The following is a 56,338-nucleotide window of genomic DNA, read 5'->3' as shown; positions in this document are numbered from 1 at the left end:
AGGCCCCGGCCGATTTAGCCGCCGCATTCAGCGCCTTTCCCGCATCATAGGCGATCGGATAGTCCGGAACAGCCGCGCCTGCGTGCTCTGTCGCCCATGCGGTGAAATCGTTGGCGAGGCAACGGGCCGGGCGGCCTGAAATCGCCGCTGTCATCTGCGTGGCCTCTGCCGCTTTCGAATGCAGCCGGGCGCGGTACGCGCCATCAGCCAGGCTCTCGCTACAATCGATGAAGGCGGTGCCCAGCTGTGCTGCAGACGCCCCCAAACGCAGCGCCGCTGCGATATCGCCCCCCGTCATCAACCCGCCTGCGGTGACCACCGGCAGATCAAGCTCCGCCACCAGCAGCCGCGTCAGATCAAGGGCACTCAACCTTTCATCCGGGGCTGCGGGGTCGAAGATACCGCGATGACCGCCCGCCTCCCAGCCCTGCGCCACCACCGCCTGCACCCCGGCGTCACGGATCGCACGCGCCTCCGCCAACGAAGTGGCGCTCGCCATCAAAAAGATACCCGCCTCTTTCAGTGCCAGCATCACATCCGGCGCAGGCAGGCCGAAATGAAAGCTGACCACCGCCGGGCGCTCTGCCAGCAGCATCTCCTGCATGTCCCGGTCCACCACAAAGCTGGTATATATTTCGCTCAAGGCCGCGGGCGCCTCCGCATCGAACCGGGCAAAGACCGGGGCGAGCAGATCCAGCCAGGCCGCCTCCCGCGCCGGATCCGTCACAGCGGGCTGGTGGCAGAAAACATTGACGTTGAATGGCCGCGCAGTCAGCGCCCGCGTCTGGCGGATCATCTCCCGCGCTTGCGCCACTCCAGAGGCGCCGATGCCCAGCGCGCCAAGCCCGCCTGCATTGCTGACCGCCGCCGCCATGGCAGGAGAGCTGACCCCCGCCATCGGCGCCTGAAAGATCGGCACCTCAAGGTCCAGTGCCCGGATAAGCTCCGTTGCAGCCATGCCATATGTCTCCCTGTTTTGCCCCTCGGCCAGCAAAGCCGCAGTTTCATGCCCATGCAAGTAGAGAAAGCGAAACGCCCATCCCCCCTTTGGCCGGAGCCGGGTCAAGGGCGGCGCAGCCGCCGCACCCTAGGTGCGGCTTGCCCTTGAGGCGGCTCTGGCCGCACACAAACTGGCTCTGGCGCCCAAAGGAGGGGCAAAGCCCTCCCTTTGGCGCCTCTCAGCCGTCCTTCGCGCCGCGCAGCGGCGCCACTCCGACGGAACGGGCCCAACGGAAAAGGCCGGATCTGGGATCCGGCCTTTTCGGGCGGGAGAACCCCGCCTTGCAGAATAATTCGCAGATCAGTTGATCGACACCAGCTCGATATCGAAAATCAAATCCTTGCCCGCCAGCGGATGGTTGGCATCAAGCGTAACCGTCGCTTCGTCCGCTTCGACCACGGTTACCGGCAGGACCTGGCCTTCCGGGGTCTGCATCTGCAGCTGCGTGCCCGGCTCCAGCGGAATGTCATCCGGAATACCTTCGCGCGGGATCGCCTGACGTGCGTCAGGGTTGGACGGACCGTATGCGTCATCACAGGCGATCTCGAGCGTCTTCTTGTCGCCCGCGACCATGCCCGGCAGACCGGCATCCATGCCGCCGATCACGTGACCGGCGCCAACGGTGAACTCCAGCGGATCACGCCCTTCGGAGCTGTCAAAGACGGTCCCATCCGTCAGTCGGCCCGTGTAGTGGATGCGCACGGTGTCGCCATTCTTTACCTCGGTCATGTGACCTCCAGTTCGTGTTCAGAATCTAAAGGGCCGGACCCTACAGGACCTGTTTGTGATGTAAACCCACGGCCCGGACCGCAGCAGAGACAATATTTGACCGCCATCCGGGCACCCTCGCGCAATTGTGACAGGTACAACTTCCCGCTTTGTTCCAAGCTGCCTCCTATGACAAAGTCGCGGCAACGGAGGACCCCATGCCCATCACCACCTGTGTATTCGACGCCTATGGCACCCTGTTCGATGTTGCCGCCGCCGCCCGGCAGGCCGCGGCCGAGCCGGACTTCCCGCAGCTTCAGGGCACTTGGGCAACTCTGGCCGCGAACTGGCGCCAGAAGCAGATCCAATATACCTGGCTGCGTGCGGTGACAGGCGCCCATACCGATTTCTGGGAGGTCACCCAGAACGGGCTGGACTGGTCGCTGGAGGCCGCCGGTCTGGCCGGAGATGACGCCCTGCGCGAGCGTCTGCTGGCGCTCTACTGGGAACTTCAAGCCTACCCCGAGGTGCCCGCCATGCTCACCGCGCTGAAAGAGGCCGGTTTCAACACGGCCATCCTGTCCAACGGCTCGCCAGGCATGCTTGAAGGATGCGTGCAATCCGCCGGAGTGGGCACGGTTCTGGACGATCTCCTGTCGGTCGAAAGCGTCGGCGTCTTCAAGCCGCATTCCAGCGTCTACGATCTGGTCGGCAAACGCTTTGACTGCGCATCGTCCGAGGTCCTCTTCGTCTCTTCCAACGGCTGGGACGCGGCGGCGGCCAGCGGTTACGGCTTCGAAACCGTCTGGGTCAACCGCGCCGGAGAGCCGATGGACCGCCTGCCCTGGACGCCGCAGCACGTGCTGAATGATCTCACCACGATCCCGGACATCGCCAAGGGCTGATCCCCTCAATCCCAAAGGAGCACATCGCACCGATGCCAAATTTCACCACTTCGGATGGGCTGTCGCTCCACTACACCGACAGCGCGCAGGGTCAGGCCCTGCCGCTGATCTGCCTGCCGGGTCTGACCCGAGATGGGCAGGACTTTCGGTATTTTGCACCGCATGGCGCACGCTACCGGATGATCACGCTGGATGCGCGCGGGCGCGGGCAATCGGACCTCGATCCTGAGATTGCCAATTACAACGTCATGCGCGAGGCGCAGGATGTGACCGAACTGATGGATCACCTGGGCCTGGAACAGGCCGCGATCCTCGGCACCTCACGTGGGGGAATGGTGGCCATGGTGCTGGCCGCCACCGCAAAGGACCGCCTTAGCGCCGTGGTGCTGAACGATGTGGGACCGGAAATCCCTCAAGGTGGCATTGCCCGCATCATGGAATACGTCGGTCGCCGCCCCGCTGCAAAAACCTATGATAAGGCTGCGCAAACTCTGGCGGCTTTGATGGCACCCGCCTTCCCCGACGCGCCGCCCGCCCGCTGGCGCGAGGAGGTCGAGGTCTTCTACGACGAAACGCCGGATGGCCTTTCCCTGCGCTATGATCCACGCCTGCGCGATGCGCTGCTTGAGCAGGCCAAGGCTGGCCCGCCCCCCGATCTTTGGGCGCTGTTCATGGCGCTCGAGGGGCTGCCCTGCGGCGTGATCCGGGGCGCCAATTCCGATGTGCTTAGCCATGAGACCTATCTTGAAATGCAGCGCCGCCTGCCTGCCCTGCAGGCGGTAGAGCTGGACAATCGCGGCCATGTCCCGTTTCTGGACGAACCGGCTGCCCTCACCCTTATTCATTCCGTATTGGACCAGATTTGATGACTTCCATTTCCATGATCGAAGCCGCTGCCCGGCGGCTTGATGGCCACGCCCGCAAGACACCGCTGCTATCCTCGCCCTTCCTCGACGAGGTTGCGGGGCGTCGCCTGCTGGTCAAACCCGAATGCCTGCAACACACTGGATCGTTCAAGTTCCGGGGCGGCTGGGCTGCGCTTTCGGCGATGGACGACGAGACCCGCAAGCGCGGCGTGCTGGCCTATTCCAGCGGCAACCATGCGCAGGGCGTGGCGGCGGCAGCGCAGGCCCATGGCGTCCCTGCCGTGATCATCATGCCCTCTGATGCCCCGCAGCTGAAGATCGACAACACCCGCGCCCTTGGCGCCGAGGTGGTGCTTTATGACCGCGCAGGCGAAAGCCGCGAGGAAATCGGCGCGCATTACGAGAAGACCCGCGGCCTGACGCTGGTCAAACCCTATGACGACCCGCAGGTGATCGCGGGTCAGGGCACCGTTGGTCTGGAGATCGCAGAGCAGGCCGCTGCCGAAGGCGTCACCTCGGGCGATGTACTGGTCTGCTGCGGTGGCGGCGGTCTGACCGGCGGCGTGGCGCTGGCGCTTGAGGCGCGGGCGCCCGGTCTGCGGGTGCGCCCCGCCGAACCCGAAGGCTTTGACGACGTGGCCCGGTCACTCTCAAGTGGGCAGGTCGAAAGCAATCCCGCCACCTCCGGCTCCATCTGCGATGCCATCCTGACCCCTGCACCGGGGGAAATCACCTTTCCCATCCTGTCGCGGCTTTGCGGCCCCGGCATTGTCATCACCGAGGACGAAGCCCTGCACGCCATGGCGCTGGCCTTCCTGCGGCTGAAGATCGTTGTCGAGCCGGGCGGCGCTGCTGCCCTTGCCGCGGCCCTGTTCCACGGGGATGAGATCCAAGGCGATGCGGTGATCGCGGTGGCCACCGGCGGCAATGTGGATCCTGCGATGTTCATCCGCGCACTGGAGCAGCACGCCTAAGGCGGCACCCGTCGCTCCCCGACCTTTGCTTTACCTTCCCGTGCCTTCGCGGATATGGTGCGCCGCAAACGTGACGGGGAGAGATATCATGCAAATCGCGGATCTGGGCGATGTCCAGCTGCATTACCGTGTCGACGGCGATCCGGACGGCGCGCCCATCGTTTTTGCCAACTCTCTGGGCACCGACCTCAGGGTATGGGACGCGGTGGTCGAACGCCTGCCTGCGGGTCTGAAGGTGATCCGCTATGACAAGCGCGGCCACGGGCTATCCTCGGTGCCGCCCGCCCCCTATTCCATGGGGGCGCTGGTGCGGGATGCCGAGCGACTCCTGGACCATCTCAATGTGCGCGACTGCGTCTTTGTCGGCCTCTCCATTGGCGGCATGATCGCACAGGGGCTGGCCGTAAAACGGCTCGATCAGGTGCGCGCGCTGGTGCTGTCGAACACCGCCGCCAAGATCGGCACCGCCGAGATGTGGCAGGAGCGGATCAAGGCGGTCGAGGAACAGGGCATCGAAGCCCTGGCGGACAACGTCATGGAACGCTGGTTCGGCAAGGATTTCCGCGCCACACCCGAACTCACCCTCTGGCGCAACATGCTGGTGCAGCAATCGCGCGCCGGTTACGCAGGTTGCTGCGCCGCCATCGCGGGCACCGATTTCTACACCCCCACCAGCGGGTTGCGTCTGCCCTGCCTTGGGTTTGCCGGGGCCGAGGATGGCTCTACCCCGCCCGATCTGGTGCGTGAAACCGTCGATCTGATCCCCGGATCGCAATTCCACCTGATCCGCCGCGCGGGCCACATCCCTTGCGTCGAAAAGCCCGATGAATACACCGAACGGCTGACCACCTTCCTCAAGGAGATCGGACACATTGGCTGACTTTCTGCTGATCCACGGATCCTGCCACGGCGCCTGGTGCTGGCGCGACCTGATCCCGGCGCTGGAGGCGCGCGGCCATACCGCCCGCGCCATCGACCTGCCCGGCCACAACGACGGGCGCGACCTGACCAGTGTCACGCTGGAGGAAACCGCCGAGGCGATCCTGATGGCCGCCGGGCCGGACACCATTGTGCTGGGCCATTCCTGGGCGGGTTTTCCGATCTCGGCCGCCGCAGAAAAGGACCCCAGCCGCCTGCGCGGGCTGATCTATCTCTGCGCCTATGTGCCAGTCTCGGGCCTTTCCATGATCGACATGCGCAAGCGCGGCCCGCGCCAGACGCTGGCCCATGCGGCGATCAAGGACGAAGCCAGCAACAGCTACACGGTTGACCCGGCCGAGGTGCCGCGCCTGTTCTACCACGACTGCCCGCAAGAGGCGGTGGATTATGCGCTGGAGCGTCTCTGCCCGCAAGCGATCCGCCCGCAGGACACGCCGCTGACCCTGGGCGCCAACTGGGACGGTACGCCCAAGGCCTATATCCGCTGTGCAAATGACCAGACCATTCCGCCGGAATATCAGGCCGATATGGTCAAGGACTGGCCCAAGGGCCGCGTGCATGTGATGCAGACCTCTCATTCCCCGTTCTTCGCCGCGCCGGATGCGCTGGCGGATCTGCTCACCCAGATCGAAAAGGATCTCTGACATGGCCGGATCGGTCTTTGACAGCCAGCTTTATGGCGATCTTTTCCCGGCGGGCGATGCTGCGCGCCTGTTCAGCGACAGCGCCGAAATCCGCGCCATGTTGCTGGTCGAGGGTGCGCTGGCCAAGGCGCAGGGCGCGGCGGGCGTGATCCCCGCCGACAGCGCCGCCGCCATCCAGCGAGCGGTGATGGAAGTCGCTTTGGACCCCGGTGCGCTGCGCAAGGCCACCGGACAGAACGGCGTGCCGGTGCCCGCGCTGGTCGCTGCCCTGCGCAGCGAGATGAACGCGCCGGAACATGCGCAATACGTGCATTGGGGTGCCACCTCGCAGGATATCATGGACACCGGCCTGATGCTGCGGCTGCGGCAGGTTCTGACGGCGGTTGAAACCGATTTGAAAGCAGCGCTGACGGCACTGGCCCGGCTGGCCAAAGACCATGCCGAGCTGCCGATGCCCGCCCGCACCTATGGCCAGCATGCCACCCCGACCAGTTTTGGCGCCGTGGTCTCCGCCTGGGGCGCGCCACTGAACGCGCTTCTTGAAGAGCTGCCCACCTTGCGTCAGTCCTGCCTGCTAGTCTCACTCTCTGGTGCTGCCGGAACCGCCGGGGCGCTGGGGCCGGAGGCGCCGCAGATCCGCACTGCCCTGGCCGAAGGCCTGTCTCTTGGCGATCCCGGACGCAGCTGGCACAGCGACCGCACCCCGGTGCTGCGCCTCACTGACTGGCTGGTGCGGGTCAATCTGGCGCTTGGCAAGATGGGTGAGGATTGCATCGCGCTGGTGCAGACCGGCATTCAGGAAATCCGTCTTGGCGGCGCCGGGGCCTCATCGACCATGCCGCAGAAACAGAACCCGGTTGCGCCCTCGGCGCTGGTGGCGCTGGCGCGGCAGGGATCGGGGCTTCTCTCGGTCCTGCACGGCGCCGCCATGCAGCAGCATCAGCGCGACGGTGCCGCCTGGTTCACCGAATGGATGTGCCTGCCACAGATCGTGCTGGGCGCCGCCAGCGCCGCCGCCATGGCCAAAGATCTGAGCGCCGGGATCACCCCCAACGCTGATGCCATGGGCGCTGCACTCGCCAGCGGCCTGGACATGATCCACGCCGAGGCGCTGAGTTTTAACCTCGCCGCCACAATGCCCCGACCGGAGGCGCAGGCCGCCGTGAAAAAACTCTGCTTGGAGGCCAACGAGACCGCAACGCCACTCAGCTCCCTTGCAGCGCGCACCTTTGCCGATCTGGATACTGAGGCGCTGTTTGATCCAGCCCGGCAACTGGGACATGCCCCGGCGGAAGCCTTGCGTTTTGCCGAAAAAGCCGCCGAAATCTGCGGCCAGAATTAACCGGCAAAGAGACATCAGGATGCGGCGCGGGAAAGACGGTTTGGCAGAGGCTGTGCCCGCGTTCATGAAACGCAGGCACAACAGACGCGGGGCGGTGCCCTTCTGATGCGCCTGCCGCTGGTCTTTGTTCTGCTGACCGTGATGATCGACGCCATGGGCATCGGTCTGATCATGCCGATCATGCCCAGCCTGATTGTCGAGGTGCAGGGCGGATCGCTGGCAGATGCGGCCATCTGGGGCGGCGTTCTCAGCACCGTCTTTGCGGTGATGCAATTCCTGTTCAGCCCGGTGCTGGGCTCCTTGTCAGATGCCATTGGCCGCCGTCCGGTGCTGCTGGTGTCGCTATTCGTGATGGCGCTGGATTATCTGGTGATGGCATTGGCCGGGTCGCTGTGGTTGCTGCTGGCCGGGCGTCTTATCGGCGGCATCACCGCCGCCACCCACTCCACCGCAGGCGCCTATATCGCCGATATCTCGAAACCGCATGAAAAGGCTGCGAATTTTGGCCTTTTGGGCGCGGGTTTTGGCGCTGGTTTCGTGCTGGGTCCGCTGATCGGTGGTCTGCTTGGCGAGATGGGCACCCGGGCGCCTTTTTATGCCGCCGCCGCCCTGTCAGCGCTGAACTTTGCCCTTGGCTGGTTCGTGATGCGGGAAACGGTCACCGACAAGACCCGCCGCGTCTTTGACTGGCGCCGCGCCAACCCCTTTGGCGCCTTTCGCGCCATGGCCCGCATTCCTGGTATTGCCAACCTTCTGTGGGTCTATTTCCTCTATTCTGTGGCTATCTACGTTTACCCGTCGATCTGGTCCTATTTCACCGCCGAACGGTTTGGCTGGGACACCAAGGTCATCGGCGTGTCACTGGCCATCTACGGCGTCTCGATGGCGCTGGTGCAGGGCTGGCTTTTGCGCCACTGCGTGCGCTGGTTCGGCGAGCGACGGACCGTGCTTTGGGGGCAGATCTTCGACTTTGTCGCCTTTGGCATTCTCGCCTTCATCACCAGCGGTTCGCTGGCGCTTGCGCTGATCCCGGTCTCGGCCCTTGGCGCGGTGGTGCAGCCCGCATTGCAGGGGATCATGTCCCGCGCGGTGGACGACAACCAACAGGGGGAGCTACAGGGGGTGATGACCGCCGTGCACGCTCTGTCGATGATCATCTCTCCGATGATGATGACGCTGACCTTTGCCCATTTCACCCGCGCCGAGGCCGCCATCTACCTGCCGGGGGCGCCGTTCCTGCTGGCGCTGGTGCTGATGCTGGGTGGGTGTCTGCTGTTCTTGCGCGCCAGCCGTTCCCCCACGTAAACGCGCAATCTCCCCTGCAACTCTCCTCTTGCGACAATCAACCGTCCGGGTCACCGTGCGGAAAATGCACGGTCTAAAAAACATGGGCCAACGGGGAGAACGCACCATGCAAACCATCAAAGCCGCCGTCTGCCACGCCTTCGGCAGTCCGCTTGTCATCGAGGAGATTCAGCTGGCCGCCCCGCGCATGGGCGAGGTCGAGGTGACGCTGGATGCGGTGGCCATCTGCCACAGCGATATTTCCTATGCCGAAGGCGCCTGGGGCGGTCACCTGCCTGCCGTCTATGGCCACGAGGCGGCCGGAACGATCACCGCGGTAGGCGGCGGCGTCAACGGATTTGAAGAGGGAGACAGCGTTGTCGTCACCCTGATTCGCGCCTGCGGAACCTGCCCCAGCTGCGCAGGAGGCAAGCCGACGATCTGCGAAACGCCCTATGACGGGGTCAAAAACGGCCCCCTCACCACCGCCGATGGCGGCCCGCTGGAACAAGCCATGGCTTGCGGTGCCTTCGCCGAAAAGGTGGTGGTCGATCAGCGCCAGATCGTGAAGATCCCCGACACCATGGCCAAGGATGTCGCCTCGCTGATTTCCTGCGGGGTGATCACTGGCGTTGGTGCCGCGGTCAATGCCGCCGGTCTGCGCCCTGGGCAGGACGTGGTGGTAATCGGCGCCGGCGGCGTTGGCCTCAACGCCATTCAGGGCGCCCGTATCGCAGGCGCCCGCCGCATTGTCGCTGTCGACATGAGCGAGGAAAAGCTGGAGGTTGCCAAGGAATTCGGCGCCACCCACGGGGTGCTCGGCAGCCAGGCTTCCCCCTGGCGCGCCGCTTATAAGGCGCTTGGCGGCAAGGGGGCCGATGCGGTGCTGGTCACTGTAGGCGCCATCCCCGCCTATGATCAGGCCGTGCGCTATCTGGGAAGGGGCGGCAAGGCGGTGATGATCGGCATGCCGCATTCCGGCCAGAAGGCGGAATACGAGCCCGTCGTAATGGCCGCCATCGGTCAGGGCATGGTCGGCTCCAAGATGGGCGATGTGGTGATCCAGCGCGATATCCCCTGGATGATCGACCTTTACGATCAGGGGCGGCTCAAACTGGACGAGCTGATCTCCGGCCGCTGGCGCCTTGACCAGATCAACGAGGCCATCGCCGATACCAAGACCGGCTCAGCCCGGCGCAACGTCATCCTCTTCAACCGCTAACGGCTGCCGCAGCCCAAAGGAGCCCTCCCATGAAGCTGCAGAACCTCGACATCATCGTCACCGCACCGCCTGCCCCGGGTTGGGGCGGACGCTATTGGATCCTGGTAAAAGTGACCACCGACACCGGGATCACCGGCTGGGGCGAATGCTATGCCGCCTCGATCGGGCCGGACGCCATGACCCATGTGATCCGCGATGTCTTTGACCGGCATATGGCGGGCGAGAATCCGGAAAACATCGAGCTGATGTTCCGCCGCGCCTATTCCTCGGGTTTTACCCAGCGTCCCGATCTGACGGTCATGGGTGCCTTTTCCGGCTTGGAAATCGCCTGCTGGGACATTCTGGGCAAGGACAGGGACCGCCCGGTGCACGCACTGCTCGGCGGGCGGATGAACGATCGCATCCGCGCCTATACCTATCTTTATCCGCTGCCCCATCACGACATCGCCGCCTTCTGGACCTCGTCCGATATGGCCGCCGAAAGCGCCACCGAAATGGTGCTGAGGGGCTATACGGCGGTGAAATTCGACCCCGCAGGCCCCTATACGATGCGCGGCGGCCATATGCCCGCGATGCGCGACATCAGCCAGTCGGTCGCCTTTTGCAAGGCGATCCGGGAGGCGGTCGGCGATCGCGCCGACCTGCTGTTCGGCACCCATGGCCAGTTATCGACCGCAGGCGCCGTACGGCTGGGCCAGGCGCTGGAGCCCTATTCGCCGCTGTGGTTCGAAGAACCCACGCCCCCCGACAATATCGAGGACATGGCCCGCGTCGCCCGGCAGGTGCGCATCCCGGTTGCCACCGGCGAGCGGCTGACCACCAAGGCCGAGTTTGGCGCGGTGCTGCGTGCGGGCGCTGCCGAGATCCTGCAACCGGCGCTGGGACGGGCCGGCGGCATCTGGGAGATGAAGAAGGTTGCCGCCATCGCCGAGGCCTTCAACGCGCAGATGGCGCCGCATCTTTATGCTGGGCCGGTGGAATGGGCCGCGAATATCCATCTGGCGGCCTCGATTCCGAATATCCTGATGGCCGAAACCATCGAAACCCCCTTCCACGACGCCCTGATCAAAGGGTCGATCCGCGTCGAAGAAGGCTTCATCCGGCCGCCCGAGGCCCCCGGTCTGGGCATCGAGGTGGACGAGGATCTGGCCCGCGCCAATCCCTTTACGGGTGATGATCTGCACCTCAACATGCAAGAGGAGCCCTGCGACTATGCCAAGGGAAATTCCTTTGCCGGAGGCGCCCCGCCGCTGCCCAAGTGACTCTGTTTCATCGATGGCTTGTGCAACAGGGACAAAATGGGGCATTATGCGGTCCATCATTTATCGCAGGACCCCGGACACGTGACCATTCAGCATCCCGATACGATGTCGCCGGATACCCCGATCGACATGGCCCAGCGCGCCGCCGATGCCGCGTCTTTCCTTAAGACGCTGGCCCATGAAGGGCGGTTGATGATCCTGTGCCATCTCGGCACCGGTGAGAAATCCGTCGGCGAATTGGAAGCGCTGCTGAATATGCGTCAGGCCGCCGTCAGCCAGATGCTGGCGCGACTGCGCGACGAGGGGCTGGTCGAAACCCGCCGCGACGGCAAGACGATCTTCTATTCCCTGAAGGACCGGAACACCGAAGAGATCATCGCGCTGCTCTACCGCCAGTTCTGCGGCCCGGAATAAGCACCCACTGCGCCCGGCACCGAGCGGCCCACAGACGTCTCCATTCCAAGACTACACCGGATCAAACCCGCTGGGTTTGAGACCCACGGCACCTGACCCCGTTCGACAAGGACGCGGGTGCTCCCGTGCCTGTCAGATCCCTTGCCTGCGGAAAAGCCCCAGACACGCTTTGGGCGTGGCGCGGCTTCGCCGCGCCACGCCCAACTGGCACAGGGCATTCCCTGAATGGCCGAAACCAGGCGGGAGTGCCCCGCCTGCCTTTCAATGATGGTGTTTCAGAACGCCCGGATCAGTCGTCCGCGCGCACGGTCTGACGTTGACGGCCCAGACCTTCGATTTCCAGCTCCATCACGTCGCCCGGTTTCAGATAGATCGGATCAGGCTTGATCCCCATGCCGACGCCCGGCGGGGTGCCTGTCGCGATCACATCGCCCGGATGCAGGGTCATCAACTGACTGAGGTGGGCAATGATTTCCGCCACCGAGAAGATCATCTTGCCGGTTGTGCCACTTTGCATGCGCTGACCGTTCACATCGCAGGACAGCGACAGGTTCTGCGGATCGGCAACCTCGTCCCGGCTCACCAGCCAGGGGCCGATGGGACCAAAGGTGTCGCAGCTTTTGCCCTTGGTCCATTGCCCGGTCAGCTTGATCTGGAAATCCCGCTCGGACACATCGTTGACCACGCAATACCCGGCCACATAATCCAGCGCGTCTTCTTCGCTCACGTATTTGGCGGTCTTGCCGATCACCACGCCCAGCTCGACCTCCCAGTCGCCAGCGACCGAGCCGCGCGGCAGCACCACATCGTCATTGGGGCCGACAATGGCCGAGGTCGCTTTCATGAACAGGATCGGATGTTCGGGGATCGGCATCCCGGCCTCTTCGGCGTGGTCCGAATAGTTGAGACCGATGCAGAGGAACTTGCCCACGCCGCCGACGCAGGGCGCCAGGTCCACATTGCCTTCGACCACTGGCAGGGCCGCCACATCCAGTGCAGCCAGCTTCGCCAGCGCGGCATCATCCAGGGTTGCGCCTGTGATATCCTCTACATGATCCGACAGATCGCGGACCGTTCCATCGGCCGCCAGCATCCCCGGACGCACAGTGTCTCCCACGCGATATCGCAGCAGTTTCATTCTATTCTTCCCGTCTTGTTGGTTGTCTTCGTCAGATCAGCTCGACACGTAGCCGGCCACCACCTGCAGCAGCTTAAAGGCCGTCGCGGCGTCGTTTTCCACCACGGCGAGGAACTCTTCCTCGCCGATACGCAGACAGATCAGATCCGTCTGCGCGATCATGCTGAGCGCACGGGGCTCCTTGCGGATCAGCCCCAGTTCCCCGACCAGCCGCCCAGGGCCAACCGTGGCAATCAACCGGTCCTCTTCGCCATCCTGTGGCAGGAACAGCCCCGCTTCGCCTTCGGTGATCATATAGGCACCGTCGCTGGCATCGTCGTCTTTCAAAAAGACCGCATCGCCTGCCTTGGCCTCGTACCAGCGCGCGCCAAAGGCCAGCAGCCGCAGCTGGCGCCGGTTGAGACCTGAGAACAGCTCGGATTGTTCCAGCGCGCGCAGTTTGCGCGCCAGATCCTGGCTGGCGGCGCTGTCGGCCACGGCGGCCTCCTGCATCTGGTCGCTGACCAGCCGCCCCTGGCGCAGCTGGTAGAAAACATCGAAGACTTCGGAACGTTCGAAATCGCTGTCGAGATAGACCAGCGTCGTCTCCGGCAACAGCTTGCGCAGGTTCTTGTGCACCGAAACGCGGGTTTCCAGATCGTAACTCGCCAGCGCCGATTCCAGGATCAGGATATCGGGCCGTTTGATCGTCGCCCGGGCAAAGGCCAGCGGTTCGGCAAAACTGGCAGGCAGGCCCTGCCCGCCCAGCGCGACCGGCAGATCAAAGATCAGTTCGACCACCATGTTGCGGGTGCCATTTTCCACCAGCACGTCCGACACCAGCTTGCGCAGCTCGTCGCCTCGGGCGCCCGCAGTGTCGGAGATTTTGCCGAACATGGCGTTCTCCATCACCGTCAGACCGGGAGCAAAGCTGCTGTCGTCGATACGGACAAAGATGTCCTCAAGCGTTTCCATCAGCTCGTCCGCGTGGCTGCGGCGGAACTGCAGGATGCGGTCCTGCATTTCCTGACTGAAGGCCGGGCCGATCTGCTCGGCCGAGATGCTGAAGGGCACGATCAGCATCTGTGCCAGCTCGTCCCGGTCCAGCGCATCGACGCCCTTGCTGCGGGTCTTGTCCACCAGCGCCAGCGCCGCCTCATAGGCCGACGGTTCCAGCCCCAGTTTGCGGAACAGCGGGTGGCCGGTACCATCGATACCAAAGATCTGCCGCAGCATGTCCACCACGTCCTGCGTTAGCGTCACAAGGTCGGTGTCCAGCTTCAGCTCGCGCAGCCGGTCCAGAAAATTGACGTGGCGTTTCAGCACCGCTTCGGTGATCGGCTCGCGCAGGGTGGCATACAGCAGGTTTTCCGCCACCGGCAGCGCCGGGTTATAGCGGTCTGGTGCAAAGAAATGCGCTTGCGCCTCCAGTCCAGCCTTTTCAATGGCCGCCTGCACCTTGGGGCGCAGCTCGATCAGGCTGGCGGTCAGGCGAGGATGCGCGTTGCTGTCGAATTTCTGGTCCATGCCGCGCCGGAACAGGGCGGTATCGGTGCCGATGCCCGACACCAGCTGCACCCACCAGTCGCGCAATTCCGCCTCGGTCGAGAACCCCGCAAGCGATGGGTCCAGCCAGGCCGCATCGTAGGGGTCGGGACTGTTGCCCGCCCTCAACGCCGCATCCAGCTGCAACATGTCGCGGGCCTCACCCTGCGGGCGCTGCCGCATCGGCATCATCACGTTGTCCCCGAAAGAGCCCCGAAACAGAACCGGCCGCGAGGTAGCATGACCGATGCGCGAAGCAACGATGGCCTGATGCACCTCGCGCAGATCAAAGGTTGCGACCGTCACGGCGCCCGCCGCAGGCAGCACTTCACGGGTCAGCAATTCGGCCATGGCGCGGCGGTCTTCCTCGGACGGGGCGGCAATGCCGATGACCTTCCCCGCAGGCAGCGTGGCGGTAAGATCCTCCAGCACAAGATTGCCATCGGCGTCGCGCACGCTGACGTCTTTCAGCTCGATATCGCCCTTGAGGCGTGGAATATCGTCAGGTTCGCCGGTCATCAGCGCTTCATCGACCATGCCCGGCGGCGCGAAACGTTCCAGGATCACCTCCCAGCGCAGCGACATGTCCTGCGTCTGGTTGTAATATGTCAGCAGTTCCTTCCAGGGCGAGGCGATATCCTTGTACGCCGCCAGCGCCGCCACCAGCGCGCCCAGTGACACCTTGCCCTGCAGCACAAGGAAGCCGCCCACGGCGTAGAAGAAAAAGGGCGTCAGCTGGGTGATGAAGTTGTTGAGGAACTTCATGAAGAATTTTTTCTGGTAGATATCGAAACGGATATCATAAAGCCGCCCTAGCCGGTCGGTGATCACCGCCATCCGGTAGCGCCAGCCGCCATTGATGCGCAGCGTGGCGGCACCTGCTGCGCTTTCGCCGATTTCCGAGGCCAGCGCCCGCACCTCTTTGATGCGTTCCTTGTTCAGAAGGTTGATGCGCCGCTGCAGCATCGGGATCAACCAGCCCTGAAGCGGGATCAGTGCCACGGCGGCCAGACCGAACCAGAAGCTTTGAACAAACAGGAAATAGAGGATGGTCAGCATCTGCCCGGCCTGCAACACCGGCTGGCTGACGGCATCGCCCATCAGACCGCCCATCGGCTCGGATTCCGATGTCACCATCGACACCAGTTCGCCCTGGCTAACCCGTTCGAAATAGGGCTGTGGGAACCGCAAAACGCGGGCGATCAGCTGATAGCGGAACCGGCGCAGCATCCGTTCGGCCAGAACCCCCTTCATGGTGTTGATGCGCATTTTCAGCAGACCGTGCATCAGCACCGACACCAGAAACGCCACACAAAGGATCCACAGGAAAGTCAGCTTGTCGAAGGAATACCCCAACACCGCAATCGTGTCGGTCTCGGCACCAATGGCATCGTTGATGATACGCTTGGGCAGTTCCAACGTCAGGTACAAAAGCGGAAACAGGCAGGCCGTGACCACCAGAAGCACGAGCTGATCACGTTTGGAATACTTCCAGATAAAACGGAACAAAGAACGTTCTATGAGACAGCTCCGGATAGGCGTCTGAAATTCGGTACAGCATATGCCTAGCGCGGTTTACCTGTGACAGGCAATGGCAACTGCACCAAAGCCCGTTTTGGCCTGTCGTCGCGGCACAAGGGCACGCAGCATTTGCCATGGCGGCAAAAAAACGTAAGGTTCCCGGACAGTATAGATGACAGGGGACTGTTTTGCCGGAGCATACCGGAACATTATTGCTGCTGCTCTGCCTGATGCAGGTCAAACATATGTTCGCAGATTTCTTTCTGCAGACACCAAAGATGCTGTCGGGCCGCGGCGAATACCTGCACAGCGGTCGTGCGCAGCATGCCGGAGTTCACACGCTGGGTTCCATTCTGGTCTTCGTGCTGATGGGCGCGCCCGTCCTGTTCATCCTGATCACCTGCGTGCTGGAATGGATCGTGCATTTCAACATCGACTACTGCAAGGCGCGCTATTCCGACAGCAAGCAACTGACGCCGCAACAGGCGGCCTTCTGGCGCGCTGCCGGTACCGATCAGGCGCTGCACCAGCTGACCTATATCGCCATGGCCGCCGCCTGGCTGAAATACGCGACCTAGGGCACAACCCGCCTAAGGGACAACCGGCCTGTCCCGCTTGATCGTGCGCAGCACCACGTTGGTCTGGGCGCTGGCCACCGCAGGCAGGCGGAACAGGAACTCTTCCAGAAACCGATTATAGGCCTCCAGATCCGGCGCCAGAACCCGCAGGTGATAATCCGACTGGCCGGTGGTCGCAAAACACTCCTGCACCAGCGAATTGTTCTCAACCGCGCGGATGAACTCCTTCAGCTTTTCCGGATCATGCCGCGTCAGCTGCACATGCACCATGGCGTGAAAGCCAAGCCCCATGGCCGCCGCATTCACCACCGCGCCATAGCGTTCGATCACACCGGCCTCTTCCAGCGCGCGCACCCGCCGCCACAGGGCAGAAGGAGACATGCCTACCGTCTCGGCCAGATCCGCATTGGAAATACGCGAATCCTCCTGCAACAGGGTCAATATACGGCGGTCGCGGTCGTCCAGCTTCATTGTAACGGTTATCCAGTTCAAAATAGCGATCAACACTGGTTAATTTATCCACAAATTGCCAAAACGCCAGTAGATGCGGCAAAATTTTCCGCCCTAAATGGATTATCCTTTCGCGATCACAGACTATCCGCGCGAGGACTCCCCGATGACCAAGCTGAGCCACGACTTCCGCAGCTACCAGCTCGATGACCGTTACGAGATGACCAAGGGCCGCGTGTTCCTCACCGGCACGCAGGCGTTGGCGCGGATCATGCTGGACCAGTCCCGCCGCGATCAGAACGCCGGGATGAACACCGCCGGTTTCGTTTCGGGCTATCGCGGCTCGCCCCTTGGCGCCGTCGATCTGGAATTCTGGCGCTCACGCAAGCGGATGGAAGAGGCCAAGGTCAAATTCATGCCCGCCGTGAACGAGGATCTGGGCGCCACCGCCGTTCTGGGCGCGCAGCAGGCGGTTCTGGATCCCCATTGCGAGGTCGAGGGCGTCTTTTCCATGTGGTACGGCAAGGGGCCGGGCGTCGACCGTTCTGGCGATGCACTGAAGCATGGCAACGCCTATGGATCGTCCGAAAAGGGCGGCGTGCTGGTGGTTGCGGGCGACGACCACGGCTGCGTCAGCTCCTCGATGCCGCACCAGTCGGACGTCGCCTTCATGGCCTGGTTCATGCCGGTGCTGAACCCGGCGGATGTCTCCGAATTCCTGACATTTGGCGAATACGGCTTTGCCCTGTCGCGCTATTCCGGCACCTGGGTCGGCTTCAAGGCCGTGTCGGAAACCGTCGAAAGCGCGCGGTCCGTGGAATTGCAGCCGGACCGTGAATTTGTTCTGCCCGAGCTGCCGCCCTACCCCGGCGGGCTGCACATCCGCCGCGCCGATCTGCCCTCGCCCGAGATCGAGACCCGCATCCAGGCCAAGATCAAGGCGGTGCGCGCCTTTGCTGAGGCCAACCCGATCGACCGCCGCATCTATGACGCCGAGGATGCCAAGTTCGGTTTCGTGACCACCGGCAAGGGGCATCTCGACCTGATGGAGGCGCTGCGCCTTCTGGGTCTGGACGAGGCCGCCTGCCGCCGACTGGGCATCGACATCTACAAGGTCGGCATGGTCTGGCCGCTGGCCCGCCCCGAGGCGCTGCGCTTTGTGAACGGCAAGGAAGAGGTGCTGGTCGTCGAGGAAAAACGCGGCATCATCGAAAGCCAGTTCAAGGAATATTTCTACGACTGGCCTGGCGACAAGCCCAAGAAAATGGTCGGCAAATACGACAGCGCGGGCGAGCCGCTGATCCCATGGACCGGGGAACTCAGCCCGCTGCAATTGGCACCCATCGTGGCCGCGCGGCTTGATGCCTTCTTCCCCGAAGAGAACCTGCCCGCCAAGGCCGCCGCGCTGACCGCTGAGCCGCCCAAACTGATCAACGTGCCCGGCGCCACCCGCACGCCCTATTTCTGCTCGGGCTGCCCGCACAACACCTCGACCAAGCTGCCCGAGGGCTCCAAGGCATTCTCCGGCATCGGCTGCCATGTGATGGCCAGCTGGATGGACCGGGAAACCGCAGGCTATGCCCAGATGGGCGGTGAAGGTGTGCCCTGGGCCGTTGCCTCGCAGTTCAACGGGAACAAGCACGTGTTCCAGAACCTGGGCGAGGGCACCTGGTATCACTCGGGCAGCCTTGCCATCAGGCAGGCGGTCGCGGCGAAAACCAATATCACCTACAAGATCCTCTATAACGATGCGGTCGCCATGACAGGTGGTCAGCCGGTGGACGGGCCGGTCAGCGTTTCGGGCATCGCCCAGACCTGCCGCGCCGAAGGGGTAGAGCGGATCGCACTGGTCTCGGACGATATCGGTAAGTTCAGCCGCGCCGATTTTCCGGCAGGCACATCGTTCCACGACCGGGAAGAAATGGACGCGGTACAGCGCGAGTTGCGTGAAATCCCCGGCGTCACCGTCCTGATCTATGAACAAACCTGCGCCACCGAGAAACGCCGCCGCCGCAAGCGCGGCAAGATGGAAGACCCGAAGAAATTTGCCTTCATCAACGATCTGGTCTGCGAAGGCTGCGGTGATTGCTCGGTGGAATCCAACTGTCTCAGCGTGGAGCCGAAAGAGACGCCCTTTGGGCGCAAGCGCAAGATCAACCTCTCGTCTTGCAACAAGGACTTCTCCTGCCTCAACGGCTTTTGCCCCAGCTTTGTCACCGTTGAGGGTGGCGAGCGGCGCAAGAAGCAGCCCGCCGGTCTGGATGCAGACCAGCTGGTGGCCCGCCTGCCCGCCCCGGACCTTCCCTCCCTCGCCGAGCCGTTCGATCTGCTCGTCACCGGGGTGGGCGGCACAGGCGTTGTCACCGTCGGCGCGCTGATCACCATGGCCGCGCACCTTGAAGGCAAAGGATCCAGCGTGCTGGACTTCACCGGCTTTGCGCAGAAATTCGGCACCGTCCTCAGCTATATCCGCCTGTCGAATGCGCCTGAAACGCTGAACCAGGTGCGTATTGATCAGGCCGCCGCCGACGCGGTGATCGGATGCGACGTGGTGGTGTCCTCCGCACCCAAGGCCTCGGCCCATTATCGCGCGGGCACCAAGGTGGTGCTGAACCGCGCCGAGATGCCCACGGGCGATCTGGTGCTGCGCCGCGATGCCGACCTGATGACCGGTCTGCGCGAAAAGGAGATCGAAGCGGTGGTTGGCGCCCAGAACCTGTCGGGCTTCAACGCCAACGAGGCGGCAGAGGCGCTCTTGGGCGATGCGGTTCTGGCCAATGTGATGATGCTGGGCTTTGCCTGGCAAAAGGGGCTGGTGCCGGTCAGCGGTGCGGCCCTCAGCCAAGCAATCGAACTCAACGGCGTGGCCATCGACAAGAACCACCTCGCCTTTGCTATCGGTCGCGCCATGGCGGTGGACCCCACGCTGGTCAGCCAGTTCTACGACGAAACCCCGGAGGAAGGGGAAACGTTGCAGCAGATGATCGACCGCCGCGCCGCCTTCCTGACCGAGTATCAGGACGCTGCCTATGCAGACCGCTATCGCAACACGCTGGAGCAGCTGCGCAGTTCCCTGCCCGCAGATGCGCAGGACGATCTGGTTACACGCGCAGCAAAATCGCTGTTCAAGCTGATGGCCTATAAGGATGAATTCGAAGTCGCCCGCCTGCTGACCGCAGACAGTTTCAAGGAGCAGATCGCGTCGGAATTCGACGGCAACTATTCAGTCAAATACCATCTCGCGCCGCCTCTGCTGGCGCGCGGCAAGGACAGCCGGGGCCGCCCGAAGAAAAGCGCCTTTGGCGCCTGGCTACGCCCGGCTCTGTCGGTCATGGCCAAAGCCAAGGGCCTGCGTGGCAGCGTGTTCAATCCCTTTGGCTATCACGCCGAGGCCCGCCTGCACCGCGACCTTCTGGACTGGTACGAGGCGGCGATGACCAAGGTCGCACGTGCCTATGGCGCGGACCGGCACGACACCTGCGCCGACATCCTGGCAGCACCGATGGAGATCCGGGGCTATGGCCCGGTCCGCATGGAGGCCGCCGCCAAGGTGCGCCAAGAGGTCGACCAACAGCTCGGCCAGCTCTGAGTGCCGTCTCTCCCGATCAGGGGCGCGCCTGCCTCTGCGCAGCGCGCCTTTTTTTGCTCCAAAACTCTTGCTTATCCAGCACAGCTTTCCACTGCCCCGGATTGAAAACGCCTCTCCCATCGGGCTGCACAGTGCGACCGATTGCGGCCAGTGCCGGATTGGCAATTGTAAAAGCAGCCACAGAAATGCATAATTTTCGAACGATGGGTGACTTCGTTCCGATAAGGACGCAACGCGCCTTGGGAAACCGGCCAAGCAGTGCCGGGACACGCACACCAGACGGTTCGGAAAGGGCCTGCCTGTATGCCAACTGAAATGAACATCCTTCTGGTCGAAGACAGCGACCTGGATGCGATGATCCTGGAACGTACTCTGAAACGGCTTGATCTTCCGGCAACCGTCGTGCGGGCGCGTGACGGCGTCGAAGCACTGGATATCCTGGCGGGCACAGCCCCAGGGATATCAATCCAAAGCCCGTTCCTTATCCTGCTGGATATCAATATGCCGCGCATGAACGGCCATGATTTTCTGAGCGCCCTGCGCGCCAACCCGGACACGGCAGATCAGATCGTCTTCATGTTCACCACATCAGACAATCACGCGGACATTGCCGAGGCTTATAAGCACAATGTCAGCGGATATTTCATCAAGCCCCAAGGTGCGGCCGAGCTGAAGACGCTGCTGACCTCTCTTTTCCGGTTTTGGGAGATTTGTCAGCCGCCTGTGCCCAGCCCCGCCTAGGCGATGGTCGCCAGACCCGGTCGGCTCAGACGTCCCAGTATCTTTCCGTGTAGACGGCGAATTCTTCCAGCTCCTCCGGCAGGGGTTCTTTGCCTGTGAAGACCCGCAGGTAATGGGGCGTCATCTGCAACCGTTCCTTATGGCTCTCGTTCGGCTCCGCCATGTCATAGCCAAGCTGCATGTAGTAAAGAACCTTGGCCCGGGTCTTTGCCTCCAGCTCCGGATAGCCATAGCGGGAGAACATGTCGCTAAGCGCTTTCACCCGCCGTGCATCGGAACGGTCCAGCAGGCTGCGCACCTTGCCCGAGCGCCGCGCCCAGTCCCGCACCGCGAAATCGAGCGCGGTATTGAACAGATCCGGGTTGGCAATGCAGTGAAAGACGTTCAGCACCGCACCCGTGATCGCGGCGGCAGGGGCTTCGGTCTGGGCAACCATCGCGGCGGTGTTGGTCTGCTCCCACGTCTGCAACAGCGCATCCAGCAGATCCTGCCGCGATTTGAAATACCAGTAGAAGGAGGAGCGCGACACGCCCATGCGCTCGGCCAGAGCCAGCACCTTGACCTGCTCAACCCCGTGGCTGATCAGCACATCCATCGCCACATTCAGCCAGTCGGCCCGGGTAACCTTGACGTTGCCGGTCAGGGGTTCGGCGGTGGGATCATCCCGGTGCAGGATCGGTTTGGGGGGCATGGACAGAACACCTCGTGACGTGCGCCAATCAGGGCACCAGACATCCTGCGGCGCCCACCGCGCCTTGTCCACCGCATTTGACGGTGTTGCGACATTTGTCTCAGTTTAAGGCCAGGGCACCTGGACTCTCGAAATCGTGTCAGTCCATCGCGCGGGCCCGCACCGCCCGCGAACGAACGGTCATTGAGCACCCGCATTATGTATGCGAGCCTTCACGCTGAGACGGTTTCGAAGGTGACATGAAATGAGCAATGCCTGCACAGTGCGATGCTGCGAGAACATCCGCGGTCATGCCATCTGCCACCGCAAGGGAAACGAGACTACCCGCCCGATTGCCTTGGAGAAAAACCAATGAGCGTGACAGTCCGAGCGTTCAGGGCAGAAGATGCAGAGGCGTTCCGTACTCTTCACCGGGCCTGCCTCGCGTATTACCAGATTGCCCCTGCCACCCATGATCAAGAAGAGCGGGTGCTTGCACTGCTCCGCGCCGAAAGGCACATGGCGTGCCATCTGGCCTTTGATGGCACCCAGCCCGTCGGGTTCGCCACATGGGGACTAAGCTTCCCGGCCGGCCCGGGCATATCATTGGTCATGAAAGAGCTGTTTGTTTCTCCGACCGTACGACAAAAGGGTGTTGGAAAAGCATTGTTATCCGCCCTCATCGATGTGGCACGTCGCGAGGGCTGCACCCGTTTTGACTGGGCCACAGACGGCACCAACGGTGGCGCACAACGATTTTATGAGGCGCTTGCAGCACCGAAAATGACCAAGCAGAGTTATCGCGTAGCCGAAACGGAATTTGACGCCTTTCAAGCCCGAATTGAGCCCAAGTAGCGCCTGATTAAATCCTGATATTGGCTCCGAACTCGGGCTGTCAGGACGTGCCATCGCTGCGCGAGACCTCCTCCTCTGCCCTCCCGGCCTACAACTGCGAACTTGGACGCTCCCGAATGGCCTCTTGCCAGGCCAGCGTGGCCGTGTTGGCTTCGGGCACGCGCATCTTGATCACGCGAGCAAAATCAACAAAGACGAAGGCCGAGATATCCGCCAGCGTGAAATGATCAGTGGCAAGGAAGGGGCTGTCCTGCAGGCGCTCTTCCAAGAGATCAAAGAACCGTGCAGTCCGCGCCTGTCCACGTTCGGCCAGCTCAGGGATCTGGGCATAGTGATCAGGGCCCGGAATGGCGCGGTTTTCAAACGCCGGGTGGGTGTTGCGCAGCGCCTCGGCCACGGGGGCGCCGCCCTGCTGTTCCACGATGGCATTCCACATCAGCACCAGCCCTTTTTCATCGGCGGTGCGTCCCATCAACGGCGGTTCCGGATGCGCCGCCTCCAGATAGGCGGCAATGCCAAGGTTTTCGGTCAGGACAGTGCCCGTATCGGTGACCAGAACCGGGATCGTCGCGCGTGGGTTCACCGCCAGAAAGGCCGCGTCCAGCTGCTCACCCTTGGCGATGGAAATGTCATGGGTTTCAGGGCTCAGCCCCTTTTCCGCAAGAAACATCCGCGCCCGACGCGGGTTCGGCGCGGTGGAGCAATCGTAGAAAATCATGGCAGCCTCCCTCTGTTACCGCCAGCCTAGGGGCAGGGCAGCACGTGAGGCCAGCATGACGGAGCGTCGCGCGGATCAGGCGTCGCGGCGGTAGATGAAGCAGCGCCCCTCGACCGCGTCCGGCGGCAGGGGCATTTCGCGCAAGCTGTCAAAATACATCCGGTCCGAGGACACCATCATGCCGCCCACCGCCAGCAGCGGTTCGATGAGCGGCGACACCAGCCGGGCAAAGGCATCGTTCTTGGCGCGGTTGTGACCGCCCAGATCCGCGTGGATCAGACTGGCGGTCGCACCGAACCGTTCCACAGCTGCCGGTAGCGTTTCACGCACATCGCCAAGGATCGTCAGTTCCTCGGGCGGGGTGCTGTCAGGATGCGAGGCAACAGCGCGTTCGAAGACATAGATATCCCGGCCGGTGATATTGTGCTTCATGTGGTGGTAGGTGCGCCCGTTCCCAAGCCCCAGTTCGAAGACCGGGCCGCTCATATCGGCGGTTTCGGCAATGGCGAAATCCAGACAGGCGCGCTGTGACACCATGCGATCGATAAAAAGGTCCAGACGGGTGATCATGTTACGGTCTCCTTGCACGCCATGGCCGCGCGGCGGCCAATCCCGTGCAGATGTGTCAGACTTTTGCGCAAATGTGTAGCGAATAGCGAAACCGGCCTGAGCGCCTTCACAATTGCGTAAAGACCCTGTCGGCGCGTCATATTTCCCGCACCTGGCGCTGCTATCTGCGAATGGGGTTTGACTAGTGCCCGCAGCCCGCGCGATGGTGGTGGAAAAAACAGGGAAACGGGAAGATCATGAAGAGACATCACCGGACCTCAGACGGGTTGAACTGAATGGCGCCGCTGTTGTCAGTCGAGGGCCTCAGCATCGGCTTTGGCCGGGATGAAGCTGTCGTGCGCGATGTCAGTTTTGACGTTGCCCCCGGCGGCACCCTGGCGCTGGTCGGGGAAAGCGGGTCCGGCAAGACGATCACCTGCCGCGCCCTGCTGCGCATTCTGCCGCGCGCGGCGCAGATCCGCTCGGGCCGCGTGATCCTGAATGGCGGTGATGCGCCGCTGGATCTGTGCTCGATTGGTGAGCGGCGCATGCGGGATGTGCGCGGCAACCGTGTCGCGATGATCTTTCAGGAGCCGATGCGCTCCCTGTCGCCGCTGCACCGGATCGGCAACCAGGTCTCCGAAGTGTTGTGGCTGCACGAAGGAAAGAGCGAAGCCGCTGCCCGCAAGGAGGTTCTGGAGTGTTTCGAACGGGTCGGTTTTCCCGAGCCGCAACGCACCTATGACTCTTATCCCTTTGAATTGTCCGGGGGCATGCGCCAGCGCGCGATGATCGCCATGGCGATGGTGGCCAAACCCGATCTTCTGATCGCGGATGAGCCGACCACGGCGCTGGATGTGACAACGCAGGCACAGGTTCTGGGCCTGATGAAGGAATTGCAGCGCGATACCGGCATGGCGATGATCCTCGTGACCCACGATCTGGGCGTCGTTGCCAATATGGCCGAGGACGTGGTGGTCATGCACAAGGGCCGGGTGATGGAGGCAGGCCCTGCCGGGCCGATCCTATCGGATCCGGCCCATGCCTATACCCGGGCGCTGATCAATGCCGCGCCCAAGATCCCCGCCGCCGCGCAGGCCGTGCCGCCAGAACCCAAGGAAGATCTGATCCTTGAGCTGAAAGCAGTCTCCAAGACCTATACCCTGCGCGCCGGAAAAGGCTGGGCGGCCCCCACCTTTATCCACGCCTGTCGCGGGGTTGATCTGAAACTGCCACGCGGCAAGACGCTGGCCATCGTCGGCGAAAGCGGCTCTGGCAAGACCACCGCCGCCCGCATCGCATTGGGGGCCGAACCGCCCGATCCCGGCGGCGAGGTTCTGTTCCGCCCCGATCCGGATGGAGAGACCGTCAAGGTTCACCAGATGGACCGCGCCGCCCGCACCGCCTTTCAGCGCGAGGCGCAGATGGTGTTTCAGGATCCCTATTCCTCGCTCAGCCCGCGCATGCGCATTTCGGACACCATGACCGAACCGCTGGAAATCCACGGCATCGGCACCCCCGCCGACCGCCGCGACAAGGCCGCGATGATGCTGAAGACCGTCGGCCTTGGCCCCGAGATGCTGCAACGCTATCCGCATGCCTTTTCCGGCGGCCAGCGCCAGCGCCTGTCGATTGCCCGCGCGATGATGCTGGATCCATCGCTGATCGTCTGTGACGAGCCGACCTCGGCGCTGGATGTGTCGGTGCAGGAACAGATCCTGCGGCTGTTGGAAAACATTCAGGAACAGCAGGGGCTGTCCTATCTTTTTATCAGCCACGACCTGGCGGTGGTGGCGCGGATCGCCGATGAGGTCGCCGTGATGCGGCGCGGTCTGGTCGTCGAGCAGGCGCCGCCGCAGACGCTGTTCCACAACCCCCAGCATCCCTACACCAAGGCGCTGATCGCAGCGCAGCCGGAACCCGACATCGACCGCCCGATCAATCTGGATCTGGTGTCGCAAGGCGCCGGCGCGCCGGACAGCTGGCCCGAACATTTCAGATTCACAGGAGCCGAGGCCCCGCCTCTGGTCATCCTGGAACCCGGACATAAGGTACGTTGCCATGTTTAACGCCCCGAAAACCGCGACAAAACGAAATGCCCTGAAACCCATACTTGCCATCGCGGTGGCCGCACTGCTGACACCGCTTGCCGCGCTGGCAGGCACGCTGCCCACCCCGCAGGAAAGCGCCTTCTGGGAACAGGAGGTCGCCTCTGGCAACCTGCCCCAGGCGGCAGAACGCCTGCCGGATGCGCCGCTCGTGGTCAATCTGGAGGCCAAGGGCCGCGCCTTTGGCGTGCAGGGCGGTGCGCTCAACACCATGGTGACCCGGTCGAAAGACATCCGCCAGATGGTGGTCTATGGCTACGCGCGGCTGGTCGGTTATGATGCCGATTACAAACTACAATCGGATATCCTGCTGGGCTATGAGGAAGAGGACAACAAGCGCTTTACCCTGCACCTGCGCCCCGGGCATCGCTGGTCGGATGGATCCCCCTTCACCTCGGCCGATTTCGAATACTGGTGGAAGGACATCGCCAACAACCCGCTGCTCAGCCCCGCCGGGCCGCCGGAATTCATGCGCGCCGAGGGCGAATTGCCAGAGGTTACATTCCCGGATGAAACCACAGTCGTCTTTGAATGGCAGAACCCGAACCCGAGCTTCCTGCACCATCTGGCGCAGGCGCGCCCGCCCTTCATCTACCGGCCCTCGGCCTATCTGAAGCAGTTCCACGCCGATTTCGCCGACCCGGCCAAACTGGCCGAGGAAGTGGATTACGCCCGCGTCAAAAGCTGGGCGGCGCTGCACAACAAATACGACAACATGTACAAGTTCGACAATCACGAGCTGCCCACCCTGCAGCCGTGGATGAACGCGACGGCGGGCAAGAAGATCCGCCACTTGTTCGTGCGCAACCCCTATTACCACCGGATCGACGCCAAGGGCGTACAGCTGCCCTATATCGACACGGTGGAAATGGAGATCGTCTCGGGCGGGCTGGTGGCTGCCAAAGCCAACGCCGGAGAGGCAGACCTTCAGGCCCGTGGTCTGGGTTTTCGTGACATTCCGATTCTGCGCAAGGGCGAAGCCGACGGCGGCAACTACCGGACCTTCCTCTGGGGCACCGGCACTGCCTCGCAGATCGCGATCTATCCGAACCTCAACGTGAATGATCCGGTCTGGCGCGCGCTGCTGCGTGACGTACGGGTGCGCCGCGCCCTGTCGGTCGCCATCAACCGCGCCGCCATCAACAAATCGCTCTACTTCAAACTGGCCAAACCCGGCGCCATGACCGTGCTGGAAAAAAGCCCGTTCTTCGATCCCGCCCTGCGCGAGGCCTGGGCCCAGTTCGATCCCGATCTGGCAAATCAGCTGCTGGATGAGGTCGGGCTGACCGAAAAGGATGGCTATGGCATCCGCCAACTGCCCGACGGCCGCCCGATGGAGCTGATCGTGGAAACCGCCGGTGAGCGGCAGGAGGTCGAAAACGCCCTGCAGATCATCACCGACGACTGGCGCGATGTTGGGGTGAAGCTGGTGATGCGCCCGCTGGATCGCGACATTCTGCGCAACCGGGTGTTCTCCGGCACCACCGCCGCCTCGGTCTGGTATGGTTGGGACAACGGGCTGCCGCAGCCCTATACCTCGCCCGCCTATCTGGCGCCGACCGATCAGGTCTTCCTGGCCTGGCCGAAATGGGGGCAGTACTACCAGACCGGCGGAGAGGTCGGCGAAGCCCCCGATATGGAACCCGCCCAGCGCCTGATGGAGCTGGCGCATGACTGGGAAATCGCCACCACCGAAGAGGAGCGGATCGCGGCCTGGAAAGAAATGCTGAAAATCCATTCCGAGCAGGTCTACGGCATTGGCCTTGTGGCCGAGGCGCCGCAGCCCGTGGTGGTGTCAAACCGCCTGCGCAACGTGCCAGAACGCGGCATCTGGGCCTGGGACCCCGGCGCTCATTTTGGAGTCCACCGCATGGATGAGTTCTTCTTCGAGGACGGTAAGGGCTGATGGGAATCCTGCGCTACGCCATATACCGCTTCGGCACCATGCTGCTGACGCTTTGGGTGGTGTCGGTGCTGATCTTCGTGATCATCAACCTGCCACCCGGCGACTACCTGTCCAACCAGATCGCCGAGCTGCGCGCCAGCGGTCAGACCGCAGGCGTGGCCAAGGCAGAGTTCCTGCGCACGGAATACGCGCTCGACAAGCCCATGTGGCAGCAGTATTTCATCTGGGCTGGCTTCATGCCCGGCCCGCACGGCTTCTCAGGCCTCATTCAGGGCAATTTCGGCTGGTCCTTCGAATTCGACCGCCCGGTGGCCGAAATCGTCGGTGACAGCCTGTGGCTGACGGTTCTCGTCAATCTCGCAGCGGTTCTTTTTGTTTATATGGTGGCCCTGCCGCTGGGAGTTCTGGCGGCGGCGCGCTCGCGCACCTGGGTGGATTACACTTCGGCCTTTGTCGGTTACCTCGGTCTGGCGACGCCGAACTTCCTCCTGGCGCTGATCCTGTTCTACTACGGCCATCGCTGGTTCGACCTGCCCATCGGCGGGCTGATGGACCCCATCTACGAGGGTGAGCCGATGAGCTGGGACAAGGTGAAATCGATCCTCATCCACCTGATCGTTCCAACCTTCGTCATCGGCACCTCGGGCGCTTCGGCGATGATGCAGCGGTTGCGCGCCAATATGCTGGACGAGTTGGGCAAACCCTATGTGGAAACCGCGATTGCCAAGGGCATGTCGCCTTCGCGGATGCTGGCGAAGTACCCGCTGCGGGTGGCCTTCAATCCCTTTGTCGCTGACATCGGCAACCTGCTGCCCTCGATGGTGTCGGGATCGGTTCTGGTCTCGGTGGTGCTGGGACTGCAAACCATCGGGCCGGATCTGCTGCAAGCGCTGAAATCGCAAGACATGTTCCTGTCGGCCTTCATCCTGATGTTCGTCGCCCTTCTGACCCTGATCGGCACGATGATTTCGGACGTGCTGCTGGTCCTTCTGGATCCGCGCATCCGCTATGAGGGGCGTGACGCATGAGCAAGCTGCCTGACGGTCGCTATGTCGACGATGCCCCCTATGACGCCGAACAGTCCCTGCGCGAGCTGGAGCGCAAGGATCTGGATGCCCCGAACTGGGTGCTGATCTGGCGCAAGTTCAAGACGCACCGGTTGGGCCTGATCTCCGGCGCCTTCCTGCTGTTCTGCTATCTGATGCTGCCCTTTGTCGGCTTTGTCGCGCCCTATGGCCCGAACGAACGTCACAGCGAGCATCTCTATGCACCGCCGCAGGAGATCAATCTCTTCCACGAGGGCGAGTTCCTCGGCCCCTTCATCTACCCGATGACCTCTGAGGCCAATCTGGAAACCTTCCAGTGGGAGTTCAAACCGGATCTGGACAACCCGCTGCGGCTGAAATTCTTCTGCGAAGGCAGCTCCTACGATATCGCCGGGCTGATCCCGGCCGACACCCATCTGGTCTGCGCGCCCGGCGCCGATGTGCCGCTGTTCCTTTGGGGCTCGGACCGGCTGGGCCGCGATGTCTTCAGCCGCATCCTTTATGGCGCGCAGCTGTCGCTGACCGTCGGTCTGATCGGGATCACAGTCTCCTTCGTTCTAGGCATCTTTTTCGGCTCTATTGCGGGCTATTTCGGTGGCCGGATCGACTGGGTGATCAACCGGGTGATCGAGATCCTGCGCAGCCTGCCGGAGCTGCCTCTGTGGCTTGCGCTCTCAGCAGCCGTGCCCTCGAACTGGTCTCCGGTGGCGGTCTTCTTCATCATCTCGGTGATCCTTGGCATATTGGACTGGCCCGGCCTTGCGCGCTCGGTGCGGGCCAAGTTCCTGTCTTTGCGCGAAGAGGAATACGTGCGCGCCGCCGAAATGATGGGCGCCACATCGGGCCGGGTGATCCGCAAGCATCTCCTGCCGAATTTCATGAGCCACCTCATCGCCTCGGCAACCCTGTCGATCCCGGCGATGATCCTGGGCGAAACCGCGCTTTCCTTTCTGGGCCTGGGTCTGCGCGCGCCTGCGGTCAGTTGGGGCGTGATGCTGAACGATGCGCAGAACCTCGCCAATATCGAGATCTACTGGTGGACCGCCATTCCCATGCTGCCCATCGTGGTGGTAGTGCTGGCCTTCAACTTCCTTGGTGACGGCTTGCGCGACAGTCTGGACCCCTATCAACAATGACCCTGCTTGCCGCCCTTCCCGATCCCGCAAGCTATGCCATCACCGGCAGCGGGCACAGGCCCAGTGCCTTTGCGGTGACCGGGCTAGCCACTGCCTCTGTTGCTGCCGTCGGCGTGGAACTGGCCCGCTACATGAAGGTGGCAGGTCTTGCGCCCCGCGCGCCCGAAGTCACCGTGGATCAGCGTTTGGCGGCGCTGTGGTTCGGCTATAGTTTTCGCCCCGCAGGCTGGGAGATGCCATCGCTTTGGGATCCGATTGCGGGGGACTATCCCTGCGCCGATGGCTGGATCCGCCTGCACACCAACCTGCCCCATCACCGCGCCGCCGCGCTTCAGGTGCTCGGCTGCGAAGGCACGCCCGAGGCGGTGCGCACGGCCGTCAGCAAATGGGACGGCGACCTGCTGGAGCGCGAGATCGTCGCTGCTGGAGGCGTGTCGGCCACCATGCGCAGCCGCGAGCTGTGGCTGTCGCACCCGCAGGGACAGGCAGTCGGCTCGGAACCGTTGGTACAATGGACCGCCCCACGCGACGTCTCTCCGCGTGCGCGTCCTGAAGCAAGCGAGGCACGGCCGCTGGCCGGACTGAAGGTGCTGGATCTGACCCGGGTCCTGGCCGGGCCGATTGCCACCCGGACGCTGGCCGGATTTGGCGCCGAGGTGCTGCGGATCGACCCGCCCGGCTGGGATGAGCCGGGGGTGATACCGGATATTTCGCTGGGCAAGCGCATGGCCATGCTCGATCTGCGCAAGGACCCGGACCGGCGCCGTTTCGAGACGCTGTTGGCCAAAGCCGATGTGCTGGTGCACGGCTACCGCCCCGGCGCCCTTGCAGGTCTTGGTTACGATCAGGCAACCCGCGACCGGATCGCCCCAAACCGGATTGAGGCAACGCTCAACGCCTATGGCTGGACCGGCCCCTGGGTGCGCCGCCGCGGCTTTGACAGTCTTGTGCAGATGAGCGCGGGCATCGCCGATGCAGGCCGGATCTGGGCAGGCGCAGAGAAACCGACCCCGCTGCCGGTGCAAGCACTGGATCACGCCACCGGCTATCTTCTGGCTGCGGCGGTGATTTCCGCCCTCAGCCGGGCCACCGAGACCGGTAAGACCCCGCAGGCACGGCTGTCCCTGGCCCGCACCGCCGAGCTGCTTGCCAGCCTGCGCCCATCGCAGGGTGGCCCCTCCATCACCCAGGCAGAGGCGCAGGATTATGCGCCTTCCCGCGAACATTCCGGATGGGGACCGGGTCTGCGCCTGAAACCGCCGCTTGCGCTGGGAGAGACCGGCATGCGTTGGGACCTACCCGCAGACAAATGCGGCTCTTCCGAGCCCGTCTGGACCAGCTGACCCTTAGCCATCAGGCATCTCCCTCAAGAACGGCAGACCGCCCGCGCCGTGCCCCTTGCACGGTGCCCGGCCCAACCCCAGGCGGAGCGCAGAGGCGCTCAGGCGCGGGGGCGGGAGCGCCCTGTTCTCACGCACCGCGAATTTCAGAATTTATGCAGCACAGACCTATCGGTCGTCGCCGCCCCTGCCCTCATCGGCGTCCAGAAGATCGGCATCAATCGCCGCCTGCACGGCCCCCGCCGCCGCCTCCTTTTGCTGCGGGGTCAGGTTCTCGTTCTGATCCTCCGCAAGGCGCACCGTGACCTCGCGATGAGCGAACTTGATGCCTTCACGTGCGAACAGCTGGCGGATTTCCTCGTAGACCTTCTTGCGCACCAGCCACTGATCGCCCGGTTTGGTCATGAATTTCACCCGGATGATCATCGCCGAATCCTGCATCTCGATGACGCCCTGGGATTTCAGCGGCTGGATGAAATTGTCGCCAATGACCGGATCGTCCAACAGCTCCTGCCCCAGTTTCTTGATCAGCTTGCGGACCTTTTCCACATCGGTGTCATAGGTCACCCGCAAGGGTAGCTTCATCATCACCCAGTCGCGGGAATAGTTGGTCAGCACCCGGATTTCGCCAAAGGGAATGGTGTGCAGCGCGCCCAGATGGTGGCGCAACTGGAAAGACCGGACCGAGATCTTCTCGACCGTGCCCTTCACGTCGCCGATGTCAATATACTCACCCTTGCGAAAGGCATCATCGACCAGAAAGAAGGCGCCGGAAAAGATATCCCGCACCAGCGTCTGTGAGCCAAAGCCCACCGCCAGACCGACAACGCCTGCACCAGCGAACAGCGGACTGACGTTGATCCCCAGTTGCATCAGCAGGATCAGAGCAATCGACACCACGACCACCGCCAGAATGGCGCCCCGGAACAGCGGCAGCAGCGTGGCAAGCCGACTGGCGCCGCCTGCGCCGCCTTCATCGCCCAGCTCGCTCTCGGGCATATCGCCGACTTCCTCGTCGATCTTGCTGTCGATCCAGATCCGCGAGACGCTGTAGATGATATAGCCGAGGAACAGGATCACCACGATGTCAAAGATCCGGTCGATGGCCGAATTGTCAGTCCAGTCGATGTCCGGGTTCCACACATAGATCAGCGCCAGCGCCCCGCCGACGAAGGCCAGAACCCCGGCAACCCTGCGCGCCAGATCCTCATAGGTGGCAATCGGGTGGCGCTTTCGCATCGAAGCGGCGGCCGCCTCATCTGCCTCTACAGTCTCCCCGTCAGGGCCATCGGCATCTTGCGCATCGCTGTCCTCTGGCTGAACCATTTGCGCGGGAAGACGCCGCCTGTCGGCATAGACTTCGATCCCGTAGTTGATGATCCCATAGACCACCAGGATCGAGGTCAGCACCATATAGGTTCCCGCCATAAGCGGGATCGACATCTCCCGCTCCAGCACCAGATCAAAGGCCAGCTGAAGCCAGCCAAAGACGATATAGGCCACGACCGCAGGCGCCCAGGCCACCGACAGCAGCCGCACCAGCCAGGAGCATTCCTCAGCATCGCGACCCGCGCGGATGGCGCGGCTGATGGCTCCGGCGTTAAAGGCGACAAGCGCCAGATTGCCGACAATCCCCAAAAGCGCCAACCCGCCATAGACGATGGCATAGACGTTGTAAGTCAGCCCGAAATCCCCGACCCAGGCGGCAAAGACGAGGGTCGAAATATCATAGGTCGCCAGCACCGAAGCCCAGATATAAAGCCGTTTGGCATCCCGGTCGGAAAATGCCGGTATCCGGTATTGGCTAAGGTAGGGCGACAGCACCATGCGCCACAGGTCCGATATGGTCCGGGACAGGAAAAAGGCGGTATAGATCGCCAGCACCGTCAGCCGCACCGACGAATTGCCTGAGGAACCCAGCACAAGATAGGATCCCAGCAGAGCGATCCCCATCGAAAAGATCGTTCCTCCGACGCCCAGCAGGAAGCGAAAGAACAAAAACGGCATTTTCTCGCGATAGCCTTCGGGCTTTTCCTTGGTGCGGGCCACCACGTGGTGCAGCGCAAATCTCTTGCCGTAGAGCTCAACGGTGACCCAGCGCCCCAGAAACAGGAACAGGAGGCTCCAGAACAGGATTTCCGCATAGGTGGCGATCCGGCCATCGGGGCTGGTCTGGCGCAGGATGTATTTCATCTCAAAGATGGAATAGGGCAGCGCCTCCAAACGACTGCGCAATTCGGCCCGGAAGATATCCATCTCCGACTGGGCTTTCATCAGCATCGATGCACCTTCCATCTTGGCATCGTGTTCGCTGATGGCCTGTTCCGCCGCCCCGTCCTGCGCGCGGGCGCCGCCGCTGTCGACGATGATCACGTCAACGCCGCTTTCGGCAGCCAGCTCGATGGCCCGGGCGATCGGATCCTCGCCGTTGTCAGCCGCCGTCTGCGCATGTCCTGTGCCCGCAGTCCCGATGACCAGCGCACACAGAAGAAACAGGGCAAATAACCCCGGGAGAAGCCGCCGGACGGGAATGAAGTTCATGGTCTGAAATCCTCAGGACAGTTCAAACCAGACTAGCCAGCGCCCCCAGTCGGCGCAATTGCCCTACTGCAACAACAGCGGAACGATTTTGGCACATCGCGGTGACGCGCGGGGCTTTAGCTGTCATTTGTTGCGCAATCGGGACTGCAAAGGCCGATCGCCCTTGATTTCGGCGCCTGCCTATTGCACCACCCTGATAATACACCTGTTCAGGCGACCCTATGAAAGATCAGACAAGCTCCACCGCCGACAGGGAAAACGGCGCCCGCAGCCCCCGGGTCATGCTCTACAGTCATGACACCTTCGGGCTGGGCCACCTGCGCAGATCGCGGGCGCTTGCCGGGGCGATTACCGCCGCCGACCCTTCTGCGTCGGCGCTGATCCTGACCGGTTCACCGGTTGCCGGGCGGTTTGCCTTTCCCAGCCGGGTCGATCACATGCGCCTGCCCGGGGTGATCAAACGCTCCGACGGCAGCTATGCTTCGCGCACCATGGGGATGAGCATCGAGGAAACCACCGAGATGCGCGCCGGGCTGATCCGCTCCATGGCGCAGCAATACGATCCCGACGTGCTGATCGTCGACAAGGAGCCAACCGGCTTCCGCGGCGAGCTGATGCCCGCGCTGGAATGCCTGCGCAGCCGCGGCCATTGCAAGCTGGTGCTGGGCCTGCGCGATGTTCTGGACGAACCCGAGGTGCTGGCCGCCGAATGGGAACGCAAGAACGCGGTTCCGGTGACCGAACAGTTTTACGACGAAATCTGGGTCTATGGCCTCAGCTCGGTCTATGACCCCACGCAGGGGCTGGATCTATCTCCCGAAACCCGTTCCCGCATGCACTGGACCGGCTATCTGCGCCGCGATCTGGGCCAGATCGGTGAACCGCCCGAACAGCCCTATATCCTGATCACCCCCGGCGGTGGTGGCGACGGGGCGATGATGGTGGATCTGGTGCTTTCGGCCTATGAACGGGACCCAAACCTCAGCCCGCGTGCCGTGCTGGTCTATGGCCCCTTCCTGTCCGGAGAAACCCGCGAAGCGTTTGAGGCCCGCGTTGCCGCGCTGGATGGCCGCGTCACCAGCGTTGGTTTCGAAAGCCGGATCGAAACGCTGTTTGCAGGCGCCTGCGGCGTGGTTTGCATGGGCGGCTACAACACCTTCTGCGAGGTCCTGTCCTTTGACAAACCTGCGGTGATCGTGCCCCGTACTACGCCGCGTCTGGAACAGTGGATCCGCGCCAGCCGCGCCGAGGAACTGGGCCTTGTTTCCATGCTGGACGAAGACCGCGATGGCTGGACCCCCGAGGCGATGATCCGCGCGATAGACGCGCTGAAGGATCAAAAATCCCCCTCTGCCGCTTTTGGCGAAGGGTTCCTCGACGGGCTCGATTATGTCACCCACCGGGTGAGCGCCCTGCTGCAGGACGCGCCGCGAAAGGCAACCGAATGACCACAAACCGGCCACCGCTTGCGGTGCTGGTCAAGGGCTGGCCGCGCCTGTCCGAGACCTTTATCGCGCAGGAACTTGTCGCGCTGGAGGCCGCGGGCCACAGTTTCGAAATCTGGTCCCTGCGCCATCCCACTGATGTCAAACGCCACCCGCTGCACGACCGCTTGCAGGCGCAGGTGAACTACCTTCCCGAATACCTCTATCAGGAGCCGGAGCGCGTCTGGCGCGCCCGCGAGACGGCGCAAAAGCTGCCGGGCTACGCCGAGGCCCGGCGGATCTGGCGCGCCGACCTGCGCCGCGACCCCAGCCGCAACCGCATCCGCCGCTTTGGCCAGGCGTGCGTGCTGGCCGCCGAAATGCCGGACGCGGTTCTGGGGCTTTATGCCCATTTCCTGCACACACCGTCCTCGGTGGCGCGCTATGCGGCGATCATGCGTGGCCTGCCGTGGAGCTTTTCCGCCCATGCCAAGGACATCTGGACCTCGCCCGACTGGGAGATCCGTGAAAAACTGTCCAGCGCCGATCACGGCGCTGCCTTCGGCGCCACCTGCACTGCCTTTGGCGCCCAGCACCTGCGCGATATGTCGGACGATCCGGCGCGCATCGATCTGATCTATCACGGCCTCGACCTCAGCCGCTTTCCCGCCCCGCCCGAGCGCATCTGGCGCAAGGCCAGCGATCCGCTGCATCTGATGTCCGTGGGCCGCCTGGTCGAGAAAAAGGGATTTGACCGGCTCATCGATGCACTGGCGCTGCTGCCCAAGGATCTGGACTGGCACTGGACCCATATCGGCGGTGGCGGCCTTGGCGATCTGTTGCAGGGCATGGCCGAGGACGCGGGCGTTGCTGATCGCATCACCTGGCGCGGTGCCTGCGACCAGCCCGAGGTGATCGAGGCGATGCGCCAGAGCGATATCTTCGTCCTGCCCAGCCGCGTTGCTGCAGATGGTGACCGCGACGGGCTGCCGAACGTGCTGATGGAAGCCGCCTCGCAGCGGCTGCCGATCCTGTCGACGCCCGTCTCTGCCATCCCCGAATTCATCGACAGCGGCACCCATGGTCTGCTCAGCGATGATGCGCCCGCAGCGCTGGCAGGCGCCATCTGCAAGATGGCCGAGGATCCAGAGAAGACCGCCGCCATGGCCGAAGCCGCGCTCCAGCGCCTGCGCCGTGACTTTGGCATGGATCCGGGCATTGCCCGCCTTTCCGAACGGCTCAACGCCATGCTGAATGGCGCATGACCAGCGGCAACGGCAAACACATCGCCTTTTATGCGCCGATGAAATCGCCGCGCAGCCCGGTGCCCTCGGGCGACCGGGAAGTGGCCCGCAACCTGATGGATGTGATTGCCGCAGGCGGCGCCCGCGTCGATCTGGTCAGCGAGCTGCGCATCTATGACAAGACAGGCGATGCGCAGCGGCAGAACGACCTGCAAGAGACCGCCCGGCAAGAGGTTCGTCGCCTGCTGGACGAGATGCCGCCCGTGGATCTCTGGGTAACCTACCACAACTACTACAAGGCACCGGACCTGATCGGGCCTGCCGTGGCCCACGCCCGTTCCATTCCCTATGTGCAGATCGAAAGCACCCGCGCCACCAGCCGCCTGACGGGCCCCTGGGCCGGGTTTGCCAAGGCCGCCCATGACGCTGCCGATGCGGCCGATACCATCTTCTATTTCACTGCCAACGACCTGATCACGCTGGAGCGCGAGCGCTTTGGCAGCCAGGCGCTGGTGCATCTGCCGCCCTTCCTGCCGCAACGCGAACTGCCGGAGCCATCGACGCTGGACGGTCCCATGCTCAGCGTCGGCATGATGCGCGCGGGGGACAAGCTGTCGTCGTATCGTATCATTGCGGAAACGCTCAGCCATCTTGAGGGCGACTGGCAGCTTGAGATCGCAGGCGATGGCCCCGCCCGGGCCGAGGTCGAGGCGATGATGGCCCCCTTTGGCGATCGCGTGCAGTTTCTGGGACAGCTGGATCGCGACGGCCTGACGGCCGCCTATGGTCGCGCCAGCCTGTTCTTCTGGCCTGGCGTCAACGAGGCTTTCGGCATGGCCTATCTTGAGGCACAGGCCCACGGCCTGCCCGTGGTGGCGCAGGATCGTCCCGGCATGCGCGACGTGCTCACCCCTGCCGCATACTCGGCACCGGAAGAGGGGCCAGAGGCGCTGGCAGAGCAGATCAACGCCCTGCTGACCGATTCCGATCTGCGCGCCCGCCGCAGCGCCGAGGCGCGCCAGATGGTTGCCACAACCCACCTTGCCCCCGCCGCAAGCGCCCGTTTCTGGGCCGCCGTGGCACCGCTGATGGAGGCCCGCCCATGATCCGTCTTGCCCTTTTGCGCCATGGTCATACCGACTGGAACCGCGCGGGCCGCATTCAGGGCCGCAGCGATATTGCGCTGGATGATACCGCCCGCAGCGAGCTGGCCGCGCAGGCGCTGCCCGCGCCCTGGGATGCGGCGGATCTGTGGTCCAGCCCGCTGCTGCGCGCCGCCGAAACCGCGAAACTGGTGGCCGGGCGCGATCCCCAAACGGCGCCCGAGCTGATTGAAATGGACTGGGGCGACTGGGAAGGTCTGCGCGGGATCGACCTCAAGGCCGACCCGAAAAGCGGCTTTCGCGATATCGAGCACTGGGGCTGGGACTATCACCCCCCCGGCGGCGAGACCCCGGCCGAGGTCTGGGAACGTATCGCGCCCTGGCTGCAACGCCTCACCCGGGACACGGTCGCGGTCTGCCATATCGGGATCATGCGGATGATCCTGGCGCGCGCTTATGGCTGGGACTTCGACGGTCCGGCGCCCTTCCGGATCAAACGCAACCGCCTCTTCGTGGTGGAGATCGACGGCGACGCCCTGCGCCCGCAGCCGGATCCCATCCGCCTGATCCCGAAAGAGCCGCAATGAGGGTCCTGATCGCAGTCACCCATCTACTGGGCACCGGCCATCTGTCACGGGCGCTGACGCTGGGCCGGGCCTTTGCGGCGGCAGGCCATCAGGTCCGCGTGGCCTCGGGTGGATTTCCGGCACCGCAGCTGAGCCTTGCGGGGCTGGATCTGGTGCAACTGCCTCCGCTGCGCTCGGACGGGGTGGATTTCACCCGGCTTCTGACAGCCGAGGGCACCGTGGCGGATGACGCCTATCACAACGCCCGGCAACAGGCCTTGAGCGACGCCCTGCGCGAGATGCAGCCCGATGTGCTGATCACCGAGCTTTACCCCTTTGGCCGTCGCAGCCTGAAGGGAGAGTTTCTGTCACTGCTGAAGGCCGCCCACGCCCTGCCGCACCGGCCCGTAGTGCTGGCCTCGATCCGCGATATCCTGGCGCCGCCCTCCAAGCCCAAAAAGGCGGTAGAGGCAGACGCGGTGATCGCGGAGTTCTACGATGCAGTGCTGGTGCATTCCGACCCCGCCGCCACCCGGCTGGATGTCAGCTGGCCGGTCTCGGAGATGCTGGCGGGCAAGCTGCGCTATACCGGTTACGTGGCGCCTCCAGCCGCCCTGCCGCACCCCGAACAGGCAGGCGCGGGTGAGGTGCTGGTCAGCGCCGGCGGCGGCAGTGTTGGCGATGCCTTATATGACACCGCGCTGGAGGCCGCGCAGCAGTCGCCCGATATCACGTGGCGGCTTTTGGTCGGCGGCAGCGACGCAGCAGAACGGATCGCGCGGTTCACTGCCAAAACCTCCCCCGCCCTGATCGAAGCAGCCCGCCCCGATTTCCGTCAAATGCTGTGCCACGCCGCCGCCTCGGTCAGCATGTGCGGCTACAACACCGCGCTGGACCTGCTGCAGGCGGGTACCCCCGCCGTTCTTGTGCCCTTTGATGCGGGCAAGGAAGTGGAACAATCCCTGCGTGCCGAGAGCCTGGCGCCGCTAAGCGGTATCGCGGTGCTGAAGACCGCCGATCTGACGCCAAGCGCGCTGGTACAGGCGGTGAAAGGCGTGATGGCCGAGGCGCCGCGCGCCACCGACCGCTTCCGGTTTGACGGCGCCGCCAGAACGGTAGAGATTGCTGCCGAACTGGCAGGAGACCGTCGATGACCCCGGCAATCACCCCGGATTGGAGCGCGCTGGATCAGGAGCTCGAGGCCTGGCAGCAGGCCGGATTGCAGCTCCCCCTGTGGTGGCGCGATGATGATGCAACCGATGTCACACCGGAGCTGGAGCAACTGACCGCCACCGCGCAGCGGCTGGGCCTGCCGGTACATCTGGCCATCATCCCGCGGGATGCCCAACCGGATCTGGCCGCGCACCTGCGAGAAACACCGGACCTGATCCCCGTGGTGCATGGCTGGGCTCATAAAAGTCACGCCCCGGAGGGCGAGAAAAAGGCCGAGTTCGGCGCCCACCGTCCGGTACAAGACATGCTAGGGGAGGCCGAAGCCGGGCTGGAGCGGCTGAAGAGCTTTTTCGGATCCGGCCTGCGCCCAATGTTCGTGCCGCCCTGGAACCGCATCGCGCCCGAGATCCTGCCATGGATGGCGGGTCTTGGCTATTGCGCCCTGTCGACCTTTACCCCGCGCTCCCGGACCAAGGCCGCGCCGGGTCTGGTGCAGATCAACACGCATCTGGACCCGATCGACTGGAAGGGCAGCCGGTCATTGCTCCCCGAGGCGCAGCTGATCGCGCAGGTCGCATCGCAGCTGAAAGACCGCCGTCAGGGCCGCGCCGACACCCGCGAACCCTATGGCATCCTGACCCACCATCTGGTGCATGACGACCGGATCTGGGGGTTTACCGAAACTTTGATTGCACGTCTTCTGGCCGGGCCCGCCATGGCCTGGACCTATGACGAAAGGATTTCCTGAATGAGCCGACTGGATTCGATGCTGCGCCGCCTGACCGCGCAACGGGACGGGCTGAACTGGGCCGCTGAGCAGATCACGGATGTTCCTGGCGACGCGCTGGACATGGGGTTGGGCAACGGACGCACCTATGACCACCTGCGCGAGATCCTGCCGGACCGCCGTATCTGGGTGATCGACCGGGTGCTGCAATGCCACCCTTCCTGCGTGCCGCCCGAAAAGGATTTCCTGCAAGGCGAAGCCGAACCCATGCTGCAGCGCCTTGCGGCTGAGGGCCACAAGATCGTGCTGGCGCACTATGATTTCGGCTTTGGCGTCAAGGAAAAGGACGTCGCCGAGGCTGCTGCCATGTCGCCGGTCATCGCCTCCGTCATGGCGCCGGGCGGTATCATCGTCTCGGGCCAGCCTCTGGTGGGTTTTGAGGAGCTGGACGGCCCAGAAGGCATCCCCGAAGGCCGCTACATGTTCTACCGCGCCTGACGCGCCGCCCAACGGCGTTCACCGAAACAAAAGGCCCCGATGCGCTTTGCGCCGGGGCCTTAATACATGAAGCTGAGTTGTTTTTCAGGCCACCCGCTGACCACGGGAATAGACGCCCTGCAGCGCAGGCACACCGGCGCGCATTGCGAAACGGATCAGATCCGCGCGCTTGCCGACCTCCAGCGCCCCGCGATCCTTCAGACCCACCGCCTTGGCCGGGGCGCTGGTGACGGTGGCGAGCCCCCGCGCCATGTCGCCCCAGATCTCTCCCAGCCGCGCCGCCGCCAGCAAGAGCGCCGCAGGCACATAATCGGAGGAGACGATATCCAGAAGGTCCAGCTCGGCCAGCTCCTGCGCCGCCACATTGCCCGAATGCGAGCCGCCGCGGATCAGATTCGGCGCCCCCATCATCACCTGGATGTCATGAGCATGGCAGGCACGGGCGGCTTCGACCGTGGTGGGGAATTCGGCCAGACGGATACCGTGACCGGCCGAGACGGCGACCTGATCCTCGGTGGTGTCGTCATGGCTGGCCAGCACCGCACCAAACCGCTGCGCGGCCTTCACCGCCTCGACCTCATGCAGATCGCCATAGGTGTCGCGCATGGTCTTGAGGTTCGCGATATGCTGCAGGAAGGCATCATCATCAAACCCGTGCTTGCCCTTCACATAGGCCTCGAGTTTCGAAATATCGCGGAACTGGCGCTGCCCCGGCGTGTGGTCCATCAGGGAAACCAGCCCGACGCGATCGTCATCGCCGAACTCATTGAGCTCCTCCACCAGTGTTTCCGAGCAGACCTCGGCCCGCAGATGCAGGAAATGGCTGATCTTGAGCGCATCCTTGGCGCGCAACTCCAAGAGTTCAGAGGCAAGACTGCGGGCATATTGACCGTATCGTGCCTCCTTGGCCTTGATCGAACCGACGCGCATTGCATCGAATACCGTCGTGATCCCTGTGCCCGCCAGTTCCGCATCATGGGCGATGATCGCGGCGGCATGGGGCCAGTCCACCTTGGGGCGGGGCTGGATGTGGCGTTCAAGGTTGTCGGTGTGCAGCTCGATCAGGCCGGGGCTGACGAAATCGCCGCCGCAATCCACCGCGCCGGTGGGCACGCCCGCGCCCTCGGCCATATCGGCGATCTTTCCATCGACGATCTTGACGCTGCCGGTGCGGGTTTCGCCGGGCAGGACAAGGGTGGCATTGGCAAGGATCATCTCTTGTGTCATCTGGATTTCACATCTTTCGAGGTATTGGAAAGGCCACGTTTAGGAGGCCAATGTGACATTCACGCGATACGCGATCTATTTTGCACCGCCCCATGGGGTGGCTTGGAGCCGGTTTGGCACCAGCTGGCTGGGCTGGGATATGGAGACGGGGGAGGCGCTGCCGCACCCCGAGGTCGGAGGGCTGGACATCGCCGCCATCACCGCGACCCCGCGCAAGTACGGCCTGCATGCGACCATGAAACCGCCCATGCGACTGGCGGAGGGGTGTTCGCAGGCCGATCTGGAGACCGCCTGCGCCACGCTGGCCGCCTCCCAGGCGCCGGTCACGCTGGAGGGTTTGCAGCTGGCGCGGCTGGGCCGGTTCCTGGCGCTGCGCCCCTTGGGCGATGAAAGCGCGCTCAATGCGCTGGCCGCCGCCTGCGTGCGCGATCTTGACCCCTTCCGCGCGCCTGCGCCCGAGGCAGAGCTTGAGCGCCGCCGCGCGAATGGCCTCAGCCCCGAGCAGGAGCAGAACCTCCTGTCCTGGGGCTACCCATACGTTTTGGATCAGTTCCGCTTTCACATCACTCTTACGGGTAAGCTGCCCAAACCGGACCTGCCCGCAGTCGAGGCTGCCCTGCAGGCGCATCTGATCCCGCTGCTGCCCGCACCCTTTGCCCTCACCGATCTGGCGCTGATGGGCGAGGATGCCGAGGGACGCTTTCACCTGATCCACCGCTATGCCCTGACCGGCTGAAGCGCGGCGCGGGCGGCCATGACCGCCGCGCCAAGATCGCCGCTGTTGTCAATCTCGTGGACCTGGGCCAGCCCCGCAGGCAGGGGTTTGCCCGCGCGGGCAAGTCTACGCTGCACCTCGGCGGCATCCTCGCGCCCGCGCGCCGCCAGACGGGCGGCCAGCACCTCGGGACGGGCGGTGACGGACAGCACCCGGAAATCGTCAAACGTCGCCTGCGCCTCAAGCAGCACCCCGCGAGAGAGGTTGACCAGAACCGCAGTTGCCCCAACGCGCAGAGACTCGATCTCTTTGGGAATGCCATAGTGCAGCCCATGGGCAGGCCAATGGAGGGCAAAGGCGCCCTTGCCTGCCAGATCCAGAAACGCGGCTTCGGTCACCGGGGTGTAATCCTCCCCCCCGGCCTCGGGCGCGCGGGTGATCACGCGGCGCATCAATTTTATGCCGGGATCGGCCTGCCGCAGCCCCTCCATCAGGCTGTCCTTGCCCACGCCTGAGGGACCGACAACGGCAATCACCGGCCCCTTTTGCGCACCCATGCTCATGCGGCGGCCCTTGGTGTAAAGCCCGAGACATCGACAAACCGGTCGCAGACCTGCTCGCGCGCGGCCTCGTCATGGAAGATTCCGACAATGGCCGCGCCGCGCACCTTGGCCCCTTCGATAAGGCCCAGCACCGTGGCCCGGTTCTGCGCATCAAGGCTCGCCGTGGGTTCATCCAGCAACAGCGCCGGATAGTCATAGGAAAAGCCGCGCGCGATATTCACCCGCTGCTGCTCCCCGCCGGAGAAGGTCGTGGGGCTGAGGCTCCAGAGCCGTTCGGGAATGTTGAGCTGCGCCAAAAGGGTCGCCGCCTTTTCGCGCGCCTCCTCGATCGGGGTGCCCACCGCCAACAGCGGATCCGCCACCACATCAAGGGCAGGCACACGCGGCACCACCCGCAGGAACTGGCTGACATAGCCCAGCGTCTTGCGGCGCAGCGCAAGGATCTCGCGTGGCTCGGCCTGTGCCACGTCGGTATCGCCCACCAGAATGCTGCCGCTGGCAGCAAGGTAGTTGCCATAAATGAGCCGCATCAGGGTCGATTTCCCGGCCCCCGAGGCCCCCACCAGCCCGACGCATTCGCCGGGTTTGACGGAAAGCGTGGCGCCCTCCATCACCGGGATCACCGCGCTGCCCTGATTGTGCAGGGTGAAGCTTTTGCTGACGTTTTGGAGTTCGATCATCACTTTACCCTCACACCTGCAACACGCTGGAGACCAGCAGCTGCGTATAGCCATGTTGCGGATCGTCCAGCACCTGATCGGTGAGACCCGTTTCCACCACGTGACCGTCCTTCATTACCATCAGCCGGTCCGCCAGAAGCCGCACCACCGCCAGATCGTGGGTGACGATAATGGCGCTGAGCCCCATCTCGCGCACGAGGCCCCGCAACAGATCCAGCAGCCGCGCCTGTACCGAGACATCGAGGCCCCCGGTAGGTTCATCCATAAACACCAGCCTTGGCCCGGTCACCAGGTTGCGGGCGATCTGAAGCCGCTGCTGCATGCCGCCGGAAAAGGCCGAGGGACGGTCATCGATACGGGCATCGGAAATCTCGACCCGGCCCAGCCAGTCGGCAGCGCGGGCGCGGATATCACCATAGTGACGATCGCCAACCGCCATCAGCCGCTCACCGATGTTGCCACCGGCCGAGACCGACATGCGCAGCCCGTCGCGAGCGTGCTGGTGGACAAAGGCCCAGTCGGTACGCCCCAGCATCCGGCGCGCGGGTTCGGACATGGAGACCGTATCCACCGGCCCGTCAGCGCGGGTGTCAAACACGACCTCTCCCCGATCCGGCGCAAGATGCCCGGCAAGGCAGTTCAGAAGGGTGGACTTGCCAGAGCCGCTTTCGCCGACGATGCCCATCACCTCACCGGGGTAAAGATCAAAGCTCACATCCGTGCAGCCGATCCGCGCGCCATACATCTTGGCAACGTCTTTCACTTGCAGCAAAGGGGTCATGCCGCGGCCTCCTCTCCCAGGCGGCCCACATTGCCTGCCTCGCGCCGCGAACGGCAGTAATCGGTGTCCGAGCAGACAAACATCCGGTTGCCCGCATCATCGAGGATCACCTCATCCAGATAGCTGTCCTCTGCCGCGCAAAGGTCACACGGATGATCGGCCTTGCTGGCCTCGAAGGGGTAATCCTCGAAATCAAGGCTCACGACCGATGTATAGGGCGGCACCGCATAGATGCGCTGCTCACGGCCCGCGCCAAAGAGCTGGATCGCTGCCATCTCCATCTTGGGGTTGTCGAATTTCGGGATCGGCGAGGGATCCATCACGTAGCGATCCGACACCTTCACCGGGTAGGCATAGGAGGTCGCGATGGCGCCGTGCTGGCTGATGTCCTCGTAAAGTTTCACATGCATGAGACCATATTCCTGCAAGGCGTGCATCTTGCGGGTCTCGGTCTCTCGCGGCTCAAGAAAGCGCAAAGGCTCCGGGATCGGCACCTGATAGACGAGGATCTGATCCTCACTCAGCTCCGCCTCGGGGATGCGGTGGCGGGTCTGGATGACGCTCGCCTTTTCCGTCTCTTCGGTGGTGGCGACGCCTGCGGTGCGTTCAAAGAACTTGCGGATCGACACCGCGTTGGTCGTGTCATCGGCGCCCTGGTCGATCACCTTGAAGGTATCATCCGGGGTCAGCGTCGCGGCAGAGACCTGCACGCCGCCGGTGCCCCAGCCATAGGGCATGGGCATTTCACGGCTGGCAAAGGGCACCTGATAGCCCGGCACCGCCAGACCTTTGAGGATCGCCCGGCGGATCATCCGCTTGGTCTGCTCGTCAAGGTATGCAAAGTTGTAGTCAGACATTCTGGGCACCCTTCTTCCGTTTGGCCCGGCATCGCCGGGCCGCGCCCGACCTCCCCCCCGCGAGGGCGCTTCGCCCCCACCCGAGGTCGGGCACTGCCCTGTGTTGCACAAAACTCATTCCGCCGCCTCCCGTGCCGCCATCTGCTCCACCGCCTCGGCGGCTTCGCGGCGCAGCTTGCGCACCAGTTCCAGTTCGGACTGGAAATCGACGTAATGGGGCAGCTTGATATGTTCGAGGAACCCCGTCGCCTGAATGTTGTCCGAATGGCTGAGCACGAATTCCTCGTCATGCGCGGCGGCGCCAAGGTTATCCTCGCCCAGCTCTTTCCAGCGCAGGGCGCGATCTACCAACGCCATGGCGATGGATTTTCGCTCTGACTGGCCGAACACCAGACCATAGCCACGGGTGAACTGCGGCGGCACGGTCTTGGAGCCTTTGAACTGGTTCACCGTCTCGCACTCGGTCAACTCCACCTCGCCGATCTCGATGGCAAAGCCCAGCTCGGGGATCTCCATCTCAACCGCCACGGTGCCAATGCGCAATTCGCCCACAAAGGCGTGGTTGCGCGCATAGCCGCGCTGTGTGGAGTAAGCCATGCCAAGGATGAACCCCTCATCCCCGCGCGTCAGCGATTGCAGCCTGACCGATCGGTCAGCGGGAAAGGCCATCGGCTCCCGCGTGAGGTCTCCGGGCTGGGCCTCGGACACAGGTTCGCGTTCGATGATGTCCTCGCCTTGCAGGAACTCGGTGATATGGGGCGTCGGTTCGGTCCGGGGCGTTGCAGCGGGGGCTTCCGGCACCTCGCCCTCGGCGGCCAGTTTGAAGTCGAGCAAGCGATGCGTGTAGTCGAAGGTCGGCCCCAGCACCTGCCCGCCCGGCGCATCCTTGAAGGTCGCCGAAATGCGCCGGTCGCAGGCCATGGCGCCAGTATCCACCGGCAGCGTATAGCCAAACCGGGGCAACGTGGTGCGATAGGCGCGGATCAGAAATATCGCCTCGATCAGATCGCCGCGCGACTGTTTGATCGCCAGCGCCGCCAGATCGGGATCGAACAGCGATCCTTCGGCCATCACCCGGTTCACCGCCAGCGACAGCTGTTCGCGGATCTGCGCCAGTGACAACTCGGCTACCGAAGCATCGCCGCGACGCTCCTCCGCCAGCCAGGCATGGGCATTGTCGATGGCGCGCTCGCCACCCTTTACGGCTACATACATGGCTCAGGCCTCCGCAAGGATCTGGGTCGAGCGCGGCAGCGCCGCCACCTGAGAGCCAGAGGTGAAAAAGAAATCGACGCCCAAGGGATAAAGCATCGCATTGCCCGCACAGGCCACCGGATCCGGCAGGGCAATCTGCGCCGTGTCCTTGATACCGGGACCGCTGAGCGTGGCATTGGGGGCGTCGAACCCCGTCACCTCAACGATCAGCGTCGCCGAGCGATCCGGGTATTCCGCCGTGCCGATGCGGAACCGGTCGAGCGGCATCAGCGCCTCCCAGCCGCCAAGGGCAAAATCCGCCTGCTCCGCACTGACAATGGGCGCGCCGGTATGGAAGGTCAGCCAGCCACGCAGGGCCTCGCTGTCCACATCGGGCGCCAGAAAGACGCCGGTTTCGGGATCGCAAAGCGTCAAGAGCAGGCTGCCCGCCGCATGGGAGATCCCCTCGGGCGGCGTGGCACCGGCGATCTCTTGCACCGTGCCGGGGCGCGCCATGGCATTCATCGCCGCGCGAAACCCATGGGCCGAGGCGACTGGCGGGTTGGCAAACCCACCCGCATAGACCGTGTTGTCCGTCATCTGGTTCATCAATCCTCTCCCCGCACCATGGTGAAGAAATCGACCTTGGTCGCAGCCGCCTTTGAGGCACGCGCCTCTTTGGCGGACGCCCGCTCTTGCTCCAGCGGGGTCAGAACCGTCGCGCGCAACGCCTCGGCCGCTTCGGTCTGCATCAAGGCGTCGATCTTGGCGGCCATCTCGGCCTTGGCCTTGGACCGGCCCTGCACATAGCCATGCCCGACGGTGCCATCGGCCAGCGACAGGGCGCAGCGGGTGACGGTCATCTCGCCGAGGTTAAAGGGCGCGCCGCTGCCGCCCATACGGCCCCGGACCATCACGCCGCCTGCCTCGGGCGCGCGCAGCCAGTCAAAGGCGGGTTCGTGGTCAAAAGCGCCCCAAAGCGCGGCAAGGCGGGCATCGTCAGCCGAGGCAAGAAGACCCATCCAGGCCTTGCGATCCTCTGCGGAAAAAGTGGTGTTCATCGTATCAAAGCCTCTTGGCCGGGTTGTCTATATTTACTATACAACTAGACAAATCATAGGTGACTCGTCCCCAGGGGCGCAAGCCAATCCTTGTGAAAGTTTGATGACATGGCCCGAACCCCGGTCTGGAAATCCATCGCAGGCACATTGACCGACGATATCGCCCAGGGGCGCTACGATACCGGCGACAAGCTACCAGCAGAGGCGCAGCTGGCGGCGCGGTTCGGCGTTAACCGCCACACGGTGCGCCGCGCTCTGGCGGAAATGGCCGCAGGAGGTCTGGTGCATGCACGGCGCGGCGCCGGGGTGTTTGTTGCCGCCAAACCGACGGATTACCCGATTGGCAAACGGGTGCGTTTTCACCAGAACATCTCGAAAGGCGGGCAGACACCGGCGAAACAGATCCTGACCACCGAAACCCGCGCAGCCGCCGCTGGCGAAGCCGCCGCGCTGGCGCTGTCCCCCGGCGATCCGGTGCATGTCTATGACGGGCTGTCGCTGGCAGATGGGCAGCCGATTGCCCTGTTCCAAAGCATCTTTCCAGCCGAACGGTTCCCCGAGATGCTAACGGCGCTGAAGGAAACACAATCCGTCACTGCCGCGCTGCAACGCTGCGGCATCGAAGACTATACCCGCAGCGAGACCCGCATCACCGCCCGACAGGCCACCGCGACACAGGCGCTGCACCTGCGCATCCCCGAAGGCGCCCCGATCCTGCGCACCACCGGCATCAATGTAGATGCCGAAGGCCGCCCCATCGAATATGGCCGCACCTGGTTTGCAGGCGACAGGGTGACCCTGACCGTCGGCGGCGACGAATAGAAAGCTCTCGCCCATCAAAGTTCTTCTGACGATGGCCTTTTCCCGTTGGGCCCAGCGCCGCCTGCCGAAAAGCCATTCGCCAAATCCGGGTCAAGGGCCGCGCAAGCGGCCGTGCGCATGCACGGTTCACCCTTGAGGCGGAATTGGCGGACTGGACACTCGATATGGCGCATCAGGGCAAACCTGCCCCTGAGGCGCCTCTCAGCAAAGGAAAAGCGCCGCGCAAAGCGCGGCGCCTGGCCCAACCGGGACAACGCATTTTCAAATGCGGCGGCACGGGCGGGAGATCCCCGCGCCGCGCGCACCCGTAAGACTTACTGCTTGGCGTTGAACACGAACAGGGTCTCACCGTTGATCTTGTAATCGTTGATCAGCGCCTTGGCCTTGTCCGACACCAGCCAGCCTTCCAGCTTCATCGCCAGATCATTCTTGGCATGCGTGTGTTTCTCCGGGTTCACCGGCAGATAGGCGTATTGATTGAACAGCACCGGATCACCCGAGAACAATAGCGCCAGATCCCCCTTGTTGCCAAAGTTCAGCCAGCTGGCGCGGTCGGCCATGATATAGGCATTCATCCCCGCTGCCGTGTTGAGCGCCGACCCCATGCCTGCCCCCACCGCGCGGTACCAGTCGCCAAAGCTCCCGGCGTCCAGACCGGCAGCCGCCCAGAGGCTCAGCTCTTTCTTGTGGGTGCCACTGTCATCGCCGCGACTGACAAACAGCGCCTCTGCACCTGCAACCTTCTGCAGGGCATCAACTGCGGTTTCCGCATCCGTAATACCGGCGCCATCCGCCTTGGGGCCGATAAAAACGAAATCATTATACATGATCTCGCGGCGATGGGTGCCATTGCCCCCGGCCAGGAAACGCTCTTCGGCTTTTTTCGAATGCACCAGGATCGCATCCACATCGCCTGCTTCGCCCAGGCGGATCGCCTGACCGGTGCCAACGACCAGAAGCTGCACATCCAGATCCAGATCCTTCTTGATCTCGGGCAGCAGGATCTCCGCCAGCCCGGAATTGTGGAACGAGGTGGTCACCGCCATCTTCATCTCTTCGGCAAAGGATGCGGTGGCCAGAACGGCCGAGGCGACAACGCCCAACATCAGATGTTTCATTCTACTATATCTCCTCTCAAGAATGCTTGCCCCTGCGGGGTTTGAGGTCCGGCAAAAAAATCTTCTGCCGGAGTGAACTCGTGAATGCGCCCGCCGATGATGAGGATCACCTCATCCGCCAGCCGCTGCGCCTGCCCCATGTTATGGGTCGACATGATCAGGCGGGTCCCGCTTTGAGCCGCCTCGGTCAGGATCTCTTCGATTTCTCGCGTCGCCCGCCCATCAAGCGAGGCACAGGGTTCGTCCAGAAACAGCACTTCCGGCTCCCGGATCAGCGCCCGGGCCAGCGCCAGCTTCTGCCGCTCACCGCCCGAGAGCAGCACCGCAGGCCGCTCCAGCGCATCGCCCAGATCGATCCGCCGCGCCCAATCCGCGGCCCGCGCCCGGGCCTCTTTCCGCGACACACCGATCAGGCGCAGCGGGTAGGCGATGTTTTCCACCACGGACCGGCGCATCATCACCGGCGTCTGAAACACAAAGGCCTGGCGTTTTTCGGCCTCCGCCCTGGGACAGGCCCAGGTCAGGCTGCCGCCATTGAGCCGCACGACGCCGTGCAGCATTTTCAGAAACGAGGTCTTGCCGGCTCCGTTCGGCCCCACCACGATAGTCGCTCCCACGCCTTCCAGCGTCAGGTCCACCGGGCCAACCAGCACCTTGCCGCGCCTGCGCACCACGCCCTGATCCACGGTCAGCGGGAACATCTGCATCACCAGCGTCCCCCGCGTTCGGTATGGCCAATCCAGTGGATCGACAGGTTGACGGCAATCGCCATGCCAATCAGCACAAAGCCAAGGCCCAGCGCCATGGCGAATTCGCCCTTGCCGGTCTCCAGCGCGATCGCGGTGGTCAGAACCCGCGTCGCATGATCGATATTACCGCCCACCACCATGATGGCGCCGACTTCTCCGATGGCGCGGCCAAACCCAGCCAGCGCCGCCGTCAGCAGCGCCCGCCGCCCATCCCACAACAACGCCCGGATCCGCTGACCCTGGGTGGTATTCAGTGAAATCAGCAGATCGTGGTAATCGCTCCACAGCTCGCGCAGGGACTGATGCGCGATCGAGGCCACCAGTGGCACGATGATGATCACCTGAGCGATCACCATCGCCGAGGGCGTGAACAACAGCCCCAGCACCCCCAGCGGCCCGGACCGCGACAGGAAGACATAGACGATCAGGCCGACCACCACCGGCGGCAGCCCCATCAGCGCATTGAGCACCGCAATCGTCGGACGGCGCAGGCGAAACCGGCGGACAGCCAGCAAGGCCGCCAATGGCAAGGCGATGGCAGAGGCAATGGCAAGGGCGGTCAAAGTGACCCTGAGAGAGCGCAAAGTGATCTCGACCAGATCAGGATCCAGCATCACCACCAGCCAGAACGCCTGGCTCAGACCGTCCCACAGATCAGACATGACGCTTGATTTTCCCCCCGATGGCTTAGGGTTACAGGCCTGTTTCCCTCAGCTTTCCCCAGTGTCAAAACACAGGAAAGCGCCCCGAAACAGAAAAAAATGCAGCCGCCCCTGAAAAAGGACAATTTGTCCACTATATCGATGAGTGACTGCGCATCGCCGGACAGAAAGATGCCCAACGCCCGCGCTTGATCCGGGAAACAGATCTTCTATCGCCGGGTTTGCAAACCCGCGGAGCAAGAGATTCTTGGCCTCCCGGCCCCCCAACAGCTGCCCCGGCGCAGCAGCGACCAGCCTGCGGCCTTTTCGCACCATTACTTGCGCGCGGCATGTGAACGTGAAAGAAGACCGACCCAAAGTGCCCGCCACAGTTCCGCAAGGGCGCGTTTTCGAGGAAATGCCATGTTCGATCTGCAAACCATGCGCGATCAACTCGCCAGCACCTATGATCTGGCGCCCAACCCCGATCTGGCCGAACAGATGTCAGATCTGTACCAGACCATGGACCGCGTGGTGAACCCGGTCGACTGGGCGCGCTATGCGCCCTATGTCGCAGCGATCAACGCGCTGAAGAAAGAACGCGGCGCGGTCATTTTGGCCCACAACTACATGACGCCGGAGATCTATCACGGCGTTGCGGATTTCGTCGGCGACAGCCTGCAGCTGGCCATCGAAGCCGCCCGCGTCGAGGCGGATGTGATCGTGCAATGCGGCGTGCATTTCATGGCCGAGACCTCCAAGATCCTTTCTCCTGAGAAAACCGTGCTGATGCCCGATATGGCGGCAGGCTGTTCGCTGGCCGAAAGCATCACCGCCGCGGGCGTGGAAGAGATGCGCCGCAAGTATCCCGGCGCGCCTGTGGTGACCTATGTGAACACCACCGCCGAGGTGAAAGCCGCCTCCGACATCTGCTGCACCTCCTCCAATGCAGCGCAGATCGTCGCCGCGATGGACAGCGACACCGTCATCATGACGCCGGACAAATACCTGGCGCAGAACGTGGCCAACCAGGTGCCGCAGAAGAACATCGTCTGGTGGGACGGCTCCTGCATCGTACACGAGCAATACACCGCCAAGGACCTGCGCGAATTCCGCGAGTGGAACCCCGGCACCCGGCTGATCGCCCACCCCGAATGCCCCCCCGATGTGGTGGCCGAGGCGGATTTCTCCGGCTCCACCAGCGGTATCATCAAATATGTGACGGACGAAAAGCCGGAAAAGGCGATGCTGATCACCGAATGTTCGATGGCCTCGAACATCGCGGATGAGCTGCCCGAGGTGGATTTCGTCGGCCCCTGCAACATGTGCCCCTACATGAAGATGATCACGCTGGAGAAAATCCTGTGGTCGCTGCACACCATGTCCGAACCGGTCGAGGTTGACCCTCAGGTCGCGGACAAGGCGCGGCTTGCAGTGCAGCGGATGATCGATCTCAGCCAGAAACTGGGCATCTGACCGGTGACAGAGGCCAGCACCGGGCGCATTGACACCGGCCGCATCGTCATCGTCGGCGCCGGTCTGGGCGCGCTTTACGCGGCGCTGGAACTGGCGCCGCGGCCAGTGCTGATGATCTCTCCTGAAACGCTTGGTCAGGGCGCGAGTTCTGCCTGGGCGCAGGGCGGTGTCGCCGCCGCCATGGATCAAAGCGACAGCCCCGAAGCCCATGCCGCCGATACCCGGACCGCTGGCGCGGGCACTGTCGATCCAAAGGTGGCCGCCATGGTCACCCGCGTTGCGCGCGAGCATATCCTCGACCTGACCGATCTTGGCACGCCCTTTGACCGCGACGCGGCGGGCAACTACGTGATGAGCCGCGAAGCCGCCCATTCCGCCGCCCGCGTGGTGCGCGTGAAGGGCGACCGGGCCGGGGCGCAGATCATGGAAACCCTGATCGCCGCCGTGCGCGCCGCCCCTTCGGTGCAAGTGCTGGAAAACACCCAGGCCGTCCGACTAGAGGTAGACGGCGATACCGTTACCGGCGTCTGGATCTCGCAGGCCGATGCGCCGTCGGATCCCGTCCTGATCACTTGCCCCGGCGTTCTTCTGGCCGGGGGCGGCTCTGGCGGGCTTTATGCCCATACGACCAACCCGCCCCGCATTCGTGGGCAGGTTATCGGTCTTGCCGCCCGCGCGGGCGTGCGTATCGCCGACCCTGAATTCGTGCAGTTCCACCCCACCGCCTTCGATATCGGTGAAGACCCGGCGCCCTTGGCGACCGAGGCCCTGCGCGGCGATGGCGCGGTGCTGATGAACAACAAGGGCGAACGCTTCATGCAGGCGGTCCACCCGGACGCCGAGCTGGCCCCGCGCGACATCGTGGCCCGCGCCATCTTTGCCGAGACCCAAGCCGGGCGCCGCCCGGTTCTGGACACCCGGCAGGCCCTTGGCGCCGAGGTCGCAACCCGCTTTCCCACCGTCGCCGAAACCTGCGCCCGCGCCGGGATCGACCCTGTGACCCGGCCGATCCCCGTGGCCGTCGCCGCCCACTACCACATGGGCGGGGTGGACACGGACATGCAGGGGCGTGCCAGCCTTGGCCATTTGTGGGTCTGCGGCGAGGCTTCCTCGACCGGGCTGCACGGTGCCAACCGGCTGGCCTCCAATGGATTGCTGGAGGCACTGGTCTATGCCCGCACCGCCGCGGCCGATATGAAGGATCTGCCGCAAAAGGGCGATCTGTCGGAGGTCGCGATCACCTTTGCCCCGGATGGTCACGAAACAGATCCCAGCGCCGTTCAGACCCTGCGGGAGACCATGACCGCCAATGTCGGCGTACGCCGCACCGAGGACGGCCTCAAGACGGCGCTTGTCACCATTGCCCGGCTGGAGGCAGAGAACGCGAAGGATGAACCCTTCGTCAACATGTGCGCCACCGCCACCCTGATCGCCGCCGCCGCCCTGATGCGCCGCGAAAGCCGGGGGGGGCATTACCGCGATGATTTCCCCGAGGCCGATCCCGCACAGGCCCATCGCACCCATATCACCCTGACCGAGGCCCTTGCCCTGCGCGACCGGATCGCGGGCGAGAGCGCAAAGGAGCCCACATGAGCACTGCCTTCGCCACCCTGCCCGACCTGATCCTGGAACCGATGGTGCGCGCCGCCCTGCACGAGGATCTGGGCCAGAACGGCGATATCACCACCCGCGCGGTGATCCCGGCGGATGTGACCTATTCCGCCCGGTTGAACGCCCGCGAAACAGGCATCGTGTCCGGCATGCAGATCGCCCGCATCGCCTTTCATCTGGTGGATGCCGGTCTGAAGGTGGAAACCCTCTTGCCCGATGGCAGTCCCTGCAAGCCGGGCGACACGCTGATGACCATCGAAGGCTCGGCTGCCTCGATCCTGTCGGGGGAACGGGTGGCGCTGAATTTCGCGGGGCGGCTAACTGGGATCGCAACACTGACCCATTGCTTCGTGCGCGAAACATCCGGAACGGATACCCGCATAACCTGCACCCGCAAGACCACGCCCGGCCTGCGCATAGCGGAAAAACAGGCGGTTTTGCACGGCGGTGGCTACAACCACCGCTTTGGCCTGTCGGATGCGATCCTGATCAAGGACAACCACATCGCTGCCGCCGGAGGCATTACTGCCGTGCTGGAGGCCGCAAAGGCCAGCGTCAGCCACATGATGAAGGTGGAGATCGAGGTCGACACGCTGTCCCAGCTCGAAGAGGTGCTGAAGACCGGCGGCGCGGATGTTGTCCTGCTCGACAACATGGACACGCCGACGCTGGCAGAGGCCGTCAAGATGACGCGCGGCCATCTGGTGACCGAGGCATCCGGCAACATGAAGCTGGAGCGCATCAAAGAGGTCGCCGCCACCGGAGTTGATTACATCTCCTCCGGCGCGCTGACCCATTCGGCGCCGACGCTGGATCTGGGCCTCGACTTCTGAGACTGCCGCTAGAGGCAGCCGCGCGGCACGGTCTCGGACCATTCCTTGACCAGAACCGGCTCTGATGCACCGCCCTCATAGGCGTGGATGCGCCGCCAGAGGTAGAAACTCTGCGCATCGCAGGTCATCCGGTTTTCCGTATCGATCGCCACCTGCCAGTCGCCGCGCTGATAGGTAAAGTGCCAGTCGGATTTGAAGGTCGCCGTGGCCGGATCATCGGGGTGGATCGCGTAATGCATCGTGACATGGCTGCCGACCTGCATTTCGTTATGCGGGTTCACCGCCTCGCCGTAGTCGTCGAAGGTATCGAGCACCAGCGTACCATCCGTGAGCGTCTTCGTCTCGGAGGTGCCCGAAGGCGCGCGCAACTGCCTGCCGCCCAGGGTCGGATAGGGCTGCGCGGGACCGGGGGCCTCGGGCGGGATTTCCTCGCTCACGCTCCGCTCGGGCAGGATCAGGGCGCAGTCCTTCAGGTCCAGCGTGATCTCTGCCGCCTCGGGCGCGGGCCAGACGATGGGCCAGTAGGATGTCGAAAGCGCCAGCCGCAGCACATGACCGGGACGCAGCGCATGGGCGCATTCGTTCAAGGGGAACTCTACCTCGTAGCGTTGCCCCGGCACCAAAGGCTCGGGCGCGTCATGGCCATTCAGATGCGTCAGGTTGAAGGGGCGGAAACTGATCCGCTGCGAGGAGCCATCCGGCGCCACATCACACAGGCGCCCGACGATCTGCGCCACCGGACGATCAACGGTAAAGGCGATGCGGACGCGCGGGCGGCCCAGCAATTGCAGCTCAGCGTCCAGCGGCGCGGTGTCGAAACAGGCCGAGAGCGCATCATCCCCGGCCTGATCACCGGGCAATTCGTTGTCGATCCGCATCCCCGGGCAGAAGTAACCGCTCGCCTGACCGACGCTCGCCGGGTTGGCAACCACGCATTCGCCGCTGCCTGCCGCATCGGACAGCGCACCATCAGACAGGTGCATCACCCGCTCAGCGACATTGGGCGAGGGCCAGTTCTGTTCGGCCACCCAGCGGCCTTGCCGGGGCTTGTTTTCCTTGGTGGGGCCGAAATGCTCCTGCATGTAGACGCGGTAATCCGGCAGCGCCTCGGCGCCGCTTTCCTCGCCCTTCAGCCAGTGATCGAACCAGCGCAAAACTTCGCCGTGGAAATCCGCAGCATCCAGTTTCGAGATATGCGCATAGCGATGCTCCCACGGCCCCATCAGCGCCTTCGTCGGAGCAGTCAGGTTGGCGGCAAGCATCGCAGGCGTGTTGATATAGGCATCGGCCCAGCCGGTGATCGCC

At 63.7% G+C, this 56,338-nt stretch carries 52 protein-coding genes (2 of these 52 running past the window's edge); 31 read left to right on the top strand and 21 right to left on the bottom strand.

Features of this window, described 5'->3' with window-relative positions; all coding sequences use genetic code 11:
• Both SM764_RS05990 and SM764_RS05985 read right to left on the bottom strand, forming a co-directional pair.
• On the bottom strand, positions 1-958 hold the 5' portion of the coding sequence (locus SM764_RS05990) for an NAD(P)H-dependent flavin oxidoreductase (RefSeq protein WP_369001283.1). Its footprint begins 110 nt before the window's first position; the window shows 958 of its 1,068 coding nt (coding positions 1-958); its start codon is at positions 956-958; its stop codon lies beyond the left edge, outside the window.
• Between the two features lie 342 nt (positions 959-1,300).
• Positions 1,301-1,729: an FKBP-type peptidyl-prolyl cis-trans isomerase gene (locus SM764_RS05985; RefSeq protein ID WP_065272312.1), complete on the bottom strand. Its 429-nt coding sequence runs from the start codon at positions 1,727-1,729 to the stop codon at positions 1,301-1,303.
• A gap of 197 nt (positions 1,730-1,926) precedes the next feature.
• Here SM764_RS05985 and SM764_RS05980 point away from each other — a divergent pair, with 197 nt between their 5' ends.
• The 10 genes from SM764_RS05980 to SM764_RS05935 all read left to right on the top strand — a co-directional run bounded on the left by SM764_RS05980 (position 1,927) and on the right by SM764_RS05935 (position 11,560).
• Positions 1,927-2,613, top strand: a complete 687-nt coding sequence (locus SM764_RS05980; protein WP_369001282.1) for a haloacid dehalogenase type II — start codon at positions 1,927-1,929, stop codon at positions 2,611-2,613.
• Positions 2,614-2,645: 32 nt separating this feature from the next.
• Positions 2,646-3,479 carry an alpha/beta fold hydrolase gene (locus SM764_RS05975; RefSeq protein ID WP_369001280.1) on the top strand — a complete coding sequence of 278 codons (834 nt, stop codon included), beginning with the start codon at positions 2,646-2,648 and terminating at the stop codon, positions 3,477-3,479.
• Entirely contained in the window at positions 3,479-4,453 is a 975-nt protein-coding gene (locus SM764_RS05970; protein ID WP_369001279.1) for a threonine ammonia-lyase, read from the top strand. Before SM764_RS05975 ends, SM764_RS05970 begins: the two co-directional genes overlap by 1 nt.
• A gap of 88 nt (positions 4,454-4,541) precedes the next feature.
• Positions 4,542-5,333 carry a 3-oxoadipate enol-lactonase gene (gene pcaD, locus SM764_RS05965; protein ID WP_369001278.1) on the top strand — a complete coding sequence of 264 codons (792 nt, stop codon included), beginning with the start codon at positions 4,542-4,544 and terminating at the stop codon, positions 5,331-5,333.
• Positions 5,326-6,036, top strand: a complete 711-nt coding sequence (locus tag SM764_RS05960) for an alpha/beta fold hydrolase (RefSeq protein ID WP_274831550.1) — start codon at positions 5,326-5,328, stop codon at positions 6,034-6,036. Before pcaD ends, SM764_RS05960 begins: the two co-directional genes overlap by 8 nt.
• 1 nt (position 6,037) lies before the next feature.
• A complete protein-coding gene (locus tag SM764_RS05955) occupies positions 6,038-7,378 on the top strand; it encodes a lyase family protein (protein ID WP_369001277.1) in 1,341 nt (446 codons plus the stop codon).
• 105 nt (positions 7,379-7,483) lie between these two features.
• The gene (locus SM764_RS05950) at positions 7,484-8,683 is read left to right on the top strand and encodes a TCR/Tet family MFS transporter (protein WP_369001276.1); all 1,200 of its coding nucleotides are present in this window, start codon (positions 7,484-7,486) and stop codon (positions 8,681-8,683) included.
• Between the two features lie 106 nt (positions 8,684-8,789).
• Positions 8,790-9,884, top strand: a complete 1,095-nt coding sequence (locus SM764_RS05945; RefSeq protein WP_274831553.1) for a Zn-dependent alcohol dehydrogenase — start codon at positions 8,790-8,792, stop codon at positions 9,882-9,884.
• A gap of 29 nt (positions 9,885-9,913) precedes the next feature.
• Positions 9,914-11,146 carry a mandelate racemase/muconate lactonizing enzyme family protein gene (locus SM764_RS05940; protein WP_369001275.1) on the top strand — a complete coding sequence of 411 codons (1,233 nt, stop codon included), beginning with the start codon at positions 9,914-9,916 and terminating at the stop codon, positions 11,144-11,146.
• Positions 11,147-11,251: 105 nt separating this feature from the next.
• On the top strand, positions 11,252-11,560 hold the full coding sequence (locus tag SM764_RS05935; RefSeq protein WP_335645308.1) for a metalloregulator ArsR/SmtB family transcription factor: 309 nt from the start codon (positions 11,252-11,254) through the stop codon (positions 11,558-11,560).
• A 289-nt stretch (positions 11,561-11,849) separates the two neighbouring features.
• On the opposite strand, the gene SM764_RS05930 is transcribed toward SM764_RS05935, so the two are convergent.
• Positions 11,850-12,698 (bottom strand): fumarylacetoacetate hydrolase family protein, encoded by an 849-nt coding sequence (locus SM764_RS05930; protein WP_369001274.1) that lies wholly within the window; start codon positions 12,696-12,698, stop codon positions 11,850-11,852.
• A 36-nt stretch (positions 12,699-12,734) separates the two neighbouring features.
• Entirely contained in the window at positions 12,735-15,731 is a 2,997-nt protein-coding gene (locus SM764_RS05925; RefSeq protein ID WP_369001273.1) for an ABC transporter transmembrane domain-containing protein, read from the bottom strand.
• A gap of 242 nt (positions 15,732-15,973) precedes the next feature.
• On the opposite strand from SM764_RS05925, the gene SM764_RS05920 reads away from it, so the two are divergent.
• Entirely contained in the window at positions 15,974-16,321 is a 348-nt protein-coding gene (locus SM764_RS05920) for a DUF3307 domain-containing protein (protein WP_274829523.1), read from the top strand.
• A 12-nt stretch (positions 16,322-16,333) separates the two neighbouring features.
• On the opposite strand, the gene SM764_RS05915 is transcribed toward SM764_RS05920, so the two are convergent.
• Positions 16,334-16,792: an Lrp/AsnC family transcriptional regulator gene (locus tag SM764_RS05915; RefSeq protein WP_274829522.1), complete on the bottom strand. Its 459-nt coding sequence runs from the start codon at positions 16,790-16,792 to the stop codon at positions 16,334-16,336.
• A 145-nt stretch (positions 16,793-16,937) separates the two neighbouring features.
• On the opposite strand from SM764_RS05915, the gene SM764_RS05910 reads away from it, so the two are divergent.
• Positions 16,938-20,360 (top strand): indolepyruvate ferredoxin oxidoreductase family protein, encoded by a 3,423-nt coding sequence (locus SM764_RS05910; protein WP_369001272.1) that lies wholly within the window; start codon positions 16,938-16,940, stop codon positions 20,358-20,360.
• A 303-nt stretch (positions 20,361-20,663) separates the two neighbouring features.
• Positions 20,664-21,101 carry a response regulator gene (locus SM764_RS05905; RefSeq protein ID WP_274831559.1) on the top strand — a complete coding sequence of 146 codons (438 nt, stop codon included), beginning with the start codon at positions 20,664-20,666 and terminating at the stop codon, positions 21,099-21,101.
• Positions 21,102-21,126: 25 nt separating this feature from the next.
• Here the strand turns inward: SM764_RS05905 and SM764_RS05900 are convergent, their stop codons facing one another.
• The gene (locus SM764_RS05900) at positions 21,127-21,792 is read right to left on the bottom strand and encodes a TetR/AcrR family transcriptional regulator (RefSeq protein ID WP_065272299.1); all 666 of its coding nucleotides are present in this window, start codon (positions 21,790-21,792) and stop codon (positions 21,127-21,129) included.
• A 351-nt stretch (positions 21,793-22,143) separates the two neighbouring features.
• Here SM764_RS05900 and SM764_RS05895 point away from each other — a divergent pair, with 351 nt between their 5' ends.
• On the top strand, positions 22,144-22,626 hold the full coding sequence (locus SM764_RS05895) for a GNAT family N-acetyltransferase (RefSeq protein ID WP_369001271.1): 483 nt from the start codon (positions 22,144-22,146) through the stop codon (positions 22,624-22,626).
• Between the two features lie 88 nt (positions 22,627-22,714).
• Here SM764_RS05895 and SM764_RS05890 read toward each other — a convergent pair whose 3' ends face one another.
• Together SM764_RS05890 and SM764_RS05885 are read right to left on the bottom strand one after the other, a co-directional pair.
• Positions 22,715-23,344 carry a glutathione S-transferase family protein gene (locus SM764_RS05890; RefSeq protein WP_369001270.1) on the bottom strand — a complete coding sequence of 210 codons (630 nt, stop codon included), beginning with the start codon at positions 23,342-23,344 and terminating at the stop codon, positions 22,715-22,717.
• 75 nt (positions 23,345-23,419) lie between these two features.
• On the bottom strand, positions 23,420-23,914 hold the full coding sequence (locus SM764_RS05885) for a class I SAM-dependent methyltransferase (RefSeq protein ID WP_369001269.1): 495 nt from the start codon (positions 23,912-23,914) through the stop codon (positions 23,420-23,422).
• A gap of 275 nt (positions 23,915-24,189) precedes the next feature.
• Between SM764_RS05885 and SM764_RS05880 the strand changes: the two genes are divergently transcribed.
• From SM764_RS05880 to SM764_RS05860, 5 genes are read left to right on the top strand one after another with little or no spacing between them, the layout of a single operon-like run.
• Entirely contained in the window at positions 24,190-25,962 is a 1,773-nt protein-coding gene (locus tag SM764_RS05880; RefSeq protein ID WP_368947786.1) for an ABC transporter ATP-binding protein, read from the top strand.
• Complete coding sequence (locus tag SM764_RS05875) at positions 25,955-27,907, top strand: ABC transporter substrate-binding protein (protein WP_368947787.1); 1,953 nt, start codon at positions 25,955-25,957, stop codon at positions 27,905-27,907. Before SM764_RS05880 ends, SM764_RS05875 begins: the two co-directional genes overlap by 8 nt.
• Entirely contained in the window at positions 27,907-28,935 is a 1,029-nt protein-coding gene (locus SM764_RS05870; RefSeq protein WP_368947788.1) for an ABC transporter permease, read from the top strand. The genes SM764_RS05875 and SM764_RS05870 overlap by 1 nt, the downstream gene beginning before the upstream one ends.
• Positions 28,932-30,089 carry an ABC transporter permease gene (locus tag SM764_RS05865; protein ID WP_065272293.1) on the top strand — a complete coding sequence of 386 codons (1,158 nt, stop codon included), beginning with the start codon at positions 28,932-28,934 and terminating at the stop codon, positions 30,087-30,089. Before SM764_RS05870 ends, SM764_RS05865 begins: the two co-directional genes overlap by 4 nt.
• Positions 30,086-31,432, top strand: coding sequence for a CoA transferase (locus SM764_RS05860; protein ID WP_369001268.1), 1,347 nt, complete (start codon positions 30,086-30,088; stop codon positions 31,430-31,432). The genes SM764_RS05865 and SM764_RS05860 overlap by 4 nt, the downstream gene beginning before the upstream one ends.
• A gap of 165 nt (positions 31,433-31,597) precedes the next feature.
• Here the strand turns inward: SM764_RS05860 and SM764_RS05855 are convergent, their stop codons facing one another.
• The gene (locus SM764_RS05855) at positions 31,598-33,970 is read right to left on the bottom strand and encodes a mechanosensitive ion channel family protein (RefSeq protein ID WP_369001267.1); all 2,373 of its coding nucleotides are present in this window, start codon (positions 33,968-33,970) and stop codon (positions 31,598-31,600) included.
• A 221-nt stretch (positions 33,971-34,191) separates the two neighbouring features.
• On the opposite strand from SM764_RS05855, the gene SM764_RS05850 reads away from it, so the two are divergent.
• From SM764_RS05850 to SM764_RS05820, 7 genes are read left to right on the top strand one after another with little or no spacing between them, the layout of a single operon-like run.
• Positions 34,192-35,418, top strand: a complete 1,227-nt coding sequence (locus SM764_RS05850) for a glycosyltransferase family protein (RefSeq protein ID WP_368947791.1) — start codon at positions 34,192-34,194, stop codon at positions 35,416-35,418.
• On the top strand, positions 35,415-36,659 hold the full coding sequence (locus SM764_RS05845) for a glycosyltransferase family 4 protein (protein ID WP_369001266.1): 1,245 nt from the start codon (positions 35,415-35,417) through the stop codon (positions 36,657-36,659). Before SM764_RS05850 ends, SM764_RS05845 begins: the two co-directional genes overlap by 4 nt.
• A complete protein-coding gene (locus tag SM764_RS05840; RefSeq protein ID WP_369001265.1) occupies positions 36,656-37,744 on the top strand; it encodes a glycosyltransferase family 4 protein in 1,089 nt (362 codons plus the stop codon). Before SM764_RS05845 ends, SM764_RS05840 begins: the two co-directional genes overlap by 4 nt.
• On the top strand, positions 37,741-38,328 hold the full coding sequence (locus SM764_RS05835) for a histidine phosphatase family protein (protein ID WP_369001264.1): 588 nt from the start codon (positions 37,741-37,743) through the stop codon (positions 38,326-38,328). Before SM764_RS05840 ends, SM764_RS05835 begins: the two co-directional genes overlap by 4 nt.
• Positions 38,325-39,461: a glycosyltransferase family protein gene (locus SM764_RS05830; RefSeq protein ID WP_369001263.1), complete on the top strand. Its 1,137-nt coding sequence runs from the start codon at positions 38,325-38,327 to the stop codon at positions 39,459-39,461. The genes SM764_RS05835 and SM764_RS05830 overlap by 4 nt, the downstream gene beginning before the upstream one ends.
• 8 nt (positions 39,462-39,469) lie before the next feature.
• Positions 39,470-40,228, top strand: coding sequence for a polysaccharide deacetylase family protein (locus SM764_RS05825; protein WP_369001320.1), 759 nt, complete (start codon positions 39,470-39,472; stop codon positions 40,226-40,228).
• Positions 40,229-40,705 carry a class I SAM-dependent methyltransferase gene (locus SM764_RS05820; protein WP_274835377.1) on the top strand — a complete coding sequence of 159 codons (477 nt, stop codon included), beginning with the start codon at positions 40,229-40,231 and terminating at the stop codon, positions 40,703-40,705.
• 84 nt (positions 40,706-40,789) lie between these two features.
• Here SM764_RS05820 and SM764_RS05815 read toward each other — a convergent pair whose 3' ends face one another.
• On the bottom strand, positions 40,790-41,932 hold the full coding sequence (locus tag SM764_RS05815) for an alpha-D-ribose 1-methylphosphonate 5-triphosphate diphosphatase (RefSeq protein ID WP_369001262.1): 1,143 nt from the start codon (positions 41,930-41,932) through the stop codon (positions 40,790-40,792).
• 52 nt (positions 41,933-41,984) lie between these two features.
• On the opposite strand from SM764_RS05815, the gene SM764_RS05810 reads away from it, so the two are divergent.
• A complete protein-coding gene (locus SM764_RS05810; RefSeq protein ID WP_369001261.1) occupies positions 41,985-42,668 on the top strand; it encodes a DUF1045 domain-containing protein in 684 nt (227 codons plus the stop codon).
• Here the strand turns inward: SM764_RS05810 and phnN are convergent.
• The 7 genes from phnN to phnG all read right to left on the bottom strand — a co-directional run bounded on the left by phnN (position 42,650) and on the right by phnG (position 47,783).
• Positions 42,650-43,210, bottom strand: coding sequence for a phosphonate metabolism protein/1,5-bisphosphokinase (PRPP-forming) PhnN (gene phnN / locus SM764_RS05805; protein ID WP_369001260.1), 561 nt, complete (start codon positions 43,208-43,210; stop codon positions 42,650-42,652). The genes SM764_RS05810 and phnN overlap by 19 nt on opposite strands.
• The gene (gene phnL / locus SM764_RS05800) at positions 43,207-43,890 is read right to left on the bottom strand and encodes a phosphonate C-P lyase system protein PhnL (protein ID WP_369001259.1); all 684 of its coding nucleotides are present in this window, start codon (positions 43,888-43,890) and stop codon (positions 43,207-43,209) included. The genes phnN and phnL overlap by 4 nt, the downstream gene beginning before the upstream one ends.
• 10 nt (positions 43,891-43,900) lie before the next feature.
• Positions 43,901-44,671 (bottom strand): phosphonate C-P lyase system protein PhnK, encoded by a 771-nt coding sequence (gene phnK / locus SM764_RS05795; RefSeq protein WP_274835382.1) that lies wholly within the window; start codon positions 44,669-44,671, stop codon positions 43,901-43,903.
• Entirely contained in the window at positions 44,668-45,528 is an 861-nt protein-coding gene (locus SM764_RS05790) for an alpha-D-ribose 1-methylphosphonate 5-phosphate C-P-lyase PhnJ (RefSeq protein WP_369001258.1), read from the bottom strand. The genes phnK and SM764_RS05790 overlap by 4 nt, the downstream gene beginning before the upstream one ends.
• Positions 45,529-45,642: 114 nt before the next feature.
• Positions 45,643-46,743, bottom strand: coding sequence for a carbon-phosphorus lyase complex subunit (locus SM764_RS05785; protein ID WP_369001257.1), 1,101 nt, complete (start codon positions 46,741-46,743; stop codon positions 45,643-45,645).
• 3 nt (positions 46,744-46,746) lie between these two features.
• Positions 46,747-47,331, bottom strand: coding sequence for a phosphonate C-P lyase system protein PhnH (gene phnH, locus SM764_RS05780; protein ID WP_369001256.1), 585 nt, complete (start codon positions 47,329-47,331; stop codon positions 46,747-46,749).
• Positions 47,331-47,783: a phosphonate C-P lyase system protein PhnG gene (phnG, locus tag SM764_RS05775; RefSeq protein ID WP_369001255.1), complete on the bottom strand. Its 453-nt coding sequence runs from the start codon at positions 47,781-47,783 to the stop codon at positions 47,331-47,333. Before phnG ends, phnH begins: the two co-directional genes overlap by 1 nt.
• 108 nt (positions 47,784-47,891) lie before the next feature.
• Here phnG and phnF point away from each other — a divergent pair, with 108 nt between their 5' ends.
• Positions 47,892-48,605 carry a phosphonate metabolism transcriptional regulator PhnF gene (gene phnF, locus SM764_RS05770; RefSeq protein WP_369001254.1) on the top strand — a complete coding sequence of 238 codons (714 nt, stop codon included), beginning with the start codon at positions 47,892-47,894 and terminating at the stop codon, positions 48,603-48,605.
• 314 nt (positions 48,606-48,919) lie between these two features.
• Here the strand turns inward: phnF and SM764_RS05765 are convergent, their stop codons facing one another.
• Genes SM764_RS05765 through SM764_RS05755 form a run of 3 tightly spaced genes read right to left on the bottom strand, consistent with a single transcriptional unit; the run spans position 48,920 to position 51,134 of the window.
• Positions 48,920-49,723, bottom strand: coding sequence for an ABC transporter substrate-binding protein (locus SM764_RS05765; protein ID WP_369001253.1), 804 nt, complete (start codon positions 49,721-49,723; stop codon positions 48,920-48,922).
• Complete coding sequence (locus SM764_RS05760) at positions 49,720-50,430, bottom strand: ATP-binding cassette domain-containing protein (protein ID WP_369001252.1); 711 nt, start codon at positions 50,428-50,430, stop codon at positions 49,720-49,722. Before SM764_RS05760 ends, SM764_RS05765 begins: the two co-directional genes overlap by 4 nt.
• Positions 50,430-51,134: an ABC transporter permease gene (locus SM764_RS05755; RefSeq protein WP_065272274.1), complete on the bottom strand. Its 705-nt coding sequence runs from the start codon at positions 51,132-51,134 to the stop codon at positions 50,430-50,432. The genes SM764_RS05760 and SM764_RS05755 overlap by 1 nt, the downstream gene beginning before the upstream one ends.
• Positions 51,135-51,536: 402 nt before the next feature.
• Between SM764_RS05755 and nadA the strand changes: the two genes are divergently transcribed.
• The 3 genes from nadA to nadC are packed head-to-tail and all read left to right on the top strand — an operon-like array spanning position 51,537 to position 55,033.
• The gene (gene nadA, locus SM764_RS05750; protein WP_065272273.1) at positions 51,537-52,589 is read left to right on the top strand and encodes a quinolinate synthase NadA; all 1,053 of its coding nucleotides are present in this window, start codon (positions 51,537-51,539) and stop codon (positions 52,587-52,589) included.
• Between the two features lie 3 nt (positions 52,590-52,592).
• Positions 52,593-54,182 (top strand): L-aspartate oxidase, encoded by a 1,590-nt coding sequence (locus SM764_RS05745; protein ID WP_369001251.1) that lies wholly within the window; start codon positions 52,593-52,595, stop codon positions 54,180-54,182.
• Positions 54,179-55,033, top strand: a complete 855-nt coding sequence (gene nadC, locus SM764_RS05740; RefSeq protein WP_369001250.1) for a carboxylating nicotinate-nucleotide diphosphorylase — start codon at positions 54,179-54,181, stop codon at positions 55,031-55,033. The genes SM764_RS05745 and nadC overlap by 4 nt, the downstream gene beginning before the upstream one ends.
• Before the next feature lie 8 nt (positions 55,034-55,041).
• Here the strand turns inward: nadC and SM764_RS05735 are convergent, their stop codons facing one another.
• Positions 55,042-56,338: the 3' portion of a CocE/NonD family hydrolase gene (locus tag SM764_RS05735; protein WP_369001249.1), read on the bottom strand. Its footprint extends 689 nt past the window's final position; the window shows 1,297 of its 1,986 coding nt (coding positions 690-1,986); its start codon lies beyond the right edge, outside the window — the gene reads right to left on this strand; the stop codon is at positions 55,042-55,044.

Source organism: Pseudophaeobacter sp. 1A16562, assembly GCF_041008785.1.
Taxonomy (GTDB): domain Bacteria; phylum Pseudomonadota; class Alphaproteobacteria; order Rhodobacterales; family Rhodobacteraceae; genus Phycobacter; species Phycobacter gallaeciensis_A.
This window is presented reverse-complemented; position numbering and strand designations above follow the sequence as displayed.

What these genes read in the sequence shown, in the direction of transcription:
- SM764_RS05985 (WP_065272312.1), bottom strand. Translation starts at nt 1,729, where the DNA reads ATGACCGAGGTAAAGAATGGCGACACCGTGCGCATCCACTACACGGGC.
- SM764_RS05980 (WP_369001282.1), top strand. Translation starts at nt 1,927, where the DNA reads ATGCCCATCACCACCTGTGTATTCGACGCCTATGGCACCCTGTTCGAT.
- SM764_RS05975 (WP_369001280.1), top strand. Translation starts at nt 2,646, where the DNA reads ATGCCAAATTTCACCACTTCGGATGGGCTGTCGCTCCACTACACCGAC.
- SM764_RS05970 (WP_369001279.1), top strand. Translation starts at nt 3,479, where the DNA reads ATGACTTCCATTTCCATGATCGAAGCCGCTGCCCGGCGGCTTGATGGC.
- pcaD (WP_369001278.1), top strand. Translation starts at nt 4,542, where the DNA reads ATGCAAATCGCGGATCTGGGCGATGTCCAGCTGCATTACCGTGTCGAC.
- SM764_RS05955 (WP_369001277.1), top strand. Translation starts at nt 6,038, where the DNA reads ATGGCCGGATCGGTCTTTGACAGCCAGCTTTATGGCGATCTTTTCCCG.
- SM764_RS05950 (WP_369001276.1), top strand. Translation starts at nt 7,484, where the DNA reads ATGCGCCTGCCGCTGGTCTTTGTTCTGCTGACCGTGATGATCGACGCC.
- SM764_RS05945 (WP_274831553.1), top strand. Translation starts at nt 8,790, where the DNA reads ATGCAAACCATCAAAGCCGCCGTCTGCCACGCCTTCGGCAGTCCGCTT.
- SM764_RS05940 (WP_369001275.1), top strand. Translation starts at nt 9,914, where the DNA reads ATGAAGCTGCAGAACCTCGACATCATCGTCACCGCACCGCCTGCCCCG.
- SM764_RS05935 (WP_335645308.1), top strand. Translation starts at nt 11,252, where the DNA reads ATGTCGCCGGATACCCCGATCGACATGGCCCAGCGCGCCGCCGATGCC.
- SM764_RS05930 (WP_369001274.1), bottom strand. Translation starts at nt 12,698, where the DNA reads ATGAAACTGCTGCGATATCGCGTGGGAGACACTGTGCGTCCGGGGATG.
- SM764_RS05920 (WP_274829523.1), top strand. Translation starts at nt 15,974, where the DNA reads ATGCAGGTCAAACATATGTTCGCAGATTTCTTTCTGCAGACACCAAAG.
- SM764_RS05915 (WP_274829522.1), bottom strand. Translation starts at nt 16,792, where the DNA reads ATGAAGCTGGACGACCGCGACCGCCGTATATTGACCCTGTTGCAGGAG.
- SM764_RS05910 (WP_369001272.1), top strand. Translation starts at nt 16,938, where the DNA reads ATGACCAAGCTGAGCCACGACTTCCGCAGCTACCAGCTCGATGACCGT.
- SM764_RS05905 (WP_274831559.1), top strand. Translation starts at nt 20,664, where the DNA reads ATGCCAACTGAAATGAACATCCTTCTGGTCGAAGACAGCGACCTGGAT.
- SM764_RS05900 (WP_065272299.1), bottom strand. Translation starts at nt 21,792, where the DNA reads ATGCCCCCCAAACCGATCCTGCACCGGGATGATCCCACCGCCGAACCC.
- SM764_RS05895 (WP_369001271.1), top strand. Translation starts at nt 22,144, where the DNA reads ATGAGCGTGACAGTCCGAGCGTTCAGGGCAGAAGATGCAGAGGCGTTC.
- SM764_RS05890 (WP_369001270.1), bottom strand. Translation starts at nt 23,344, where the DNA reads ATGATTTTCTACGATTGCTCCACCGCGCCGAACCCGCGTCGGGCGCGG.
- SM764_RS05885 (WP_369001269.1), bottom strand. Translation starts at nt 23,914, where the DNA reads ATGATCACCCGTCTGGACCTTTTTATCGATCGCATGGTGTCACAGCGC.
- SM764_RS05880 (WP_368947786.1), top strand. Translation starts at nt 24,190, where the DNA reads ATGGCGCCGCTGTTGTCAGTCGAGGGCCTCAGCATCGGCTTTGGCCGG.
- SM764_RS05875 (WP_368947787.1), top strand. Translation starts at nt 25,955, where the DNA reads ATGTTTAACGCCCCGAAAACCGCGACAAAACGAAATGCCCTGAAACCC.
- SM764_RS05870 (WP_368947788.1), top strand. Translation starts at nt 27,907, where the DNA reads ATGGGAATCCTGCGCTACGCCATATACCGCTTCGGCACCATGCTGCTG.
- SM764_RS05865 (WP_065272293.1), top strand. Translation starts at nt 28,932, where the DNA reads ATGAGCAAGCTGCCTGACGGTCGCTATGTCGACGATGCCCCCTATGAC.
- SM764_RS05860 (WP_369001268.1), top strand. Translation starts at nt 30,086, where the DNA reads ATGACCCTGCTTGCCGCCCTTCCCGATCCCGCAAGCTATGCCATCACC.
- SM764_RS05855 (WP_369001267.1), bottom strand. Translation starts at nt 33,970, where the DNA reads ATGAACTTCATTCCCGTCCGGCGGCTTCTCCCGGGGTTATTTGCCCTG.
- SM764_RS05850 (WP_368947791.1), top strand. Translation starts at nt 34,192, where the DNA reads ATGAAAGATCAGACAAGCTCCACCGCCGACAGGGAAAACGGCGCCCGC.
- SM764_RS05845 (WP_369001266.1), top strand. Translation starts at nt 35,415, where the DNA reads ATGACCACAAACCGGCCACCGCTTGCGGTGCTGGTCAAGGGCTGGCCG.
- SM764_RS05840 (WP_369001265.1), top strand. Translation starts at nt 36,656, where the DNA reads ATGACCAGCGGCAACGGCAAACACATCGCCTTTTATGCGCCGATGAAA.
- SM764_RS05835 (WP_369001264.1), top strand. Translation starts at nt 37,741, where the DNA reads ATGATCCGTCTTGCCCTTTTGCGCCATGGTCATACCGACTGGAACCGC.
- SM764_RS05830 (WP_369001263.1), top strand. Translation starts at nt 38,325, where the DNA reads ATGAGGGTCCTGATCGCAGTCACCCATCTACTGGGCACCGGCCATCTG.
- SM764_RS05820 (WP_274835377.1), top strand. Translation starts at nt 40,229, where the DNA reads ATGAGCCGACTGGATTCGATGCTGCGCCGCCTGACCGCGCAACGGGAC.
- SM764_RS05815 (WP_369001262.1), bottom strand. Translation starts at nt 41,932, where the DNA reads ATGACACAAGAGATGATCCTTGCCAATGCCACCCTTGTCCTGCCCGGC.
- phnN (WP_369001260.1), bottom strand. Translation starts at nt 43,210, where the DNA reads ATGAGCATGGGTGCGCAAAAGGGGCCGGTGATTGCCGTTGTCGGTCCC.
- phnL (WP_369001259.1), bottom strand. Translation starts at nt 43,890, where the DNA reads ATGATCGAACTCCAAAACGTCAGCAAAAGCTTCACCCTGCACAATCAG.
- phnK (WP_274835382.1), bottom strand. Translation starts at nt 44,671, where the DNA reads ATGACCCCTTTGCTGCAAGTGAAAGACGTTGCCAAGATGTATGGCGCG.
- SM764_RS05790 (WP_369001258.1), bottom strand. Translation starts at nt 45,528, where the DNA reads ATGTCTGACTACAACTTTGCATACCTTGACGAGCAGACCAAGCGGATG.
- SM764_RS05785 (WP_369001257.1), bottom strand. Translation starts at nt 46,743, where the DNA reads ATGTATGTAGCCGTAAAGGGTGGCGAGCGCGCCATCGACAATGCCCAT.
- phnH (WP_369001256.1), bottom strand. Translation starts at nt 47,331, where the DNA reads ATGAACCAGATGACGGACAACACGGTCTATGCGGGTGGGTTTGCCAAC.
- phnG (WP_369001255.1), bottom strand. Translation starts at nt 47,783, where the DNA reads ATGAACACCACTTTTTCCGCAGAGGATCGCAAGGCCTGGATGGGTCTT.
- phnF (WP_369001254.1), top strand. Translation starts at nt 47,892, where the DNA reads ATGGCCCGAACCCCGGTCTGGAAATCCATCGCAGGCACATTGACCGAC.
- SM764_RS05765 (WP_369001253.1), bottom strand. Translation starts at nt 49,723, where the DNA reads ATGAAACATCTGATGTTGGGCGTTGTCGCCTCGGCCGTTCTGGCCACC.
- SM764_RS05760 (WP_369001252.1), bottom strand. Translation starts at nt 50,430, where the DNA reads ATGCAGATGTTCCCGCTGACCGTGGATCAGGGCGTGGTGCGCAGGCGC.
- SM764_RS05755 (WP_065272274.1), bottom strand. Translation starts at nt 51,134, where the DNA reads ATGTCTGATCTGTGGGACGGTCTGAGCCAGGCGTTCTGGCTGGTGGTG.
- nadA (WP_065272273.1), top strand. Translation starts at nt 51,537, where the DNA reads ATGTTCGATCTGCAAACCATGCGCGATCAACTCGCCAGCACCTATGAT.
- nadC (WP_369001250.1), top strand. Translation starts at nt 54,179, where the DNA reads ATGAGCACTGCCTTCGCCACCCTGCCCGACCTGATCCTGGAACCGATG.